This is a genomic window from Cribrihabitans pelagius (assembly GCF_048820915.1).
In the GTDB taxonomy this organism is placed as follows: Bacteria; Pseudomonadota; Alphaproteobacteria; order Rhodobacterales; family Rhodobacteraceae; genus Cribrihabitans_A; species Cribrihabitans_A pelagius.
In genome coordinates this window covers 56,014-113,684 of record NZ_JBMERR010000010.1, presented here as the reverse complement: position 1 = coordinate 113,684, position 57,671 = coordinate 56,014, and the positions used below count along the sequence as shown (strand labels likewise).

Sequence of the window (57,671 nt, the reverse complement as noted above, 5' to 3'; positions counted from 1 at the left end):
GCATGATCTCGTCGCGCACCATCGCCGCAACGCGGTCCAAAAGGGCGCGGGTCTCCTCCCGCATGCCGAAGTTCATGTCCATGTCCGCTGCCTCCCCAACCGCTTTGCGCTTTGGCTGAAAGCATGGCTTAGTCGCAGCGCGGCTGTCCAGCCGGGTGACGGAACGTAACCGGCGGCGGCCAAGGGACAGAACAAGGGAGGGAGGCGGCAATGGCGCTCTTGATCAGTATCGGGCACGCGGGCTGGTACAGCGAGGAGGAACTGGCAGCCGAGCTCCGCAAGCTGGCGCCGGGGGCGGATATCCGGCCTGCCTCCGCGCCCGGCAACCTGGAAGAGATCACCATGCTTGCGGTCTCCTCGCTCAAGGACGACCTGCCCGCGCGGTTGCCCGGCCTCAAGCTGGTGCAGAAACTGGGCGCCGGGGTGGAGACCATCGTGGCGCATCCGGACCTGCCCGCGCATGTGCGCGTCGCCCGGCTGAAGCCCGAGGAGCCGGCGCGGGAGATTGCGGAGTATTGCCTCGCCTACATCCTGCGGGCGCAGCGCAACATGGCCCGTCATGAGGCGGCGCAGGCGCGCACCGAATGGGACCCGGTGGCGCCGAAGCGGGCGGCAGAAACCTCGGTGGGGGTGCTGGGATTGGGCCATATCGGCGGCCTGTGCGCGCGGCTGATGCGCGGCATGGGGTTCCGGGTCGAGGGCTGGAGCCGCTCGCCCAAGGAGATCGAAGGCGTGACCTGCCACCACGGGGCCAGGGCGCTGCCGGAGATGCTGGGACGCTGCGATTATGTCTGCGCGATCCTGCCCTCAACGGCTGAAACGCGGGGGATGTTCGGCGCGGAACTGCTGGCGGCGATGAAGCCGGGTGCGACGCTGATCAACGCGGGGCGCGGCGATTTGATGGACGAGGCGGCATTGCTGCGCGCGCTTGACGCGGGCCGCCCCGGCGCGGCAGTGCTGGACGTGCTGAGCCGGGAGCCGCTGCCCGCGGACGACCCGCTCTGGGCGCATCCGGCGGTGACCATCACGCCGCATGTCTCCGGCTGGCACCTGGGCGATGCGCTGGGGGATGTAGTGGAGAACCTGCGCCGCCTGCAATCGGGCGAAGCGCTGCTGCACGAGGTCGACCGCGCGCGCGGCTATTGAGCCGACCCTCGCTTCTTCTGGCCAAAATATCCCCGCCGGAGGCACCGCGAAGCGGTTTACAACGCCTGCGGCCGGGCGGTGAGCCGCGCATCGGCGGTGCGTGCGGAGGCGAGCCGAACGGAAGTGACTGGCAGTTTATCCCTGCCAAGTCCGCACGTCCTCTCCAGGACACGTCCAGCCTCAGCCAGATCGCCGCCGCGTGGGGGCGCGCCGGCGATCCGCGGCGGCCTTCGGCCTTGTCCCGCGCGGTGCGGCACAGGACCGGCTCAGGCGCGGTAATCCGGGTTTTCGTAGTCGAAGCGGCAGCCTGCCTTCCAGGCGGTACGGTCGTTGCCCTCCTTCGGGTAGCCGCCCGCATCGCGCAGCATCGCCGCGAGGTGCAGGAGGTTCCAGGTCATGATCGTGGTGTTGCGCTGAGTGAACTCGTTCTCGAAACCCGCGGGCTTGCCGTCCACCTCGTCGCCATAGGAGGGCCCCGGCCCGGCCTCGCCGATCCAGCCGCAATCGGCCTGCGGTGGAATGGTGTAACCCAGGTGTCCGAGCGCGTAGCAGATCGTCATCGCGGTGTGCTTGATGCCGTCCTCGTTGCCGGTGATCACGCAGCCGCCAACCCTGCCGTAGTAGACCGACTGCCCCTTATCGTTCAGTTCGCCGCTCATGCCATACAGCCGCTCAATCAGCACCCGGCAGACCGAGCTTTCCTCGCCCAGCCAAAGCGGCGTGCCGATCACCAGGATCTGCGCCGCCTTCACCTTGTCCCAGATCGCGGGCCAGTCGTCGCGCTCCCAGCCTTGTTCGGTCATGTCCGGGTAGACACCGGGCGGCACCTGGTGGTCGAGCATGTGCAGATGCTCCACCGCGGCGCCGTTCTTCTCCATGATTTTGGCGGAGGCATTCATCAGGAGCCGGGTGTGGCTCTGGCTGCCGTCCTTTTTCAGAGATGTGTTGATGAACAGGGCCTTGAGCCCGCTGAAATCCGCCATGATCCGCCTCCTGTTGGGCGCGGGATGCTCCGCGCCGCCTGCAAGCTAGCGCGGCGGCGGCGGGAAACAGGGCGGATGGCGGTTTTGTGATCGCGCCCGCGCGCCGCGGGGCTGCGGCGCGCGGGCGCCGGTCTTCAGCTGATCCGGGCTTCAGCTGATGAAGTCCTTGTAGCCCGCCTCATCCATGTAATCGTCCATCGGCGACAGGTCGGAGGGTTTGATCTTGAAGAACCAGGCCGCGCCTTCGGGGTCTTCGTTCACTTTTCCGGGATCATCGGCCAGCGCCTCGTTCACCTCGACGATCTCGCCATCGAGCGGGGCCAGGATGTCGGAGGCCGCCTTCACCGATTCGATCACCACGATCTCGTCGTCCTTGGAGACCTCGGTGCCCGCCTCGGGCAGCTCGATGAAGACCACATCGCCCAGCTGCTCGGCCGCATGGGCAGTGATGCCGACGGTGATGAGGTCGCCCTCGGGCTGGAGCCACTCGTGTTCCTCGGTGTATTTCATGGTGATCTTCCCTTTTGCAGATGTGGCGGGATGCGCTGGTGTTCCGGAGATCAGGCTACCTACGCACCGCGCTGGCCGCAAGCGGGCGGGCGCGTCAGAACAGGCTGGCGTATTCCGCCTGCTCCCAGGCGCTGACATGATCGAGGTAGCGGTCCCATTCGGCGCGTTTCAGTGGCAGCAGGTAATCCGCCACCTCCGCCCCCAGCGCGGCGCGGCAGAAGTCCGAGGCTGCGAAGGCATCAAGCGCCTGGCCCATCGAACGCGGCAGCAGCGCGGCCCCGCTGCCAAGCGGCGCCGCGGCCGGCGGCGGCGGGGTGAGGCCTGTCTCCAGTCCCGCGAGCCCTGCGTGGATCTGCGCCGCCAGCGCGTAATAGGGGTTGGCGGAGACATCCGGCGCGCGGTTCTCGATCCGGCTGGCGGCATCGCCGGGGGTCAGCAGCGCGCGCAGCATCACCCCGCGGCCGCCTTCGCCCCAGGCGATCCGGCAGGGTGCGAGCCGGCCGGGGCGGTAGCGTTTGTAGCTGTTGACAGTGGGCGCGCTGAGCACGGAGATCTCGGCCGCATGAGTGAGCAGCCCGGCGATCCAGCCCGCGGCCTCCGGGGTCAGCCGGCCCGGGACCTCCGGCGTGAACAGGTTGCGGCCGGTGTCGCGCGCGATCAGCGACTGGTGCAGGTGCCAGCCCGAGCCCATGTCCTGCGTTCGGGCTGGCGTCTGGGTTTGGGAACCGGCCCGCCCCGGGCGCGGCATGAAGCAGGCATCAAAACCCTCGCGGGCACAGACCTCCCGCGCCAAAGTCCGGAACATCACAAGGGCATCGGCCTGTTGCCGCGCCGGGCCCGGGGCAAAGGTGAACTCCACCTGGCCCGCGCCCGCCTCGATCTCGACCGAGCGCACCGGGAGACCCAGCGCCTGCGCATCCCGGCGCAGCGTGTCGAGCAGCGGCTCCATCGCGCCGTAGCGGCTTTCGCTCATGTAGGCGCCTACCCCTGCAGTCTGCCCATTCCCTTCGAATATGTGGAACTCCACCTCCTGCCCGAAGCGCGCCTCCAGCCCCTGTGCGGCCAGCCGTTCCTCGGCGCGTTCAAGCACCGTGTCCGGTGCAAAGGTCAGCGGGCGGCCATCCGGGTGCACCGGCGTGCACAGCATCCAGGCCGAGCGCGGAGCCCACGGCAGCACGCGGAATGTCCCGGGCCGCGGCACCAGCAGCACGTCGCCCGCCCCGCGCACCGGCGCATAGCCCCCTGCCTCCCAGACCGCAAAGGCCGTGCGGTGCGCTGTGTCCTTCAGCAGCAGCGTCGAGGGCACGGTGAGCCCGTCGCGCAGCACGCTCTCCACCGCCTCTGCCGTCACCGCCTTGCCGCGCAGCACGCCGTGCTGGTCGGCAAAGAGCACCCGCAGCGTTTCGATGCCATCAGCCCGGACCTGCGCCGCGACCTCGCGCGCCCGGCCCGCCGCCTCCGCTGCCTGCACGCCAAGCCGGGCCAGCCTGCCGGATGTGATGTCATGCGCCATAACCGCCCCTTCCAAGTGCTCGGTCTTGCACACTGGAACTGACCCTGAAATGCAGCCGGGGTCCAGAGTGCGGAGGCGCAGAAAGACGCGGCGTCTGCCTGTTCCCGCCTCTCTGCGGCTTGACAGTGTGAGGCATACGCACACAAAAGGAAGTATCCGAACAATTCCGCCCCCGTTGCCGTGCTGAGGCGGCCGAGGCAGCAGCAGCAAGACAGAAATACGGCCCTCCATGACTCCCTCCCTCACAAAGACGCAATCTGCCGGCGAGCAGGACAGGAACATCTCCTCGAGCTTTGCCAAGGGGCTGGAAGTGCTCGCGGTCTTTGACGCCGCCACCCCCAGCATGACCCTGGCCGAGATCGCCCGGCGCACCGGCCAGGACCGCGCCACCGCGCGCCGTGGCGCACTGACGCTGGTGCAGGCGGGTTACCTGCGCCAGGACGGCCGCATGCTGTCGCTGACGCCGCGGGTGCTGGCCCTGGCGGGGGGCTTCCTGCAGGCGAACCAGTTCGGCCAGCGGGTGCAGCCCGCGCTGAACCGGCACGCGGGCAAGATGCGGGCCGAGGTGACGCTGGCGACACTGGACCAGGGCCGGGTTCTGGTGCTCGCGCAATCCACCGTCGCGGGCGGGCCGGTCACCTATGGTTTCACCGCCGGGGCGCATATCCCGCTGGCCCATACCAGCCTCGGACGGATGCTGCTGGCCTGCCTGCCGCAGGATGAGGCCGCCGGCGTGCTGGCCGGCGCTGCGCTGCCGCGCCACACCGAGCAGTCGCTGACCAGCCCCGCAGCGATCCTGGAACGCATCGAGGCGGCGCGTGCCCAAGGCTACTGCGTGACCCGCAGCGAGTTCGAGGCGGGCATCTCGGGCTATGCGGTACCGCTGTCACGCCCCGGGCAGCGGCCGATCGTGCTGGGCAGCTCGGCGCCCGGCGGGTATGAGCAGGGCGGAACACTCCCTTGCGCCGCCGAGGAACAGCTGCTGCGCGGCCTGCAGCTCTGCGCCGCCGAACTGCGCCAGGCGCAGGCGGCGGTCCACCTGTAAGCGACCCCGCCTGCCCGCGCCGGGCGCCACGGGCAGCGGCGAATTTCTTTTGTTCTCTGAAACATCATCTTGGCAAATGTGATCAATCCGCAGGCGAGGCGGATTGAGCGGTGGTTGATCGCCTGTCATAGATTGGCCATGAAACTTGCGATCAACGGATTCGGCCGTATCGGCCGCGCCATCCTGCGCCAGCTGCTGACGACGCCGCGCGGCGATGGTATCGAGGTGGTGCGGATCAACGATATCGCGCCGTTGGAGATGTGCGCTTACCTGTTCCAGTACGACAGCACCTTCGGCCCCTTCCCGCATCCAGTCGCAGGCGAAGGCGCGGCGCTGCAGGTGATGGGGCGCAGCATTCCGCTGAGCCACGAGGAAAATCTGACCCGGGTGGACCTCTCCGGCGTGGACGTGGTCCTAGAATGCACCGGTATCGCCCGCACCTCCGACGTGGCGGGCCGCGGGCTGGCGGCGGGTGCCCGGAAAGTGCTGATCTCCGGCCCCTCCCCCGCGGCGGAGCGGACCCTGGTGCTCGGCGCCAACGAGGAGACGCTGGGCGATGCCCGCATCGTCTCCAACGCCAGCTGCACCACCAATGCGGTGACGCCGCTGGTCAAGCTCCTGGACGAGGTCGCGGGGATCGGGACCGCGCATATGACCACCATCCACTGCTACACCAACTCACAACCGATGGTGGACGCGCCGCGCGGCGATTTCGCGCGCTCGCGCGGCGGCGCGCAGTCGATGGTGCCGACCACCACGTCGGCCACCCAGCTGACCACCGAGGTGCTGCCGCATCTGAGAGGCCGCATCAGCGGCGCCGCGGTGCGGGTGCCCACGGCCAGCGTCTCGGCGGTGGACCTGGTGGCGCAGCTCAAGACGCCGATGCCGGAAGCCGGGCTCACTGCCTCCTTGCGCGCAGGCGTGGAGGCTTCCGCCGTGCTGGGCTGGACCGATTTGCCGCTGGTCTCCTCCGACCTGCGGGCGCGGCCGGAATCGCTGGTGCTCGCAGGCCCTGAGACCCGCATGAGCGGCGACCGGCAGATACGCCTGTTCGGCTGGTATGACAACGAATGGGGTTTCTCCGCCCGGATGCTGGACGTGGCCCGCCTGATGGCGGGCTGAGCCCGCCCGCGGCCACTTTCTGACCGGAAATACCCCGGGGAGGCGGGCCCGCAGGCCCGCCGGGGCAGCGCCCCGCGCCCGCAGGGCGCCAAAATCGCACGAACCCTGAAACGCCGCTTTCCGCCCCTCCTCCAACGCCCCCTGCTTTCCTGGTTTCCCCCGGCAAATCCCCCTGTTACGCTGCGTCTGATTTCAGCCCGCCTCCGGGAGTGACCATGTTGTTTTCCTTCCGCCCGCGCCCTCTGGCGCGCGCTGTTTTTCTGGCCGCATTGGGCTTCTTGCCTGCCGGTGCGCTGCCCGCCGCCGAAGCCTTCCTGACCGCCCCCGGCGCGCCCGAGCTGCTGGAGGACCGGCTGCGCGGCGCCTCCGCCAGCCTGGCCCTGGGCAATGAGACCGACGTGCAGGACCTGCTGGCAGCGGCGCTGTCGGACTACCGCACACTGGTGCAAGTGGCTTATGATGCCGGATATTTCTCGCCCGTGGTCAACATCCGCCTGGACGGGCGGGAGGCGGCGGCGATCGACCCGCTCTCGCCGCCGGCAAAAGTGGACCGCATAGCCATCACGGTGAAACCCGGGCCGCAGTTCCGCTTTGGCCGCGCCGAGGTGGCGCCCCTGACCCCCGCCAGCGACACACCGCTGCCGGAAGAGTTCGCGCCGGGACGCATCGCCACCACCGGGCTGATCCGCGATGCCGCGGCGGCCGGGGTGAAGGGATGGCGGCGGCGGGGCCACGCCAAGGCGGAAGTCGCCGCGCAGGCAATCACCGCCCGTCACCGCGACGCCCGGCTCGATGCAGCGCTGCAGCTGGCCCCCGGCCCGAGGCTGCGCTTCGGGCGGATGCAGGTGAACGGCAACAACCGCCTGCGCGAGGAAGCCCTGCGCCGCATCGCGGGCTTCCCGGCAGGGGAGGTTTTCCACCCGGAGCTGGCTTCGAAAACCGCAACCCGCCTGCGCCGCACCGGGGTCTTTGCCTCGGTCGTGCTGCGCGAGGCCGAGACGCCCAACCCCGACGGCACGCTTGATTTCATCGCCGAGGTGGAGGAGCTGCCGCCGCGCCGGCTGACCTTCGGCGCCGAGCTGAGCAGCACCGACGGGCTGGAGGTTTCGGGCAGCTGGATGCACCGCAACCTCTTTGGCGCGGCGGAGAAGCTGCGGCTGGAGGTCTTGGTAAGCGGCATCGGAAGCAGCAATGACATCGACGGCCGCGTCGCCGTCCGGCTGGACCGGCCCGCGGCGCTGGGGCCGGACGACAGCCTGTTCTACCTGGCCGAGGCCGAGCAGCTGGACGAAGAACACTTCAGTGCCACCCGCATGCATGGCGCGATCGGCGCTCGGCGCACCTTTTCGGACGATTTCTTTGCCGAAGCCGCATTGGGGGCCACCTCGATTCTGGCCGAAGACGTCTTTGGCAAGCGCCGCTTCAAGTACATCGGACTGAACCTGCGCGCCGAATACGATGCCCGCGACAACCGGGTGGACCCCACCGAAGGCTATTACCTGCAGGCCGGGGTGCGGCCGTTCCTCGGCATTGACGGCACCGCCTCGGGGCTGCAGATGAAGCTCGACGGGCGCAGCTACCTGGGGCTGGGCGCGGAGGACAGGATCGTGCTGGCCGGGCGCTTGCAGATGGGCTCGCTGGTGGGGCCGTCGCTCAACGAGGCCGCCCCGACCCTCCTGTTCTTCTCGGGCGGTGCGGGCTCGGTGCGGGGGCATGAGTTCCAGTCGCTTGGGGTTCCGGTCAGCGGCGGCACCGCGGGCGGGCGCGGCTATATCGCGCTGTCGGGGGAGGTCCGCGGCCGGGTCACCGAGAAGATCTCGCTGGTGGGCTTTTATGACGCCGGGTTTGTCGATGCCGACAGTTTCGTCTCCGGCACCTCGGAAAGCCATGCGGGCGCGGGTCTGGGCCTGCGCTATGACGTGGCCGGCATCGGCCCGATCCGGCTTGACCTTGCCTACCCGGTGCAGGGCGGCAACGAGGACGGGCTGCAATTTTACATCGGGATAGGACAGGCGTTTTGAGACAGTTCCTTGCCTTCACCCTGGCCGCCGGGCTGACCCTGGCGCCGGCCGCAGCGCAGGACAGCAGCGGCGAGGACGCCGGGGGGCTTCTGGTGGGCCTCCTGGAAAGCACGCTGTCCGGCGAAAGCCGCTATATCGACGTCACCGGGCTGGAGGGCGCGCTGTCCTCGCGCGCGACGGTGGAGCGCATCACCGTGTCCGACGAGGAGGGCGTCTGGCTCACCATCGAGGACGCCGAGCTGGACTGGAACCGGCTGGCGCTGCTGCGCGGGCGCTTTTCCGTCAACACGCTGAGCGCGGGCCGGATCACCGTGGCGCGCGCGCCCAAACCGCTGCCCGAGGACCCGGAGCTGCCCGCGCCCGAAGCCGAGCCCTTTGCCCTGCCCGAGCTGCCGGTGTCGATCGAGCTGGGCGAGATCAAGGCCGAACGGGTCGATCTGGGCGAGCCGTTGTTCGGCACCGCCGCCAGCCTCAGCGCCGAAGGCTCGCTCTCGCTCGCCGATGGCGCACTCGATACCCAGCTGGAGGTGGTGCGGCTGGACCGGCCCGGCGACCACCTGCGGCTGGACGCGGGCTATGCCAACGAGACCGGCGTGATCGACCTTGACCTGTCGCTGCAGGAAGACGACGGCGGGCTGTTGTCGCAGATGCTGAACCTGCCGGGCGGGCCGGACCTGCAACTGGCTGCCAAGGGCAGCGGGCCGGTCACCGATTTCACGGCCAACATCGATTTCAAGACCGATGGCGAGACCCGGCTGGAAGGCAAGGTGGTGCTGGCCGCCGAAGACCTGCCGCAGGACACCGCGCCTGGCCAGCAGGACGCGCCGGACAGCGATGCGCCGCCGCGCGCCATCGCTTTCAGCGCCGATTTGGGCGGCAATATCGACGTTCTGCTGGCGCCCGCCAGCCGCCCCTTCTTCGGCCCCGGGCTGCGGCTCAGCGTCAAGGGGCGGCGCGCCGGCAGCGGCGCAGTGGCGCTGGACACGCTGATGCTGCGCACCCAGGCGCTGCGGGTGGCGGGCACCGCTGCGCTGGATGCGGCGGGCGCGCTGGAGACCGCGAGCCTTTCAACGCAGATCACCCCGCCCGAGGGCGCGGACAAGGTTGCCCTGCCCGCGGGCGGCGGGGAGACCACCATCACCGGTGCCGACCTGAAGCTGGAGAAGAGCGCCGAGGGCAACTGGCGTCTCGACGGCCTGCTGAGCGGTTTGAGCCACCCGGAGGCACAGGTGGCGGAGGCAGAAATCACCGGCCGCGGCACCCTGGACCAAAGCACAGGGCTGGCGCTGGAAGGCCGCCTGACGGCGGCCCTCACCGGGTTCGAGCCGCGCGATCCGGCGCTGGCCGCGGCCACCGGCAACCAGATCCGCTTTGACGGGCTGATCTCCACCACCGGCGCCGAGGCGGTGCGGATCAGCGGCATGGAACTCAGCGGCACGGGTTACCGGGCCGGCGGCGACCTGGCCATCGAGGGGCTGGAGGAAGGGCTGCGCCTCAGCGGCGCGCTGACCGCCAGCCTCAGCGATCTGGCGCGCTTCTCGCAGCTGGCCGGGCGGCCCCTGGGCGGCACCGCAGAGGCCGAGGTGAAGGGCTTCTTCACGCCGCTCTCGGGTGCGTTTGATGCGGAGCTGGCGATGCAGGCGCAGGATCTCTCGGCCGGGATCGCGCAGGCGGACGAGCTGCTTCAGGGCACCACCACGCTTGCATTGAGTGCCGCGCGCGGTGAAACCGGCCTCCTCATCCGCCGTTTCCAGCTGGACGGCGAGGCGCTGGAGGCCGCGGCCACCGGCACGCTCAGCAGCGAAACGGGCGATATCACCGCCAGCGCCGCCCTGAAGCGGCTGGAGGTGTTTCTGCCGCAGGCGCCGGGACGGCTGGCGCTGGAGACCACGCTGACCCGCACGGGCGATCAGTTCAGCGGCGTCGCCACACTAACCGGGCCGCACAGCTCGCGCGCCGAGCTGGACGGGATGGTGACACTGGCCGGAGACGCGGATTTCACTTTCGACGCGGCGTTCGAGGAGCTGGAGCGCTTCGTGCCACAGCTCGCGGGCCAGCTTGCCGCCGAAGGCCGCGCTGCGCGCCGGGCGGGCGAATGGCAGTTCACCGCCGCCGCCAAGGGTCCGGCGGGATTCGATGGCGAAGCCGAGGGCCGTTTTGCCGAGGCCGACGGCAGCGCCGAGCTGAGTTTTGATGCGGAGATCGCCCGGCTGCAGCAGCTGATGCCGGATCTGCCCGGCCGGCTGAGTGCCAAGGGCACCGCAAGCCGCGACGCCGGAATCTGGCGCTTCGATGCCGATGCCGCGGGCCCGGCCGGGATCGATGCCCGGCTTGCGGGCTCCTGGAACGAGGCCGAGGCCGTCGCCGATGCCACTGCCCGCGGCCGGCTGCGGCTGGAAGGGCTCAATCCGTTCATCTCCCCTAACCTGCTGGCCGGGCCTGCGAATTTCGACCTCGCTCTGAAAGGCCCGCCCGCGCTCGGGTCACTCAGCGGTGCCCTTTCGACCGAGAACGCCAGCCTCGCCATTCCGGCGGCAGCGCAGCGGCTGGAGGATATCGACGCCACGGTGACCCTGGGCAGCAGCACCGCGCGGGTGCAGCTTGCGGCGCGGCCGCGGGCGGGCGGCGCCTTGCGGATCAGCGGCCCGGTTGCCTTGCAGCCGCCGTTTGACGGCAATCTGGAAATTGCGATCGACGATGTGGTGCTGACCGACAATCTTTCCTACGAGTCGCTTCTGAACGGGCGGCTCACGCTCTCGGGCGCGCTGGCGAGCAACCGCAGCCTGTCGGGGCGGATCGATGTCGGGGAGACCAATATCAATCTCAACACCGCGGGCGGCACTGTCTCGGCGGCGCCGATCCCGCCGATCCGCCATGTGGGCGCGCCTGCCGATGTGCGCCGGACCCTGGCCCGCGCAGGGCTCACCGGCAATGGCGACGGGACGGGCGGCACCTCGCGCACTGCTTTGGACGTGACGATCAGCGCTCCGCGCCGGATTTTTGCCCGCGGCCGGGGCTTGCGCGCCGAACTGGGCGGGGAGATCCGCCTGCGCGGCACTGCGGCACAGCCCGCACCAGCAGGCCAGATCGAGCTGATCCGCGGCACCTTCGACATCCTCGGCAAGCGGCTGGAGCTGGACGAGGGGCGGCTGACGCTCTTGGGCGACCTGAAGCCCTACATCGCCTTCCGCTCCACCGCCGCCACCGAGGAGGGCACCGCGACGCTGGAAATCTCCGGCCGCATCGACTCGCCCGAGATCAAGGTGACGTCCGAGCCGCCGCGGCCCAGCGAGGAGGCGCTGGCGCTGCTGCTGTTCGGCGGCAACCTCGAAGAAATCTCGCCCCTCGCCCTGGCCCGGATCGCCGGCACCGCCTATACGCTGAGCGGCCGCGGCGGCGGCACCCGGGCGCAGGTGCGCGATGCCACCGGTGCCGATACTGTGGACATCGGGGTGGACAACCTCGGCTCCGGGCAGCTCGGGCTGGGCGGTTACGTGGCGGAGAACGCCTATACCGACTTCAACGTCAATACCCGCGGCGACAGCGAGCTGAGCATCAACCTTGACGTCACGGGCAGCGTGACGGTGAAGGGCACGGTCGACAGCGAAGGCGAAACCGGCATCGGGCTGTTCTTCAAGCGCGACTACTGAGCCTGGCGCCAGGGCGGTGCGGAACGGTCCCGCCCTGGCCGGTCAGACCACCGGCCGGCCGGTCAGACTGCCTGCCGCGCTTCTGCCGCCGCCAGCGCCACCCTGGCTGCACCGCTCACGCCCGCGGCGTCGTCGGTGATGAGCCACAGGGGGATCTCGGCGCAGAGGGACGCGAGCGGCTCGCCCGGCGCGGCGTAGCCTTCCAGGAACGCCTCCCGCGCGGGCGTGTTCAGCACCCCGCGCGCCACGCTGCCCGCAAAGAACAGCCCCTGCCCCGGCATGTATGCGGCGGTGAGCTCGCGCGCGAGCAGGCCGAACATATGCGCCCATTCGGTCATGGTGCGGGCGGCCGGCGCGTTCGGGTCGGCGAGGTACTCCGCGCTGATGCCTGCCGCGCTGCTGGCGGCGGCGCCGGTCAGCGCCTGGTGGAAGCGCACCAGCCCGCGCCCCGAAAACAGCGTCTCGATACTCTGGAATTCGTCCGGCGCGCGCTCCAGAAGCGCGGCCAGCCGGTCGCGCACCGCTGAGGGCAGGCTGGCGTGGCCCATCTCCGCCGCCGCGGTGGTGCCTGCAAGCGAAAGCGCGGCGTTGAAGCCGGTGCCGGCCCCCGCCACCAGTGCCTGGCCGCCGCTCTCGCGCCCCGGGCGCAGGCACGACAGCTGCCCGGGCATCAGCACCGGCACCGCATGGCCGAGAGCTGCGAGGTCGTTGATGATCCGGGCGCGGCCCGCGTCCGGCAGCCCCAGCGCCGCCGCGATGCTGTCGCAGCTGCCCTGCCAGTTGCGGTTGGTGAGCCGGAAGGCACCGTCCTGCACCGGCCCCGCCACCGCGAGGCAAACGCCCTCCAGAGGCGGCAGCCCGGGCTGGGCGCAATAGGCCTGCAGCACGTCCTCCAGGCTGTTGAAACTGTCGTTTGCAAAGCTTTGCAGCGCGGTCACGCCGATGCCGGGCGCGGCCAGCGCCAGCCGGGTGCGGCTGCCGCCCACGTCTCCGGCCAGAACGGTCAGCTCAGCCGTCATCCGCCGCGGTCCTTTCCGAAATCCGATCTTGCGCAGAAGAGTGCAGCATACGCGCCGCAATTGCAATTGAGCCGGCGCGCGCCCGCTTGCGGCAGTGCTTGGCAGGCGGCACTGTGGGCGGCAGGACACAGAGGCAAGACCGGGGCGGAGAGATTGGCGCAGAGAGCACTCGGGCGGCGGCTGGCAGCCGGAATCACACGCAGGGCGCGCAAGGCCGCGCGGCGCGTCCGCTTGCGGGCGGCGCTGCGGCATGTGCACGGCCCGTCCCGCCGCTTTACCGCTCCGGACGGCGTGGTGCTGATCGCGCTGGTGCGGGACGGGGCCTATTACCTCGACGTGTTCCTGGAGCATTACCGGCGGCTGGGAGTTTCGGGCTTTGTCTTTGTCGACAATGGCTCCCGCGATGGGACGCTTGCGCGTTTGCGGCGGGAAGCGGATGTTGCGGTCTGGCAGGCGAAGCTGCCCTGGCTGGCCTATGAGAACGATCTGCGCGCCGCTGCCGCCAACCGCTACGGGGCGGCGCGCTGGTGCCTGTTTGCCGATATGGACGAGCTGTTCGAGTTTGACGGCGCCGAAGACCTCCCTGCCCTCACCCGGCAGCTGGAGGCGGGCGGCCATACCGCGATGCTGGCGCAGATGCTGGAGATGTTTCCGCGCGGGCCGCTCGCAGCGGCCCAGGGGCTGAGCTACCGCGAGGCCATTGCCGCCTGCCGCTACGCGGACATCAGCGCGGTCCGGCGGCTGCCATATATGTCCGAGGCCAGCGGTTTTGCCTATTTCCTGCGCCAGAACCAGCTGCCTCCGCACGCCCCGGATCTGCTGTTTGGCGGCGTGCGCGGCAAGGTCTTTGGCGAAAACTGCTGCCTCAGCAAGCACCCCCTGGTGTTCAACGGCGCAGGCGTGCAGGCGGCGGTGCATCCGCATGCCTCGGCCCGGGTGCGGGTCTCGGACCAGGTGGCGCTGATCCGGCACTACAAGTTTGCGGGCGGAAGCCTCGCGCGGGATCTGCGGACCCGGATGGAGGCGGTCTCGGAGCATGGCGAGGACCGGCTGCGGGCAGCAACTTTGCAGGCGCGGCCGGAGTTGAGCCTGTGGTCGGAGACGGCGCTGGAGGATGCGGATATCGCGGAGTTGCGGAGGCGCGGCTTTCTGGAAGGCCCGGGCGCGGCCTCGGCGGCATCCCTTGGCGCCGGGGCACGGGTTTGAAGGGTCCTGGATTGAGCGGCAAGGGTCTGAACGGTACCGGGCTGAACGGCGCGGCCCTGCCAGCGGCCTCCCGCCCGGCCAGGGGCGCGGCTCCCGCGGGGCTCGGCGCGGTGGTGATCGGCCGTAACGAGGGCAGCCGGCTCAAGCGATCTCTGGCCTCGCTGCAGGGACAGGTGGCGCAGCTCATCTACGTGGACAGCGGCTCCACCGATGGCTCGGCGGAGGTGGCACGGCAGATGGGGGCCGACGTGGTGGAGCTGGACATGGCCCGCCCCTTCACCGCCGCCCGCGCCCGCAACGCGGGGCTGGCGGTGCTGCGGAAAGACTTGGAGCTGGTGCAGTTCGCCGACGGGGACTGTGAGGTGGATCCCGGCTGGCTGCCCGCCGCCACCCGGTTTCTCGCAGCGCACCCCGGGGTTGCCGCGGTCTGCGGGCGGCGGCGTGAGCGCTTTCCCGAAGCCTCGGTCTACAACCGCCTGTGCGACGCCGAATGGGACACGCCCGTGGGCGAGGCCACGGCCTGCGGCGGCGATGTGCTGATGCGGGTTAAGGCGGTGCGGGGGGCGGGCGGCTACCGCGATAGCCTGATCGCGGGCGAGGAGCCGGAACTGTGCCTGCGCCTGCGCCGGGCGGGCTGGCGGATCTGGCGGCTGGAGGCGGAGATGACGCTTCATGACGCGGCGATGCGGCGCTTTGGCCAGTGGTGGCGGCGCAGCCGCCGCGCGGGCCACGCCTTTGCCGAGGGCGCGGCGCTGCATAGCAAAGCCTCCGAGCGCCATTGGGCCGCCGAGACCCGCCGCGCGCTGCTCTGGGGGGCGGTGCTGCCCGGCGCGGTGCTGCTGGCGGCGCTGGCCGTCGGGCCTTGGGCGCTGGCGGGGCTGCTGATCTACCCGGCGCAGGTGCTGCGGCTGCACCGGCGCGTGGGGGCGGAGCGCGCGCTGTTTCTGGTGCTCGGCAAATTCGCCGAAGCCGTTGGGGTGGCGGAATATCACTGGAACCGCCTCCGCGGCGCCACCCGCGGGCTGCTGGAGTACAAGTAGCTTTGACCTGCAGCGCAGCAGGCGGTGCGCTCCCGCCCGGCGGCGGCGCCCCTGCGGGCCGCCCCCGCCCGTTGGGCCGGGCGCCGCGCTGACGCGCGGCGCGGACGCTCTGTCTGGCTGCCCGTCTGCCTGTGTCCCAGGTATCCCTGCAGTCTTGCCGCAGCAGGGCGCGGCGCGCTCTATTCCGCCCTCACGGCTTGCCCGGGTTTTCCCTGACAGCCCCGGCCAGCGCCCGCCAATCCAGGCAGCTTCCAGGCGGTCCGTTCATGCGGCCGCACATCCGCTTGGCGCAGAGAATTGAGAACGCCGCCAGGAGCCCGTCCGGGGCGCAATAGGGACATTTCCGGGGGCCGGTATCGCCACGTGTGCTTGCTGAGAGACCCGGCCGAGCTCTCTCACCAGAGAGCTCCCCGGTGCTGCCGCCCCCCCGCCCCCGCTGCGCGGGCGCGGGAGGGATCGCCTGTCTGCTTGCCGGGTGGTCCGCGGAAAAACCGCCGGCCAGACCGGTTCAGCGGCTGCGCAGCTGCCAAGCGCGGCGGATCTGGGCGGGCAGGATTGCCAGGCACTTGCCATAGCGCGGCAGCAGCCGGGCCGGGCTGGAGAGCGCCCGCCACAGCCATTCCATCGCCACCGCGCGCACCCAGGCGGGCGCGCGGCGCTGGTGTCCGCCCAGAAAGTCGAGCCCCGCCCCAACCGAGGCAAAGCCCGTCTGCGGCGCCGGCTTGCGGCCGCGCTGCGCCAGCATTTCCTGCTTCGGGGCGCCGAGCGCCAGGAAGCAGAGCCCGATGCCGCCCGCGCCGAGCTGCCGCAGGATGGTCTCCGCCTCGGCACCTTCGGGATCGAAGCGGCCCGAAGGCGCGTGGCACCAGGCCACGTCCAGCCCCGGCACCGCGGCGCAAAGCGCGCCCCGGGCGTCTTCCAGCGCCGCCTCCGTGCTGCCTACCAGCGCCACCGGCACCCCGGCTTCGGCTGCCAGGCGGCAGAGCGGCAGCACCAGGTCCGAGCCCGGCATCAGCTCCACCGGAAGGCGGGCCAGGCGCGAGAGCCAGACAATGGGGCGGCCGTCCGCCACCACCAGGTCCTGCGCCTGATAGGCCGCGAGAAACTCTTCCGACTGGCCGAGTTTCACCAGGTGGTCGAGGTTGAGCGTCGCCAGGGTAAAACCGCGCCGGGCGGCAAAGCGGGCTTTGATCTCCGCCGCCAGCGCCTCCCGGGTGGCGATATTCACGCCGACCCGGCGGCCGCCGAATTCGAAGTGCATCTGTCCCGCCTCCCCTGCCCTGCTGTCCTTCCCATAGCGCTGCCACGCCGCGGCGGCCAGCCGCGCAGGCGCCCTTCCCCGCCCGCGGCTGGCCTGCGTGGCAAACTTGCCAGCCGTTTACCGGCTTGTGCAATTGCGCGCGACAGTGCCGCCTGCAAAAGGTAAACTTTGCCTTAAAACCGCAAACGGAAGGGGACAGACGGGTTTGCCCAACGCCTTGGCGTATCTGATGCTGCTGGCCTGGCCGCTGGTGAGCCTGGTGCTGTTCCGGCGCCTGGCCCTGGAGCGTGCGCTTTTGTGGACGATCATCGCGGGCTACCTGCTGCTGCCGCCGCTGGCCGAGTTCGACCTGCCGCTGGTGCCTGACATGGACAAGTTTGCCATCCCCTCGGTGATGGCCTTCCTTCTCTGCGTCTTTGTGCTGAGGAAACCGGTGCCGCTTTGGCCGCGCCATCCGGCGGCGCGGGTGCTGATGCTGCTTTTTGTCTTTGGCGTTGTGCCCACGGTGCTCAGCAACGGCGAGCCGCTCCTGTTCCGGGTGATCGCCAATTCCGATCCGATTCTGTTTCTCACGGACCAGCTGCCAGGGCTGAGGTGGCGCGACCTTGGCTCGGTAGTGATCAATCAGGTGATCGTGCTGGTGCCCTTCCTGCTGGCGCGGCGCTATCTCTCCACCCCCGAAGCCCAGCGCGAGCTGCTCCTGGCGCTGATGATCGCCGGGCTCGCCTATACGCTGCCCTCGCTGGTGGAAATCCGGCTCAGCCCGCAGATCAACATCTGGGTCTACGGCTTCTTCCAGCATGACTTCGGCCAGATGATGCGCCAGGGCGGGTTCCGGCCCATCGTGTTCCTGCCGCATGCGCTGTGGCTGGCATTCTTCCTTCTGTCTTCGCTGCTTGCGGCCACGGCGCTGGCGCGGGCGGCGGCAGGGGGCGCGCGGCTGCGGCTGGGGCTGGCGGCGCTGTACCTCTTTGCCGTTCTGGTGCTGTGCAAGAGCCTTGCGTCGCTCGCCTATGCGCTGGCCTTCACACCGGTGGTGGCGCTGGCGCCGCTCAAATGGCAGCTGCGCGCGGCGCTGCTCCTGGCGCTGATCGCAGTGGTATACCCGATGCTGCGCAACGCCGGCCTGGTGCCGACCGAGGCGCTGGTCGCGCAGGCGCAGGCAATCAGCGCCGAGCGCGCGCAGTCGCTGAACTACCGGTTCGAGAACGAGGCGCAGCTCTTGGCGCGCGCGGCGGAGAAGCCCTGGTTCGGCTGGGGCGGCTGGGGCCGCAACCTGGTGCGCCATGTCGAGACCGGGCAGATTCTGTCGATCCCGGACGGGCGCTGGATCATTGTCTTCGGCACCTTCGGCTGGCTGGGCTACATCGCCGAGATGGGGCTGCTGGCGGCGCCCTTGGTGCTGCTGGCACGGGCAGCGAGAAGGGTGCCGCGGGCGGAGTTTTCGCCCTATGCAGCACCTATTGCGCTGATCCTGGCGGCGACGCTGGTCGACATGCTGCTGAATGCGACGCTGATCCCGATAACCTGGTTGTGCGCCGGGTCGGCTCTGGGCTATGCGGAGCGGCTGCTTTATCCCGGCCTGTTCCAGCCCCGGCCCGCGCTCTTCAGCGGCAAGCAGGCGCTGGCACCGGCAACACCGCAACAAGCGGCAAGGAGCCTGATGTGACATGCCGTATTGTTACCGCCTTTGCGGCCGGATTCGGCACATTGCGTCCACAGGACGGCCGCAAATCCTGCGGAAAGTGCCACCGGGACGCACGGGGCGTGCATGGTGACAGGCCGCGGGGGATGTGATGAGCGAACAGACTGATATTCCGGCCGGCCGGGGCCGCGGCGGAGCCGGTGCAGGCCCAGGCGGGAATTCAGGCGGGGACATCGCCATTGTCGGCATTGCCGCCGATGTGCCGGGCGCAAGCTCGGCCGGGGTCTTCTGGCGCAACCTGCGGGAGGGCATCGAGTCGATAGAGCATCTGGACCGCGACGCACTGCTGGCCGCCGGCGAACGGCCAGATCTCCTGAGCGATCCGAACTACGTGCCCGCCACCGCGCGGATGCAGGGGTTCGACGAATTCGACGCCGAGTTCTTTGGCTTCAGCCCCAAGGAAGCCGCCATCCTCGACCCACAGCACCGCAAGTTCCTGGAGGCCGCCTGGGGCGCGATGGAGAACGCGGGCCACCCGCCGGAAAACATCAAGGGACCGATCGGCGTCTACGCGGGCTGCGGCATGGGCAGCTATTTCTACTTCAACCTCTGCTCCAACCCCGCGCTGGTGGAGGACGTGGGCATGTTCCTGCTGCGCCATACCGGCAACGACAAGGATTTCCTGTCGACCCGGGTGAGCCATGTCTTCGGCCTCACCGGGCCGTCGGTGAATATCCAGACCGCCTGCTCGACCTCGCTGGTGGCGGTGCATTATGCCTGCAAGGCCCTGCGCGAAGGCGAATGCGATATGGCGCTGGCGGGCGGTGTCACCATCGAGCTGCCGCAGGGACGCGGCTATGTCTACAAGGAAAACGAGATCCTGTCGCCGGACGGCCATTGCCACGCTTTCGACCACCGGGCGCAAGGCACCGTCTTCGGCTCCGGCGCAGGCGCAGTGGCGCTTCGGCGGCTGGAGGATGCCGTTGCCGATGGCGACCATATCTGGGCGGTCATCAAGGGCTCGGCGGTGAACAACGACGGCTCGGACAAGGCAGGCTACCTCGCGCCCTCGGTCAGCGGCCAAGCGAAGGCGGTGCGGCAGGCGCTGGAAGCCGCGGGCACCCCGGCGGAGAGCATCGGGTATGTCGAATGCCATGGCACCGGCACCTACCTGGGCGACCCGATCGAGATGGCCGCCCTCACCGAAGCCTACCGTGCCACGACGACAGGCACCGGCTTCTGCCGCATCGGCTCGGTCAAGACCAACATCGGCCATCTCGACACCGCCGCCGGGGTGGCAGGGCTGGCGAAGACCGCGCTGGCGCTGCACCACAAGGAAATCCCGCCTTCCCTTGGCTTTGAGGCGCCCAATCCGGCGATTGATTTCGACAGCTCCCCGTTTCGGGTAAACGCCTCGCTCACGCCGTGGCAGACAGGTGACTCCCCGCGCCGCGCCGGCGTCAACGCGCTGGGTGTCGGCGGCACCAATGCGCATGTGATCCTTGAAGAGGCGCCCGCCCGCTTGCCCTCGCAGGAAAGCGACTTCCCGTTCCAGATCCTGTGTCTCTCGGGTCACAGCAAGGCCGCGCTGGAGGATAACACCCAGGCGCTGGCGGCCTGGCTGCGCGCCAACCCCGAGGCCGATCTGGCCGATGTGGCCTTCACCCTGAAGGAAGGCCGCCGCGGCTTTGCCAAGCGCCGGGTGCTGGTGGCGGAAAGCGTGGAAGCGGCCGCCCGGATGCTGGAGGACAGCGATCCGCGGCAGGTCTTCAGCCATGAGGTGCTGGGCGGTGCGCCCGAGGTCGTCTTCATGTTCCCCGGCGGCGGCGCGCAATATGCGGGCATGGCGCGCGACCTTTACGAGACCGAGCCGGTCTTCGCCGAGTGGATGGACCGCGGGCTGGAGCATCTGCAGAAGAGCCTCGATTACGACATCCGGGCGGTCTGGCTGCCCGAGCCGGGGGAGGAAACGGCGGCGGAGGCGCGGCTCAAGCAGCCCTCGGTGCAATTGCCGCTGATCATGATCGCGGAGTTTGCGCTGGCGCAGCTGTGGATGAGCTGGGGCGTGAAGCCGGCCGCGCTGGTGGGCCATTCGATGGGCGAGAACACTGCCGCCTGCCTTGCGGGTGTGATGGCGTTCGAAGACTGCATCGACCTGGTTCTGTTGCGCGGGCGGCTGTTCGACAGCGTGCCCGCGGGCGGGATGCTGTCGGTGGCACTGCCGGTGGCGGAGGTTGAGGCGCTGTTGGGCGAAGATCTCGACATCGCCAGCGTCAACGCGCCGGAGCTGACCGCGGTGTCCGGCCCTGACGGCGCGCTGGAGCGGCTGGCGGCGGAGCTGACCGCGCGCGGCATCGAACACCAGCGTATCGCCATCGACATCGCCGCCCATTCGCACATGCTGGACGGAATCCTTGACGACTACCGCGCCTTCCTCGCCGGGCTTGACCTGCACGCGCCGGGGCTGCCGGTGATCTCCAACCGCTCCGGCGCGCCCTTGACGGCCGAGGAGGCCGTGAGCCCCGACTACTGGACCGCCCAGCTGCGCCACCGGGTGCTGTTCGGCGCCTGTATTGGAACGCTCTCGCAAGCGCCCGGACGGGTGTTCCTGGAGGTGGGCCCCGGCAACGCGCTGAGCGCGCTGGCGCGGATGGCGCCCGCGGTGCAGCCCGGCCAAGTGCTGAGCTCGCTGCGCCATCCGGACCATCGGGTTATGGATGATGTGCATTTCTTCGGCGTGATCGGGCGGCTCTGGGCTTGCGGGGTCACAGCCGATTGGGACCAGATCTGGGGCGGCGCGCGGCGGCACCGGCTGCCGCTGCCGGGCTATGCCTTCCAGCGCAGCCGCTATTTTATCGAGCCGGGGAAACCGGCAGCGGAGGCCCCCTCTGCCCCCGCACGGCTCGAGCGGCTGGACGATTGGGGCTACCGCCCGGTCTGGCGGCCGCGGCTGGCCGATTGCCCGCTGGACGTTGCGGAGGAGCTGGGTGAGGCGCCGCTCACCTGGCTGATCTTCAAGGATGACGCAGGCCATGCCGCCCGCGCCGCGGGCCACCTGGAGGCGGCGGGGCACCGGGTGGCGCGGGTGCACGCGGGCGACACCTACGCGAGGCTCGCCCCGGGCTCTTACGTGCTGCCGCCGGAACAGGGACGGCCGGCCTATGCGGCACTGCTGAACGATCTGGCGGAGGACGGGCTGCTTCCGGACCGGATCGGGCATTTCTGGCTGGTGACGGAGGGCGAGCACTTCCGCCCGGGCAGCTCCTTCTTCGACCGCAACCTGGAAATGGGCTATCACGCGCTTCTGGCGCTGGCGCAGGAGCTGGGCAGCATCGAGCTGCCCGGGCCCGTCCATATCTCGCTTTTCACCACCGGCGCGGTCCAAGTCCGGGAGGAGCCGCTGCCCTCTCCGGAGAAGGCGATGGCCGCGGCGCTGGCGCGGGTGATTCCCCGAGAGCTGCCGAATGTGACCTGCGCCGCTGTGGATATCGAGCTGCCGCATCCGGAGGCGGGGCTATTACCCTTTTTAAGAAAATCGCAACCAGAAGATATCACCCCCCGGCTGCTGGAAGAGCTGCTGGCCGAGCCCGCCTGCAGCAGTGCCGCCTGGCGCGGCGGCAAGCGGTTCGAGCTGGACTGGCGCAAACTGGAATTGCCCGAACCCCAGGCGGATGCGCAGCCCTTCCGCGAGGGCGGGCATTACCTGATCACCGGCGGCTATGGCGGAATTGGGCTGACCATTGCGGAGCACCTTATGCGCGCGCATGGCGCGAAGGTCACGCTGCTTGCGCGCGAGGGGCTGCCGCCGCGGGAAAGCTGGGACCGCATCCTGCAGAACCACGGTCCCGGCAGCCGCCAGGCACGGCGCATCGGGGCGGTAAAAGCGCTCGAAGGCTTGGGGCGCGGCGCGGTGATGCCGCTGGCGGCGGATGTCTGCAACAGTGGCGGTCTGGCCGCCGCAAAGCAGGCGGCGGAGGCGGAATTCGGGCCGGTCACCGGCGTGATCCACGCCGCAGGGGTCATTGCCGACGGGCCGCTGCTGGCCAAGACCGAAGCCGAGGTTGAGCAGGTTTTTGCCCCGAAGATCAGCGGCTTGCGCGCGCTGGAGGAGGTCTTCCCGGACGGCCGGCTGGAAGTCATGGTGCTGTTCTCCTCGACCTCCGCGGTGACCTGTCCTGCGGGCCAGGCGGACTATGCCGCCGCCAATGAATACCTCAACGCCTATGCCAGACACCGGGCCGGAGGCCGCACTAAGGTGGTGGCCGTGGACTGGGGCGTCTGGGCCGATACCGGCATGGCGGCGGAGGCCTTGGAGGGCCGCGCTGGCGCCGCATCCCTGCCCGCGCCGGAACCTTGCGCGCAGCCGCTTCTGCGCCAGCGCGGCTTTGATCTGGCGGGCAACCGGCTCTATACGCCGCGCTTTGACGCGGGCACCGACTGGCTGCTGGACGAGCACCGCACACGCCAAGGCACCGCGGTGATGCCGGGCACCGGATACATCGAGCTTGCGGCCGAGGCGCTGTCCGATCTGGGGGGGACGGCACCGTTTGAGATACGCGATCTCTATTTCCTGAAACCTATGGTTGCGCCGGGTGACGCGGCGCTGGAGGCGGTGCTGCGGCTGGAAGCTGTCGAAAATGGTTATGAACTTTCCGTTTACAGCAAATTACCGGATGGTTACGCTTACAACTGTCAGGCTATGCTGGCCATCGCGGCGGTGGCAGAACGCCCCGCTGCACTCAACCTGAACGAGATAGCCGCCCGCTGTCCGCAGGTGTCAAGACCAGAGGCCGGCCGCCTGCGCTCCCCGCAAGAAGATCACCTGAACTTCGGCCCGCGCTGGCATGTGCTGGAGCGTTGCGCGCTGGGAGATGGCGAAGGCCTGGCGGCGCTCTCTCTGCCTGCCGCCGCCGCCGGGGACGGCGCGGTTCTGCATCCGGGACTGATGGATCTCGCCACCGGCTGGGCTATGGAGCTGATCCCGGGCTATGACCGCAGCGCGTTGTGGGTGCCAGTCTCATACGATTGCATCCGCGTCTTTGCGCCGCTGGGGGACGAGATCCGCAGCCACGTCCGGCTGATGGAGGCCGAGAGCGGCGCGGCGCGGTTCGATGTGACTCTCACGGCACCTGACGGCGCGGTTCTGGTGGAGATCACCGGCTTTGCAATGCAGCGGCTGGCGGGCGGAATTGAGGCTGGCCGGAGCGCAGTTGCAGCCGACGCCAGCGCCGCCGGTCTGGGGCTGGAGCCGGGCGCGCGGAGCAAACCGCTCTCGCCCGGGGAGCGGCGCTTGCAGGCCAATATCGCAAACGGCATCCGCGCGGCGGAGGGCGGCCCGGCCCTGGAGCGCGCGCTGGCGGCGGGATTGCCGCAGGTGGTGGTCTCCTCGCTGGACCTGCCCGCGCTGATCGAGCAGGCCGCCACTGGCACGCCCGCGCAGGACGACAGCGCGCAGAGTTTCGAGCGCCCGCAGCTCGACACCGGCTACGTGGCGCCGCGCAACCCGGTCGAGGAAGAGCTGGCGGCGCTGTTTGCCTCCTTGCTGGGGGTGAGCCAGGCGGGGGTGGAGGACAGTTTCTTCGACCTCGGCGGCCACTCGCTGATCGCGGTGCGGCTGTTTGCCCAGATCAACCGCAGCTTCGGCGTGGATTTCCCGCTGTCGCTGCTGTTCGAGGCGCCCAGCGTCGCCGCCCTGGCTGAGCGCATCATCGCGCGCACCGGCGGCAGGGTCACGGCCAGCACGGACCCGGCAGGCACAGACCCGGCAGGCACAGACCCGGCCGGCACTGCGGCGCAGGACAGGGGCGGCGCGCGCCCGGATCATACCCATCTCGTGCAGCTGCACGCGGGCGACGGCACCGGGCGGCGGCCCTTCTTCCTGGTGGCGGGCATGTTCGGGAATGTGCTGAACCTGCGCCATCTTGCGCTGCTCGTGGGCAGGGACCGACCGGTCTACGGCCTGCAGGCCAAGGGGCTGACCGGAGGCGAGACCCCGCACGACCGCATCGAGGATGCCGCCGCCAGCTGCCTGGAGGAGATCCGCGGGATCCAGCCCGAAGGCCCCTACCTGCTGGGCGGGTTCTCGGGCGGCGGCATCACCGCCTATGAGATGGCGCAGCAGCTTAAGGCCGCGGGACAGGAAACCGCTGCGCTGATCCTGCTGGACACGCCGCTGCCCCGGCGCCCCGGCCTCAGCCGCCGCGACAAGGCGCTGATCAAGCTGGCAGAGCTGCGCCGCAAGGGGGCGGGGTATTTCGGTGAATGGGCGCAAAGCCGCCTCGCCTGGGAGATCGCCAAGCGCCGGGCGGAACCGGCGGAAGGCGGCGCGCCTGCGAGCTTCAACAACCGCGGCGTGGAGCTCGCTTTCCGGGCGGCAGTGGCAGCCTATGACCTCAAACCCTGGGAGGGTCCGATGACCCTGTTCCGCCCAGCCCTGGACCGGCACTGGCAGGTTTCGGACGGGCAATGGGTCAGCCGGGCGCGGGAGTATGTCTTTGACGACAACGGCTGGCGCCGCTGGGCCCCTGCGGTGGAGGTGGCCGAGGTGCCGGGCGATCACGACAGCATGGTGCTGGTGCCGAACGTCAGCGTGCTGGCGGCGGGTGTGAAGGCGCGGCTGGATGCGGCGGATGCGGAGCATCGGGCGGCGAAGCGGTCTGGCATGGTGCGGGCAGCGGAGTGAGCAGCATGGCAAACCAGCGGATCCTCACCATCATCCTCAACTTCCGCACGCCGGAGATGACTCTGCAGGCGGCAGAGGCCGCGCTGCGGGAGATGGCGGAGCTGCCGGGCGAGGTCCTGGTGATCGACAACGGCTCGGGCGGCAGCTCGATGGAAGACCTGCACGCCGGGGCCATGGCCCGCGGCTGGCTCGGCACCGGCCGGTTCCGGCTCATGCAGTCGGCTCGGAACGGCGGCTTTGGTGCGGGCATGAACCTCGGGATGCGGGCGGGGCTCGCGGATGGCACGCAGCCGGATTTCTACTACTTGCTGAACTCCGACGCCTTCGTGCAGCCGGGGGCGATCCGGACCTTGCGGGACTTCCTGCGCGACCGCCCCGGTGCCGGGCTTGCGGGGTCCTACGTGCGCGGCACCGATGGCGCGCCGCACCGCACCGCCTTCCGCTTCCCCTCCATCGCGGGGGAGTTCGAGGCCAGCGCCCGCACCGGCCTCTTCACGCGCCTGTTGCGCCACAAGGTGGTGGCGATGGAGATGCCGCAGGCGGAGGTGCAAGTAGACTGGACCGCGGGCGCCAGCCTGATGATCCGCCGCGAGGTGATCGAGGCAGCGGGCGGCTTTGACGAGGCGTTTTTCCTCTATTTCGAGGAAACCGACCTTTGCCGCCGCGCCGCCCGCGCGGGCTGGCGCACCCATTATGTGCCCGCAAGCGAGGTGGCGCATGTGGGCTCGGCCTCCACAGGCATGAAGGGCTGGCAGCGCACGCCGCGCTACTGGTTCGACTCGCGGCTGCATTATTACGTGAAGAACCACGGCCGCGCCTATGCAGCGGCGGCAACGCTGGCGCAAATTGCGGGCGGGCTGATTTACCGGCTGCGGCGGCTGGTGCAGCGCAAGCCGCAGGCCGATCCGCCGCATTTCCTGCGCGACCTCTGGCTGCACAGCTTGCGGGCTGCGTTTGGCCCCCGCCAGCGCGCAACTCGCACCGTACTTCCGCGAGCAAAGGAGCAGAAATGACCCGGTTTTCCTCTGTCCTCATCGGCAATGAATCCCTGTTGATTGCTTCCGCCGAGGCGCTGCTGGCGCGCGGACATGACATCCGGGCGGTGGTCTCGCAGGATGCGGCGATCCGGGACTGGGCGGCGGGCAAGGATCTGGCAGTTCTGGCGCGGGCGGCGGAAATCCCTCAGGGCTTTGACTGGCTGCTCTCGATCGCCAACCTTGCGGTGCTGCCGGAGGAGGTTCTGGCGCGCGCAGGCAAGGGCGCGGTCAACTTTCACGACGGGCCGCTGCCGCGCTACAGCGGGCTCAACACGCCGAACTGGGCGCTGATCGAGGGCGCGCGGGAGTATGGCATCGCCTGGCACCTGATCGGAGGCGGGGTGGATGAGGGCGATATCCTGGCCAGCCGCCGCTTTGACGTGGCGGAGGAAGAGACGGCCCTCAGCCTCAACTCCAAATGCTACGCGGCGGCAATGGACAGTTTCGGCGAAGTGCTGGACCAGCTGGAGAGCGATAGCCTGCGGCGGCGGCCTCAGGACCTGAGCGCGCGGCGCTATTACGGCAAGGCGCTGCGGCCTGCCGCCGGGGGGATGCTGGATTTCAACCGCCCCGCCGCGGAGCTCGCCCGGCTGGTGCGAGCCTTGGACTTCGGCACCTACTGGAACCCGCTCTGCGCCGCCAAGCTGCGTATCGGCGGCACTGTGGTGCTGGCGGGCGCGGCGCGTGTGGCGGCGGGTCACGGCGCGCCGGGCAAGGTGCTGGCAGCTGACCGGGACAGTCTGACTGTCGCCGCCGGGCACGGCGCGCTGACTGTCTCGCGGCTCTCTACGCCCGCAGGCGCGCCATTGGCCGCTGACCAGATCAGCCAGCCTGGCGATATGCTGCCTTTGCTTGAGCCCGCCGAGGCAGGGGAGATCGCCTCCCGGCTCGCCGCCGCCCAGCGCGGCGAAGGCTATTGGCGGAAGGCTCTGGCGGCGATGCAGCCCGCTGCAGTCCCGCTGACGGCAGAGACCGGAGAGACCGGCATGGCCCGCCGCCCCATTGCCCGCCCCCCCGGTCTGGACGACGCGCAGACAGTGGCTGCTGTGCTGGCCTGGGCGTTGCTTGGCAGCGGGGCCGAGGCGGCGGATGTGGCGCTGGCGGCGGAGGGAATGGCGGCGCTGCCGGGCCTGGTCTCGGGCTGGGTGCCTGTGCAGGCAAGGCGCGGGGACAGCGTGGCCGGGCTTATTGCACGCGCGGCCGAAGGGCTGGAAAAGGCCCGCGCCTACGGCGGCTTTGCCGAGGATCTTGTGGCCCGCGCGCCGGAGATCGCGGCGCAAAAGATGCCGGAAATCGGCTTGCGGCTAGGCCCGGAGGCGCCGCTTGCAGGCTGCGTGGCGACACTGTGCCTTGCCGGCGGCGCGCTGACGCTGGCCGCGGACAAGTCCCGGCTGAGCGGCATCGCCGTGGACTTGCTCGCGGACCGGCTGGAACTCCTGCTCGCCGCCCTCGCGAACTGTCCGGACCAGCCGGTGACCGCTCTGCCCCTTCTGCCGGAAGCCGAACGCCACCTGCTGCTGAAGGCTTGGAACGACACCGCCGCAGACTACCCCGATGACCTCACCATCCACGCCGCATTCGCGGCGCGCGCGCAGGAGACGCCGGATGCGGTGGCGCTGGTGTTCGAGGACCAAAGCTTCTCTTACGCCGACGTCAACGCCCGCGCCAATGCGGTGGCGCATAAGCTGCGCGGGATGGGCGTGACACTCGGCACCCGCGTGGGCCTCTGCCTGCGGCGGTCGCCCGACATGGTCTTTGCCACGCTTGGCATCCTCATGGCAGGCGGCGCCTATGTGCCGATGGACCCGGCCTACCCGGCGCGGCGGCTGGCGCATTTCCTGCAGGACAGCGGCGCGGAGGTGGTCGTCACCAGTGCGGCGCTCGCTGCCAGCCTGCCGCTCTCGGGCGCGGCGGTGCTGGAGGTTGAGTGCATCGCCTTTGATTCGCAAGCTCCGCAGGCAGGTAGCGGTGCGAGCGGGCAGGATCTGGCCTACGTGATCTACACCTCGGGCTCCACCGGCCTGCCCAAGGGCGTGATGGTGCGCCATGCCAATGTGGCGAACTTCTTTGCCGGCATGGACGCGCGCATCCCCCATAACGAGGGCGATGCCTGGCTTGCGGTCACCAGCCTGTCCTTCGATATCTCGGTTCTGGAGTTGTTCTGGACCCTGACCCGCGGCATCAAGCTGGTGCTGTCGAGCGACGAGAGCCGCCTGGAGCTGTCCAACGGGCCAGTCGCTCTGAGCGGCCGGGGGATGGACTTCAACCTGTTCTACTGGGGCAATGACGACGGGCCGGGGCCGCAGAAATACCGCCTGCTGCTGGAAGGCGCGAAGTTTGCCGACGCGCATGGCTTCAACGCGGTCTGGACGCCCGAGCGGCATTTCCACGCCTTTGGCGGCCCCTACCCCAACCCTTCTGTCACCGGCGCCGCCGTGGCGGCGGTGACGCAGAACATCGGCGTGCGCGCAGGCTCCTGCGTGGCGCCCTTGCACCATCCGGCCCGCATCGCCGAGGAATGGGCGGTGATCGACAACCTCACCGCTGGGCGGGCGGGCATCGGTTTTGCTTCGGGCTGGCAGCCGGACGATTTCATCCTGCGGCCGGAAAACACGCCCCCCGCCAGCAAGCCCGCGCTGTTCGAGGCGATAGACACCGTGCGCAAGCTGTGGCGCGGCGAGGAGGCCGCGTTCCCGCGGCAGGACGGCAGCGAACATGCCGTCATCACCCAGCCGCGGCCGGTGTCGAGGGAGCTGCCGGTCTGGGTCACCACCGCGGGCAACCCGGAAACCTGGCGGGAGGCCGGGGCGATCGGGGCCAATGTGCTGACGCATCTCTTGGGCCAGAGCGTCGGGGAAGTCGCGGGCAAGATCGGGATCTATCACGACGCCCTGCGCAAGGCGGGCCATGATCCGGCGGACTTCAAGGTCACCCTGATGCTGCACAGCTTCCTGGCGGAGACCCGCGAGGAGGCCCGCCGCATCGCGCGCGAGCCGATGAAGGATTACCTGCGGGCCGCTGCCGGGCTGATCAAGCAATACGCCTGGGCGTTTCCGGCCTTCAAGAAGCCTGAAGGGGTGAAAAACCCGTTCGAGATGGACCTCGGCATGCTGTCGGAGGCGGAGCTGGAAGCGATCCTGGATTTTGCCTTCGAGCGCTACTTCGAGGACTCGGGGCTTTTCGGCACCGTAGAAGACGCGTTGCTGCGGGTGGAGGAGCTGAAGCGCATCGGCGTGGATGAGGTCGCCTGCCTGATCGACTACGGCATTGCGCCCGATATGGTGCTGGAGGGGCTGAAGCCGCTCGCCGAGGTGGTGCGCCGGGCCAATGCGCCGCAAACCTTGGAGGCGGGGGATTTCTCGCTTGCGGCGCAGATCGTGCGGCACGGGGTAACACATCTGCAATGCACGCCCTCGATGGCGCGGATGGTCGCGGCGGACCGCGATGCGGCTGCCAGCCTTGGGCGGCTCTCGCACCTGCTTCTGGGCGGGGAGGCGCTGCCCGGCGATCTGGTCGAGGCGCTGCGCGACTCCGCCGGGGCGGCGGTCCTCAACATGTACGGGCCGACGGAGACCACAATCTGGTCCACGGTGGAGACGCTGGAAGCCACCCCAGCAGGCACCGCCCCCATCGGCCGGCCGGTTACAAATACCTTTGCCTATGTACTGGACGAGGCCGGCAACCTGATGCCCGCAGGCGCGGCCGGGGAGCTCTGCATCGGCGGCGCCGGGGTCACCGCAGGTTATTGGCAGCGCGAAGAACTGACGGCGGAGCGTTTCCCCGAAGACCCCTTCCACGGCGGGCGGATGTACCGCACCGGCGACCTCGCGCGCTGGGACGCATCGGGGCGGCTGCACTATCTGGGCCGCAGCGATCATCAGGTGAAGATCCGCGGCCAGCGCATCGAGCTCGGTGAGATCGAGGCGGCGCTCGCTGCCTGCCCCGGTATCACCGGCGCCGTCGTGGTTCCGGGCGGGGCGGACGGCGATCAGCGGCTGGCCGCTTATGTCACCGCAGAGTCACCGGTAAGCCAAGCGGCGCTGAAGCGGGCGCTGGCGGCGCAGCTTTCGGAGGCGATGGTGCCCGCGCATATTGTGATCCTGGAGAGCTTCCCGCTGACCCCGAACAAGAAGATCGACCGTAAAGCCCTGCCCGATCCTCAGCCCGCCCGCGCCGCCGCGCCCGCCGAGCGTCCCGCGGGCGGCGCGCAGGCGCGGATTGCCACGGTCTGGAGCCGTATCCTCGGCGTCAGCGGCATCGGCGCCCAGGACAACTTCTTTGCCCTTGGCGGCCATTCGCTGCTGGCGGTGCAGGCGCACCGGGAGTTGCGGGCGGAACTGGATGCGGCGCAGCTGTCGATCACCGACATCTTCCGCTTCCCGACGCTGGCGGGGCTGGCGGCGCATATCGAAGGGCTTGCAGGCGCCCCGGCAAATGCGGAACAACAGCCCAAGGCGGCGGCAGCAGAAGCTGCTTCTGAACCCGACCGCGCCGGGGTAATGGCGAAGCGGCGGGCAATGCGGGCGAGCCGCAGGACGCGGACCGGGTGACAGGGCGGGAGGACGGGAACGGCATGACGGGCAGCGATCTTCTGAACCGGCGGCTGGATCTGGTGCGGCCGCTCCTCGGCGCCGGTGTAGCGCTGGCCGGCGCCGACCCGCTGGCCGCGCCGCCTGCACCCTTTGCCGAGGAAGCCGCGGGCCTTTCCCCCCGGTCGGTGGACAAGCGGCGCAAAGAGTTTGCCGCGGGCCGCGCCGCCGCGCATCATGCGATGCGCGCGCTTGGCCGCGATCCTGCGCCGGTGGCGGTGGGCGGGGACCGCGCCCCCATCTGGCCCGCGGGGCTCGTGGGCTCGATCACCCACACCCGGAGCTGCGCGATGGCAGTGCTGGCGGAGGCAGGCGAAGTGCTGGGTCTTGGCATCGACATCGAAGAGGATCTGCCCCTGAAGGATGATCTCTTGCCCGCGATCTGCTCTGCCCGCGAACAGGCCTGGCTGCGGCGGCAGACGGACCCGGGGCGCATGGCCAAGGTGATCTTCTCGGCCAAGGAAGCGGCCTACAAATGCCAATACACGCTGAGCCGCGCCTATTACGGCTTTGACGGGATGGAATTGGAGTTCGACCTTGCCGCAAACGCCTACCGGGCGATCTTCACCGCCCCGCGCCCGCCTTTCGAGCAGGGTGAGGCGATCGCCGGGCGCTTTGTCCTCGGCGAGGGGCTGATCGTCACCACGGCAGACCTCAGGGGGCGGCGATGATGGGGCGGCGCAGCTTTCTGGCGCTGGCCGCGTTGTTGCCTTTGGCGGCGCGGGCGGCGGATGTGCCGGTGCCTCCGCTCTCCCCACCGGACCGGCCGCTCACAGTCTTCCACCTCGGCCACTCCCTGGTGGGGCCGGACATGCCGCATATGCTGGCGCAACTGGCCCCCGAGGGGCACAGCTACAATAGCCAGCTGGGCTCGGGCACGACGCTCCGGGCGCATTGGGAGCCGGAGGAGGAGATCCTTGATTTCGAGACCGCCAACCGCCCGCCTGCCTACCGCGGCGGGCGCGAGGCGGTGGGTTCGGGCGACTATGACGCCTTGGTGCTGACCGAGATGGTCGAGCTGCGGGATGCGCTCCGCTACTTTGGTGGCGCGAAGTACTTCCGCAAATGGGCCGCGCTTGCGCGGCAGGCCTCGCCGCGGACGCGCATCTTCCTCTACGAGACCTGGCACCACCTGGATGATCCGGCGGGCTGGGAGGCGCGCATCGCGGAGGATTTGGAGCGCCTGTGGCTGGGCCGCCTCGCAGGCTCCGACAGCCGCCGTAACCCGCGCCGCCCGGCCTATCTGATCCCCGGCGGGCAGGTGCTGGCGGCGGTGACCCGCGCCGCCGGGACGGGCCGGATAGACGGGCTGGCCAGCCGCGAGGACCTGTTTGCCCGCACGCCCGCAGGAGAGCTCGACACCATCCACATCAACGATCTTGGCGCATATGTGGTGGCGCTGACGCATTACGCGGTGCTCTACCAGCGCGCGCCGCTTGGGCTGCCGCACCGGCTGAGCCGCGCGGACGGCAGCCCGGCGGCGGCCTTCTCCGCCCCTGCGGCGGCAGCGGTGCAGCGCATCGTTTGGGACACCGTGCGCGCCCTGCCCCGTACCGGCCTCGCCAGCCCGGAGGGTGCGGGATGAGCCTCGGCGCGCTGCTCACCTCGGTGGTGATGATCGGCCATTCGCTGATCGGGCCGGATAACCCGCAGATGCTGGAGCAGCTGCTGGACAGCCGCGGGGAGGCCTCGGTGGAGGCGCAGATCATCAACGGCGCGCCGCTCGGCTACAACTGGCAGCACGCGGGCCGGGCCGAGGGCATAAATGCCCGCGAACGCCTTACCCGTCCGGCCGATGCGGTAATCCTGACCGAGGCGGTGCCGCTTGCCAGCCACCTGCAGTGGAGCGACACCGAAGGCGCGCTGACCCGGTTCTACAAGCTGGCCCGCAGCGCCAGCCCGGAGGTGCAGGTCTACTTCCAGGAGACCTGGCACAGCCTCGACAGCGGCACCGGGGCGGAGGTGCCATACGACGAGGGCGCAGGCACCCCCTGGCGGCAGCGGCTGTTGGAGGATCACGGCCGCTGGCAAGGGGTGGTGGACAGCGTCAACGCCAAAACCGGCGGCGATATCCGCCTGCTGCCCGCGGGCCAGGCCATGGCGCGGCTGGATGATGCCATTCAGGCTGGCACGGTGCCGGGGCTCGGCAGCATCCGCGATGTCTTTGCCGATGACATCCACCCCAATGCGCTTGGCTACTACTTCCTGTCGCTGATGCAATTTGCGGTGCTGACCGGCGAGGACCCGGCCGGGCTGCCGCATCGCTTGAGCAACCGCTGGGGCAAACGCTACCCGGCGCCCTCGCCCGCCCTGGCCGCGCGGCTGCAGGAGATTGCGGGCGCTTCCGCCGCTTCGAGTGACTCTGCCATGGCAAAACCGCGCTTGGTCCAGGCCAAGGCCCAGGGCATCGCGCAGGCGCGCGCCCTGCCGCCCGACCCGCCGCCCCTGCCGCGGGATCCGGGGCTTGCTCCGCTCAACGCCGACCTCTTGCCCGAGCCCGCCCCGGTCCCGGACACCCCGCCGCGCCAGGCGGTGGCGATCAACCTCGCGGCCATCGCGGATTGGAGCACCCAGGCGCCTTTTCTTGACCATTTCAAAACCGCGCGGCCCTGGATCGGCCACCTGCCCCGGCGCTGGGGCGGCACTGGCCACGGCGAGCTGGCCGCGGCCGGCTATCTCGATGCCGATGGCTGGCCCACCGCGATTCCGCCGGAGCTGGGCTCGATCGGCACGGTGATCCTGACCGACCTGCCGGAGGAGGCGGTTTCGCTTGCGGGGCGCTACGTGCTGCGGTTCGAGGGCAGCGGCATCGTCGAGGTCTCGGGCCGTGCCCGCAACATCCGGTATGGCAAGCATGAGGTGCGGTTTGACTTCACCCCCGGCCCCGGCCCGGTGGAGATCCGCATCCAGCGCACAGGCAGCGGGGGCGCGGGCAGCGCCGGTCACATCCGCAACATCACCGTGGTGAAGGAGGAGCATCTGGCCGCTTATCAGAGCGGCGCGCGGTTCAATCCGCTCTGGCTCAAGCGGCTTGAGGGCTTCGCGGCGCTGCGCTTTATGGACTGGATGGCCACCAACGACTCGGATCAGACCGGCTGGGAGGACCGGCCGCGGGTCTCCGACTACACCTGGGCGCGCAGCGGCGTGCCGGCCGAGGTCATGGTCGCGCTGGCTAACCGGCTGAAAGCGGACGCCTGGTTCAACATGCCCCATATGGCGGATGACACCTACGTGCGCAAATTCGCGGAGCTGGCGGCCGGGAGGCTCGATGCCGGGCGGCGCGCCTATGTGGAATATTCCAACGAGGTCTGGAACTGGCAGTTCCAGCAAGCCGCCTGGGCCGACGCGCAGGCCCGCGCCCGCTGGGGCGGCGGCGACGGACTGTGGATGCAGTTCTACGGCGGCCGCGCGGCCGAGGTGGCGCAGATCTGGGCCCGTGTGTTCGGGAAGGACAGCGGGCGGCTGGTGCGGGTGATCTCCTCGCAGACCGGCTGGCTGGGACTGGAGGACCAGGTGTTGAAGGCGCCGCTCTGGGTTGCGGAAGAACCCGGGCGGCAGCCGCCTGCGGCCTCCTTCGATGCCTATGCGGTGACCGGCTATTTCGGCGGCATCCTGGGCACGGAGGAGAACGCGCCCCTGACCCGGTCCTGGATCGCGGAGAGCCGGGCGCAGGCGGAAGCGGTCGCGGCTGAGAAGGGCCTGCGCGGCGCGGCGGCGGAGGCATTCGCGGCAGCGCATCAATACGATGCCGCCGTGGCGCTGGCGGCAAGCGAGCTGCGCGACGGGCTGGCCACCGGCGCCGGGGGCGGCACCTTGCAGGACCTGTTGGGCCGGCTGCTGCCCTACCACGCGGAAGTGGCGCAGCGGCATGGGCTCGACCTCATCATATATGAGGGCGGCAGCCACGTGGTGGGCATCGGCCCGATAGTGGAGGATGCGGCGCTCACCGGTTTTTTCAGCCATCTCAACTACTCGCGCGAGATGGGCACGCTCTACCGGGCGCTGCTGGCGGGCTGGGCGGAGCTGGGCGGGCAGCTCTTCACTGCCTATGCCGATGTGGGCGTGCCCGGCAAATGGGGCAGCTGGGGCAGCCTCCGGACGCTCAGCGACGACAACCCGCGCTGGGATGCGCTGGAGGCGGTGAAGTGAGCCCGGCCACCGCGGCGGGGGAGGACGCCCCCGCGGTCACGGTGCTGATCCCCGCCTGCAACGAGGAAGCCTGCATCGGGACTTGCCTTGCGGCGCTGTTTGCATCCGATCCGCTGCCCGGGGGCGCGGCTGCGGAAGCGCTGGTGCTGGCCAATGGCTGCACGGACGCGACCGCTGCCGTGGCCCGCAGCGCGGTGCAGCCTGCAGGCTGGCAGCTGCGGGTGCTGGAGCAGGCAGAAGGCGGCAAGCTCAAGGCGCTGAATGCGGGCGACCGGGTGGCGCGCGGCAAGGTGCTCATCTATCTGGATGCGGATGTGCAGGTGGAGCCGGCGCTCATTGCCCAGATTGCCGCTGCGCTGGCGGATGGCACGCCGCGCTATGCCAGCGGCCGCCCCGTGGTGGCGCCGGCGCGCAGCGCGGTGACCCGGGCCTACGCCCGGGCCTGGAGCCGCCTGCCCTTCTTTGCCCAGCCGGCACCCGGCTTTGGCCTGTTTGCAATGACCCGCAGCGGCCGCGCGCGCTGGGGGGACTGGCCGGAGATCATCTCGGATGACACCTTTGCGCGGCTGCACTTCCGCGCGCACGAGCGGCTGGAGGTTCCCGCCCGCTACAGCTGGCCGCTGGTGGAGGGGATGCGCAACCTGGTGCGGGTGCGGCGGCGGCAGGACAGGGGCGTGGCGGAGATCGCAGCGCGCTTCCCGGGCCTTCTTGCCAACGACAGCAAAGCGCGCGCCCGGCCCGCGGCGCTGGCGAGGCGGCTGGCGGCGGATCCGGCGGCTAGCCTGGTCTACATACTGGTGGCGCTGGCTGTGAAATCGTCGCTCTTTGCCTCAAGCGAACCCTGGACCCGCGGCCGCTGACAGGCGCACCCGGATATCGTCGAATAACGCTGCGCCAGGCCAGCGGCGCGCTCCCGCGCCCGCGGGCTCCCCCGGCTCCGCCGGCCCATCCCTGGCGGCCTTGGGCCTGGCCCGGCGCCCAGCGCCGGGCCAGGCCCAACGGGAGCGGCGCATCCCTTGGGATGCGGCAGCGACGGGCGGGAGGGCGCCGGTTTTCCCGGTGGAACGGGCGCGGCCAGGGGCGCCTTGCAACGGTTCAGCCGGCGCGGGCGCGGAACAGGGCGGCGAGTTTTGCGGCTTCAGAGGTGATGCTGTGGCGCTCAATCACCCGGGCACGGCCTCTGCGGGCCATGTCCTCCAGTGCCGCGGCGGGCGTCTGGGACAGCTCCAGCATGGCCGCCGCCAGCGCCTCCGCATCGCCCGCGGCCACCAGCCAGCCGGTCTTGCCCGGCTGCACCAGCTCTGGCGTGCCTGCAACAAAAGTCGCGATCACCGGGCGCGCGGCGGCCATCGCCTCCATCACCGCAACCGGCAGGCCTTCGGCAAAGGAGGGCATCACCAGCGCATGGGCGCGGGCGAGTTCGGCCCGCACCTGTGCCTCCGGCAGCCAGCCGGTGAGGGTGACATGCGCCTGCAGCCCCGCCTCGGCAATGGCCGCCTCCAGATCGCCGCGCATTGGCCCGTCTCCGATCAGCGCCAGATGCGCCTGCGGAACGGATCGCACCAGCTTTGCCATCGCGCGGATCAGCACCATCTGTCCCTTCTGCTCCACGAAGCGGCCAATCGAGGCGAGCCGCAACGCCCCCCCGGGCAGCGGCTCGGGCGTGGCAAAGCGCGAAGGCTCGATGCCGCAATGAACGATCTTGAGCCGGTCCCAATCGGCAAACGCCGCCCAGCGGCTGAGCTGGCTGCGGCCGAAGCTGCTGACCGCGACAGTGAAGGCGGCGCGGCGGATCTTCTCGCCGAGCGACAGCGCGCGGGGGGCGTCGAATTCCTCCGGCCCGTGCACGGTGAAACTGTAGGAAGGCCCGCCCAGCGCCGCGGCCAGCATCGCCACCGCGGCCGCGTTGGTGCCGAAATGGGCGTGCATGTGCTGCACGCCTTCGCGGGCGCAGCGCTGCTGCACATGGGCGGCTTCACCGAGGTAGACGAGATGACGCATGAGGCCGCGCTCAGAGGTGCGCGCGAGGCGCACGGTCAGCCGCAGGGCACTCACAAAGCGGCGGGGCGAGGCCAGCGCAGCACAGGCAAGAGCGGCGAACAGCCGCCAGGGGCCGGCTGCAAGCACGTATTCGGTGCGCGCGGCTTCTGCGCGGTCGCCGGGATCGGCCAGCGGCTCCTCCGCGGGACGCATCGCAAGGCGCAGGATCGCCAGACCTTCCGCCTCCAGCGCCAGCAGCTCGCGGCGGATGAAGCTATGCGAGGGCTGCGGGTAAGTGTTGAGGACATAGGCAATTTTCAAGGCACGGTGATCCATCGGGAAAGCAGCAATGGCGGCAGGTTAGCGTGCGCCGGGGCGCTTGCCCAGCCGCGCGAAGGCAGCGCCGCCCCACTGCGGACAATGCCGCCTCAGGAGCGGCATTGTTGCGCCAGTGTATCCACCGCAGGCCGCACCAGCCGCCACTCCCCGGGGCTTGATTGACGGCCCTGCCCCGTCACCCTAGCCTCGCGCCAAGCAACGGGCAGAGGCAGGGCCATGCAGCGGGCAGCGAGGCTATTTTTGGACGGCGAGGGGCTGATGGCGCGGGTGCTGCGCTCGGCCTCCTGGCTGGTGATCGGATATGGCGGCAGCCAGGCGCTGCGGCTGGCCTCCAACCTGATCCTGACGCGCATCCTGTTCCCCGAGGCCTTTGGCCTGATGGCGCTGGTCACGGTGGTGACGGTGGGGCTGTCGCTGTTCTCGGACGTGGGGATCGGGCCGTCGATTGCCCAGAACAGGCGTGGCGACGATCCGGACTTTCTGAACACCGCCTGGACCTTGCAGGTGATCCGCGGCTTTGGTCTCTGGGCGCTGACGGTGCTGCTGGCCTGGCCTGCCGCGCAGTTCTATGGCGCGCCGGATCTGATGGTCTACCTGCCGGTTGCCGGCGCCGGGCTGGCAATCGCGGGGTTCAACCCAACCCGGATCGAAACCGCACACCGGCATCTGCTGGCGGGGCGCGTCACCGTGCTGGAACTGGCCGCGCAGGCCATCGGGCTGGCAGCGATGGTGGCCGTGGCACTGGCAACCCGCTCGGTCATGGCGCTGGTGCTGGGCGGGGTGATCCAGGCGGCGGCGAAGCTTGCGCTCTGCCACTACGGGCTGCCCGGGATACGCAACCGCCTGCGCTGGGAAAACGCGGCGGCGCGGGAGCTGGTGCATTTCGGCAAGTGGATCTTCCTCTCGACCGCCTTCTGGTTCCTGACCTCACAGGGGGACCGGGCGATCCTGGGCAAATTCGTCGCCCTCGAGGTGCTGGGGATCTACAACATCGGCTATTTCCTGGCGAGCTTTCCGATGCTGCTGGGCCATGCGGTGAACCAGCGGCTGATGATCCCGGTCTACCGCGACCGGCCCGCACGGGCGGCGCCCGGCAACCTGCGCCGCCAAAGGCAGCTGCGGGCGGGACTGACGGGCGGCATTCTGGCGTTGCTGCTGGCGATGGCCTGGGGCGGGCCGTGGCTGGTGGAGCTGCTCTACGATGACCGCTACCGGCAGGCCGGGCCGGTGATCGTGCTGATCGCGCTGGCGCTGGCGCCGGCGGTGATCACCATGACCTATGACCAGGCGGCGCTGGCGGCGGGCGACAGCCGGGGGTTCTTTGTCTTCTCCGCCGCGCGGGCCGTGTTGCAGACGGGGCTGTTTCTGACAGGGGTTGCGCTGTTCGGGCTGGCGGGCGGGATCGTGGCATTGGGGCTGGCGATGCTGGTGGCCTATCCTGTGCTGGTGCACCTTGCGCGGCGGCATCACGTCTGGGACCCGCTGCATGATGCGGGCTATGCGGTGGTCACGCTGCTTGCGGGAGGCTCCGCGCTGGGGTGGCACTGGACAGAGGTTGCCCGGATGGCGGCGGCGCTGAGCGCGCCTTGAGGGGGCCCTGAGACCAAATCGGACCGGCCTTGTTCAACCCGGCGCAAGGTGGTCCGGCCTGCCAGCCGGGCACTGCCGCCCGCGATGGAAGTTCAAGTTCTAGGCGCGGCGCCGGAACAGCCCCCGGCGCGGCGGGCTGGTGTCCATCACCGGGATCGAAACAACCGGCGCCAGGCCCGTCTCGCGCTCCATCTGCGCCGCCGTGCGCAGCACCGGCCGGCGGAGATCCAGGAGAAACGCCGCCAGCAGCGCCAGCAGCAGGCTCGCCGCCGCCCCCATCAGCGCTTTCTTCTTGCGGGCGGTGGTCACCGGGTAGTCGGGCAGCGGCGCCGGTTCGATCACGGTGAGCCGCTCGGACTGGCGCGCGCTCTCCAGCCTGAAGCCGACCTCTGCCTCGTTGCGGCGCGCGGTCATCTGGCCGAGCTCGTTCTGCAATTGCATCAGCCGCCGGTCATAGGCGCCCAGCTGGCGCTCCACCTCGGGAGTGGTCTCCAGCGAGGCTTCGAGCCCGGACTTGCGCCCGGTCAGCAGCGCCTCCTGCGCCGCCAGCGTCTCCAGCTGCTGAGCGTACTCGGCCTGCATCCGCCGCGCGGTGGCGGGGCGCTCCTTTGTCTGGGCCTGATCTGCGGCGCGCTGGATCTCGATACGCTCGCGGGCGATCTCCATCAGGCCTTCGTTCATCGCGGCGATCTCGGCGCGGCGGAATTCGATGGTGCCGGGCAGGGTCACGTCGTTCTGGTTGCGGTAGGCGGCGATCTCATCCTCGAGCGCGGCGATTTCCTGGGCGAGCGCGGCTTCTTTTTCGGTGAAGAAGCTCAGCGTTTCGCGGGCCTGGCTGATCCGCGACTGCACGCTAAGCTCAATCGTGCGGCGGCCGAATTCGCTGGCAACCTGCTGCGCGGCCAGTGCCGACGGCTGGCGGGCGGTGATGGTCAGTACCGAGATGGTGCCGTCATCGGCAAAGCCCTCGCGCGCGGCGGCAAGCCCGGTGATGGTGACGGAGTCGCGCAGGCGGGCCACCTTCTGCGATGGCGTAAGAGCTTCCTGATCCGCGTAAAGGCCGAATTTCCCGATGATTTCCAGCACCGTGCCACGCGCCATCAAGCGCTGCTCGATCAGTTGCATGCGCCGGGCCGAGGAGCCTTCGACGGTGGATTTCGCCAGCCCGTCGGCAATCTGCGGCTGGGTGATTTGAAGCACCTCGGACGTCTCATAGGAGTGCGGCTGGCGCGCCGCGGCCCAGAGCGAGAACAGGCAGCCGGCAAAAAACACCGCAAAGACGGTGAAGGCGCGGCGGCGCAGCATGTCCAGAAAATCGCCCAGTGAGTATATCGGCCCCATCGTATCGGTCTCTGTTCCGCTGTGTTGCCGTCCCTGCCCCAACGTCCGGCACTGGCACGGCTGTCCCGTTCAGCCATTCCATATCATGCGGGCAAAACTATGACAGCGGCACGGCGGCGGCTGTCAGCCCATCGGCCCCGCGGCCCGGCGGGCCCGGTTCAGGGCCACACCCAGCAGCTGGGTGTGGCCAGCCAGCATCTTCTCGCAGGCCGCCAGCTCGGCCGCGGTGGTGCTGGTGCCGTCCGAGATCAGCAGCACCGCGTCGACCTGCGGCAGGAAGGCCGCGACATCGTCATGCTCCAGCACCGGCGGCAGGTCGAACAGCGCCACATCGGCGCGGCTGCGCTCGATCAGCCTGTCAAGGGTGGCGGCGCAGGCGCTGTCGTGCAGAATTTCGGCCGCGTCCAGCCCGGGGTGGCTGTTGAGCCCGGCGGCGAGCCCCGGCAGCGGGCGGCGCAAATGGGCCTCGGCAGCGGTGCGGCCGGCCAGAAAGGCAGCCTGGTCCCAGCCTTGGGCCTCCCGCCCCTCCGGTGCGATGCCCAGCGCCGCGGCCAGGCCGGGGCGGCGGAAGTTCATGTCCATCAGCAGGGTGCGGCTGCCCGGCACCCGTGCGAGGCTGAGCGCGAGGTTCACGGCCGAAAAGGTGGTGCCGCAGCCCGCCTTGGGGGCGGTGACCGCCACCCGCTGCCAGCCGCGCGCCTTCAGCGTGTGCAAGAGCCGGGTGCGCAGAAGGTCAAAGGCCTTGGCGGCGGGGTCCTGGCGGAACCGGCTGACCAGCGGCAGGCGCGGGCCGCCCTGTGAACCGCCGCCGGGCGCCACGGCCGATGCGGCATGGGGAATCCGCTCCCAGAGTTCGGGCAGGGGCGCGGGCAGCTTCGGCTCCGCCGCCGATGCAGCGGCGGCAGGATGTGCGGAAGGGGCAGGCCCGGACCGGGCGGCCGGGAGAGCGGCAGCTGCGGATTCGCCGCGAGGCCTTTCGGCCGGCGCGGGCCGGCCGCGGCGGCGGAAGGCTTTGAAGCCATGGTCTGTCATGCTCCCTCCTTCCCCCGTCCGCAGGCGCTGTGCTGCTGGCGCGGCAGGTGCCGGTCTCTGCATCATGAACACTCTCCCTCTCCTACCACAGTGGGCTGCCGCCCTCCAGCAGCCGCAGCCGGGCACGCCTTGAGCGGTTAATATCCCGTGCCCTTCAGCACGACGCCGAAGGTGCGCCCGATCAGCGCCAGATCACCGCCAAGCGACAGCCCGCGGCGGTATTCCGCATCGGCCCAGGCGCGGCTGGCAAAGCTGCTTTCGTTGCGGGCCGAGACCTGCCACAGGCCGGTGATCCCCGGCTGCAGCGCAAGGTAGGCGCGCGCGTCGCCATAAAGCGGCAGCTGGCAGGGCATCATCGGGCGCGGCCCGACCAGGCTCATCTCGCCGGTGACGACGTTCCACAGCTGCGGCAGCTCGTCCAGCGAGGTCACCCGCAACAGCCGGCCGACCGGGGTGATGCGGGGATCGTTCTTCAGTTTTTGGGTGCTGTCCCATTCCGCCCTGAGCGCCGGGTCGCGGTCGAGCCAGGCCTGCAGCTGCGTATCGGCGTCGCGCACCATCGTGCGCAGCTTCAGGATTCGGAAGACGCGGCCGCCGCGGCCCAGACGCTGCTGCGTATAGAAGGGTCTCCCGCCCTCCAGCCAGAGCGCCGCGGCGCAAACCAGGATCAGCGGCAGCGCCAGCGGCAGGCTGAGCAGCACCAGCAAAAGGTCGAACATCCGCTTGCCGCCCGCGCAATAGCCGCCCGCGGAAGGCGCAAGGCTCTCCCCGGCACCGGGTGGCAGCGCAAGAGCGGCCCGGACATCCGGTGCCGCCACCGGCCGCAGCGGGACCTGCCTGCCAGGCTGCGCCGCACTGCCGGACCACTCCAGCCGCGCCGCTGCGCGCGCCATCGCCAGCCCCGGCTCACCGGGAACCATCTGTGTCATTTCACTACCCCCGATCCCAGCCACAACACGGCTGGATATCCGCCCCCCCGGGCGGATGCCTCAATTTCACATCACTGGTCCCGGGCCAGCAGAGTCCGGGTCAGTCCAATCAGGTTGTCAGGCTCAAGACCGGCCGCACCCCAATGCGGACCGCCTGCGTCTTCACCGGGCTGCGGCACAATGCCCGCAGCCGCACCTCGCGGCGCTTCGCTCAATTTAGGACAAATTTAGGAAAAATGGTGTAAAAACCTGAATGCTGGCTGAAAAAACGCATGATCCCGATACTTCGCGCCGATTCCCGGAAACACTGCCGCGGTGCGGCTGCATATTGTTTCCGCCCGGCGCGCGCAATGGCCAAAGAATCAGGCAGGTGCCGCGGCGCCGGCCGCTCTGCCGCTGCCGGTGCCGCCTCCGGAAGCGGTGCCCGAACCGCTCCCTGAGCCGTTTGCTGAACCGCTCCCTGAACTGCCGGCCTCGTCCGCATCTTCGCCTGAGTGCAGCGCCGCACGGTACTGGCCCGGGCTGCGGCCGGTCCAGCGCTTGAAGGCATCGTTGAAACTGCCCAGTCCGGCATAGCCGAGCAGAAAGGCAATCCCCGCCAGCCCCAGGCTGCTGTCGCGCAGATACCGCAAGGCGAGCGATTTGCGCAACTCCTCGACGATGGTGAAATAGCTGGTGCCCAAGAGCGCCAGCTTGCGGGAGAGGCTGCGCGGGCTCATCCCCAGATCGGCGGCCACCGCGGCCAGCGTGACCGGCCCGTCGGAGAGCCGCGCCGCCACTGCCCGCTCCACCTGGCTGCGCAGCCCTGCGGCGGGCGGCAGGCGGCTGGCCAGGATCTGGTCGCCATAGGTGCACAGCACCTGCTCCAGCATGGCATCCGCGGTCGCCAGCGGCCGGGCCAGGTCGGCGAGGCTGAAAACCATGCGGCTGGAGCTGGCGCCAAAGCGCACCGGGGCGCCGAACCAGGCGGAAATTTCGCTGGCGCCGCGGACTCTTGGGTGGGCAAACTGCGCCGCGCGCGGGGCAATCTGCGCCTGCGCCGCGCTGCGCAGCCCGGCGAGCAGTGCGGCGGCCAGGCACTCGGCATAGTGCCGCCCGGCGGCACCGGAGGCGGCGGTGCAGCGCCAGGCAAAGATGCCGTCCTGCCACAGTTGCGCCGTGTCGGGCTCCAGTGCGTCGCTCAGCACGCCTGCGTAGCGGCCGATGGCCTCCAGGAAGGCGCCGGCGGTGGGGGCGCTGCGCGCGATGTAACCCAGAAGCCCGGCGCTGCGCAGGTCTGTCCCGCAGCCGAGGCGGAAGCCGAACAACCGGTCGCCGCTCAACTCTGCCGCGTGCTCGAAGAAGGCCGCGATGGTGGCAAAATCGGCAGCGGGCGCTTCCTGCCCGGCAAGCGCGGGACCGAAGCCGGTGCCTTCGAAGACCGCGGCGGGCGCATGGCCCTCTGCCAGCAGCCTGCGGGCGGCCTGCTGGGCAAAGACTGCGTTGCTGGGTGCCGGAATGCCGTGCATCTCATCGGATCCTTCTGCCGCCGTTTGGAGCGGGCCTGGCCGGGGACCGGCCGCGGGCTTTGGGGCGCGGCGGGCGAACGTCCGGGCAGCCGGGGCCGCCGGCGTATCCAGTTTGGCGGTGTTTCCGCGCCCGGCCGCCGCCCTGCCTGCTCCGCAGGTTGCAACCGGAGGGGAGCGCCGTCCTTAATACTATGGAATGATACTGCGGAATGCGCCGGGATGCAGTCAGCCGCTTTTCAATTCCAGACATATTTACGGCATCTGCACGCCGTCCGCGCCCGGTTTCCGCCGAACATCTGTTCTTTTTCGCATCCCTGCGCGTGCCTCCAGCTCCGCCCCGGCGCGCCGCTTGCCGGCGGCGGCATTCGCCGCCATAACCGGCGCAGCATGCGAAACAGGCCCGGCCTTGCCGCCAAAGGAGGAGACATGCCCGCAGACAGCCCCCGCCCCGAGTGGATCGCCGCCAGCCTCGACGGCCAGGCACTCACCCTGTGGCCGATGCAGGGCAGCCGCGCCGGTGCGCCGATGCAGCGCCGGCTGGCAGATCCCGGCCCCGCGGCCCTTGCGGCCGAAGTGCAGGCAGCGCTGGCAGATCTGCCCGGCGGCCGCACCGCGCCGCTCCTCCTCAGCGGCGGCGGGCTGGTGCCGCCGCGCGCCGTGCCCGCCGCGCCCGGAGACCTGGAACCCGTGGCCTGTGAGCTGGAGGGGATACGGCTGCATGCGCTCCCCGGTCTCAGCCAGAGCACGCCGGGCGGGCTGATGCAGGGTGCGGAAACCCGGCTGGCCGGTTTCTTTGCCCTGAACCCGGAGTGGGATGGCGCCGTCTGCCTGCCCGGGGCGGTGAGTCACTGGGTGCAGGCGAGCGCGCGTGAGGCGGTGAGCTTCCAGAGCGCCCTGACCGCGGCGCTGGCGCAGGCGGCGCTGATGCAAGCCGGGCTGCCGGAGGATGCCGCCTGGGACCGTGCGGCACTGCAGGAAGCGGCGGCCGACGGGATCGCCAAACCCGAGATGCTGGCTGCCCGGCTGGCGGCAGCGCAGGCGGATCTGGCGCTGGGGCGGCTGCCGGCCGCGAATGCGGCGGGGCGGATCTGGGGTCTGCTGCTGGGTGCCGAGCTGGCGGCGGCGAAGCCCTATTGGCTGGGCCAGAACGCGGCGCTGATCGCGGCGGGGCCGCTGCAGCCGCTTTATGCCACAGCGCTTGAGGCGCAGGGGCTGCCCTTCACCGTGGCGGAGCCTGAACCCCTGGCGCTGGAAGGGCTGATACGCGCTTGGGCACGGCTTCAGGACAAGAACGGAGCGGAGGCGCCCGCTGCGGGTCGGCTGCACTGAGGATTGCGTGCGCGGTATCCGGCTCAGAGCCGCTCGGGGCAGGTGCGCCCTTCGACGGAATGGCTCCCGTCCGTTGCGGCGGTATCGAAGATACCTTGCGCTCGTCGGGCCGGGCGCCGCGCTGACGCGCGGCGGGGCATCCCGTCTGCCGCAGCGGCCGCGGATGGGGCCGAAAGGGATCGAACGGCCCGGAGTGACAGGCAGGAGCAAAGAAAGGAAGACCGGCTGGCTGCGCCAAGACATTCTTCTGCGAATGGCCCGCTGAGGCTTGACCGCTGGAGGTACCCGGCCCGGGCCGGGTACCTCCCCGGGCTGACCGGCGGGTACCTCCGTTCCGGATTGTCCGGAAATCGCGCGCGTTGGCGCGCAGGCTCCCGCCCGCAGCGGCGGTATCAAAGACACCCCGCACCCGCCGGACCGGGCGCCGCGCTGCCGCGCGGCGGGACCCATCGCCTGCGGCAGCGGTCTCGGGCTGGACAGAGGGACGGCAAAAAGGCCCGCTAGCCGGCGTTCTTCCATGTATCGACCGGTGAAGGGGCGGAGCCGCGGAGCAATGCGGCTTCCGGACGTGCTGCCGGGCCTCAGCCGTCCGGGCACGTCTGGCGGGCGCTTGCCTCCCGGTTCAGACCCAAGCTGGGCGTTCCGCGGTATTGGCAATGATGGGATGTCCCGGCGCTCAAACCAAATCGTCTTTGAGGGTCGGGCCTGGGCCAAACCCGGGCCAGCAAAGGGGCAGCTGCTCCATAGCGGCAGCGAACCTGCCAGCCTGCGGCGGAGCCGGCACACGCCGGTTGCAATTACGCCCGCGCCGCGCGTCAGCGCGGCGCCCGGCCCAACGGGCACAGGTCTCTTGTCAAAGAGGCCGAAGCCGGGCGGGAGCCTGCCGCCCAGTATTCTGCCCATTTCCCAGCATCGTGGCGGCAGCTGCTGGCAAGCCTTGGACATGCGGGCGCACAGCTTCCGCCTTTTCTCAGGACCGGCCGGCCCTGTGGCGCTGGCCCTGGGCGGGCGGGGTTTCGGGCGGGCCCGCGAAACATTGGGCGATCTGCATCCAGGCCGCCGCATTAGCGCCGCGCACTTCCAGCCCGGTGTCGGCCAGGCTGCGCACTTGGGTCACCACCTGGGCAAATTCCACCGCCGGCCCCCGCACGCAGTTGCCGGGCTGCGGCGCATTCCACTGCCAGACTTCACCGCCAGGGCCGGTGAGCTCCACGAAAGGCGCAGGCTCCGGCACGGCCCGGCCGCGGTTTCTAAAGCTCCAGCCGTAAGTCGACACGCCCAGGTGCGCGATGTTGCGGATGCGCCGATGCGCCGCCCGCTCCAGCCCGAGCAGGTCGAAGACCTCCTGCCCGTGCGCCCAGGTCTCCATCTGCCGGGCGGTGATCGAGCTGAGCGCACTCATCTCAGGGCCAACCCACTTCACCCGCGTCTTGGGATCGGCACCGGCATAGGCGTCGGCGCAGCGCTCGGCGCCCCTTGCCCAGGCGTCATACAGAGCCCGGCCGCTCAGCCCGTCGAGCCAGGGGAACTGGCACGCGAGGATGGATTTGCCCGCCCGCATGTCCCTCAGCACGGGCGCAATGAAGGCATCGAAGGTTTGAGGTCCTGCCAGCGCAGCCTCGGCGGCGGCGTTGAACAGGTGCAGGTGGCCCAGCACGTGGTCGATGGTCCAGCCCTTGAACAAAGTCTCGCGGTGGAACGCCTCCTCCGGCAGGTCCGCCAGAACGGCGGCGAGAGCGCGGCTTTCGGCGCGGAAATCTTCGGCTTGCAACATGGCGCGTCTCCTCCTGCCCCGGATGTTTGCCGGCACGATAGGCCGCCCTCGCCCGCGGCAAAAGCCGGACGGGGCGTCACGGCGCGAACCCGGGCGGTCAGCCCTCGGCGATGGCCTGGAAGGCGCGGCCCGCTGCCTCGAAATTGCGCCTGAGCGGCGCGGTGAGGCGGGACTGGTCGGCGTAGTAGGCCCCCACCTTGCAAAGCTGCACGGCAAATTCCGGATGCACCCCGGCATCATCCAGCCGCCGCACCCGCTCCTTGCTGAGCCAGCCGCGGCTTTTCACCTCCTTCTGGATCAGCTTCAGCCGCTGCACGCAATGCAGCGCGGTATAGACCGAGAGGTACTCCAGATAAGCGCCGATGTCATGGCCGCAGCCGGAATCGAATTCCGAGATCATCACATCGGCCATCTTGTCAGGGGCGATGGGCCAGGTCTCGTCCCCGATCAGCCAGGCAAAATCCTCGGCGCCGTGGCGCAGGCCCGCATACTCGAAATCGAACCAGCGCAGGTAGCCGTCATCGCCGATCGCCGCATTGCCCGCGCGGCAGTCCCATTTGAGGAACTGCACGCCGGGGTATTCCATGCGTTCGGCCACCGCAGGGAAGTCGAAGCTGTCGGGGATGCCCATGGAATAGGGCTGCAAGGCATCGACGGAGCCGACGAAGTTGCGGACCCAGCCCCGGTTGGCGCCCAGATGCGGCAGTATGGCGGCAAGCCCGGTCTGCCGCGCCGCCGCCTGGATGCGGAAGATCGCAGCCACCGACTCGGCTGCAAGTTCGAGCTGGTCCGATTCCGGGTGGGCGATGATCTCGCTGCTGAGGCGGGTTGCGCCGGTGTCGGACTGGAACAGCACGTCGTCCTGCACGCCCAGCACCTGGGGGATGTCGTCGCAATGGGGGGCGAGCTGCTCCAGCACGTAGGCTTCCAGATGGGTGCGGCGGAAGTTGCGGCGCAGCGTGGCGATTACCGTGCGGTCCGCGAAATGCAGCCGCAGCGAGGAGCGCGCGGTGCCGCCGGGGGCGCTGATCTCCAGCGGCTCCTCGCCCAGCACCGCTTGGGCGGCGGCGGCGATGTAGCTGCTGCGTTTCGCAAAATTTCCGTCGGCCATGCGCTGTCCCCCTAGCCATGTAGCGCCGCCGCCCCCGCGGCGGAAGCGGCGCACCCCGGTCAGGCGATAGCGCCGAATCCGGGCGGATTTCGGGACAAATTGAGGCAGGCCGGGCGACTCGCGCGCCCGATTCGCCCCGCAGGAGCGGCCACCGCCCGCCGCGCCTGCGCGATCGGGCGACAATCCCGGCGCGGCGCGCGGCTTTGTTTCCTCCGCCCAGGGGATATCGGAAAAATGCGGTTAAAATGCGGTTAAAAATCGGCCTGCAATTCCCTCCCGCTTACACTCGTCAAACGGTGCCGTGCGGGCCTTGGCTCTCGCGGCGCATTTTATTGGCGAATGTGATTTCGGGGGGCAGGCTATGGGCCGGGGACATTATTCAACCGCAAACTGGGGGCGCGCGCAGTGGGGCGGCCGTGACGCCTGCGGCGGCAAGAGCTACCACGACGGCGGTGTCGGCGGCGGCGGGTTCGGGCGCTGGTACGACAGCCATTTGTCCGGCCGCTATGGATGGCAGGCCAAGGGCCGCAAGCATTGGCAGGAAGAGGACGGTCAGGACGGGGAAGATGGCTCCGGCGGCACCAAGGGGACCGGGGGCAGTAGAGGCTCCGGCGGCACCAAGGGTTCTGGCGGGACCGGGGGCTCGGGAGGCTCCGGCGGGACCAAAGGATCTGGCGGGACCAAGGGGTCCGGCGGCACCAAGGGCGGCTGCGGCGGCAAGGGCGATGGCGGCAAGGTCCACTGGTGGCACCGCGAGGAAGACGACTGGCGCGGCACTGGCGGCTCCGGCACCGGAGGATCCGGGACGGGCGGTTCGGGTACGGGCGGTTCAGGGACGGGCGGCTGCGGCGGTTCGGGCGGCACCAGAGGGTCCGGCACCGGCGGGTCCGGCACCGGCGGGTCGGGCGCCGGCGGCGGCACCACCGGCGGCGATGGCGGCGGAGACGGCGGCAGCGACGGCAAGACCTCGGTCACCTTCGAGATCGGCGGCGGCACGGAACCTTCTGTCACCATGGAGGTGCTGCAAACCCCGCAAGGGCAGCTGTTCATCAAAATGGAGCCCACCTCCTGGGAAGGCGAGGTCGCGGATATCGACGGGCTGTTCTTCAACATGACCGATGATGCCAGCATCGAGGGTCTGAACTTCTTTCCCGATGAAAACGCCCTGCCCGTCACCGGCCATGCGGCACACGCCAATGCGGTCAATGCGCTGGATACCGGCACCACCGTGCCCGGCGCCTTTGACGGCATGGTGCAGTTCGGCCAGGTGCCGGACAGCACCGATGGCACCGTGACCAATGCCAATTTCACCCTGTGGTCTGACAACGGGCCGCTGACGCTCGACGATATCGACCTCAACAGCATGTCGCTGGTTGTCAGCAACGCGGACGGCTCGCAGCAGGTGCTGGAAGGCGGCTACGATCCCAATGTGGCGGCCAGCGGCCTGGCGAGCTATGCCAATGGCGGGGTCGGCGGCGAGGGGCTGGAGGGCTGGTATGACAACACCCTGGCCGGCCACTTTCCCGGCGGCGGCAGCGAGGCGGAGCCGGAGACCGGCGACATCCTCGCCCTGATGACCCAGCCGGTGGGCGGCACCGGACCGTGCAGCGCCGGGTCGGAGGGGATGGAAGAGGCTTATGAGATGGCCTGACGCCGGAGCATTTGGACAGGCAGGGTGCGAGGTATTTCCCGAGCCCCGTGCCGGTGCGCGCCGCTGAAAAAGCGAACGTTCCGGCGGCAAAGCAAAGCCGCGCGCCGACGGCGCGCGGGGGCGATCCAACGGCTATGACTGGCACTTCATCCCCGCCAAGTCCGTATGCCCTGACGAAGGACTGCCAAGCCGCACCCAATTTGCCGCCGCGTAGTGGCGCGCCGGCGATGCGCGGCGGCCGGGCGGTCTTGTTCCGCGCGGGAAAAAGTCAGAACCGAGCACCGGGCCGTGCAGGTCGGCCTGCGCCGCCTCAACCCTCGCTGTAGATCACCACGGTTTCGGGGCGCACGCCGTCGTGTTTCATCGCCTCGGCGCCCGCCTCGCTCTGCAGCACCTTCTCGAAAGCGGCCATGTCGTCCACCTGCATCGACACCGCGACGCGGTGCGGGTCGTCCGGGTGCACGAAGGTCTGGATGTCGCGGGCGATACCTGCAAAGACCTCCGCGCGTTTTGGCGAGGCGAGCCAGTGGGCCTGGTCCTCGACCTCATGGGTTGCAATGAGTTTGGGCATGCCGTGTCCTCCTCTGGCAGGGCAGACAGAGGGCGATGTAGCGCCGCCGCAGGAGACAGCAATAGCCGCTCAGATGACGGCGCCGCGCCGCTCGAAGCTCAGGGCAGCGGGCCGGTCTTGAACAGGCGGATCTTCAAGCCGCCATGAGCCACCGGCGCACCAAGCGGCAGGAACGGCAGGCCGGTGGCCCGCGCCAGGCCGGTGTCGGAGGTCACAATGCCGACGCGCCAGCCGGAGAAGCGCTCCTTCAGCACCGCGCCAAGGCTGCCGTAGAGCGCAAACAGCAGCTTCTTGTTGCCAATCCGCGCGCCATAGGGCGGGTTCACGATCACCAGGCCGGGCGGGCCGGCGGGCGGGGTCAGATCGCTGACCGCGCGCTGCAGGAAGCGGGTCTGTTCCGCAACGCCTGCGCGCTCGGCATTGGCCGCGGCCATCTCCACCGCGCCCGCGTTGCGGTCGGAGCCGTGAAACAGCAGGTCCGTTTCCCGCGCGCTGTTCCCGCTGCGCAACTGCTGCCAGGCATCGGCATCGAAGGTCGCGAGCTGCTCGAAGGCAAAGGCGCGGCTGCGGCCGGGGAGAAGGCCGCGGGCGATCTCTGCCGCCTCGATCACGAAGGTACCGGAGCCGCACATCGGGTCCACCACCGGTTCGTGGCCGGCATAGCCGCAGTCGCGCAGGAACATCGCCGCAAGGGTTTCGCGCATCGGGGCCTTGCCGACGGCGGACTTGTGGCCGCGCTTGTGCAGCCCCTCGCCCGAGGTATCGGCGCTGAACACGCACAAGTTGTCCTCGATGCGCAGCTTTACGGTGAGTTCGGCGTCCTTCGAAATGGGCGCGCCGAGGCTCTCGGCAATTGCCGTCTCCACCCGCTGCTGGGCGGCGCCGGCGTGGTAGATCTTGGACTTCTTGTTGGTGCTGACCTCGACCTTCAGCGGCACATCGGCGCGCAGCACGTCGCCCCATGGGAACTTGCGCGCCCGCTTGTCGAGCTGGGCCAGGTGGAAGGCGCGGAATTCACCGATCCGCGCCAGCACCCGGGCCGCGCCGCGCAAGGTGAGGTTGGCGCGCCAGACCTCGCTCCAGCCGCCCTGCACCACCACGCCGCCGGGCACCGCGCGGGCACCGGCAAACCCCTGCTCCTGTGCCTCCGTCAGAAGGGCCTGCTCCAGCCCCGGCGCCACGGTCAGGAAAATCTCGAAATCATTCTGGTCATTCATGCCGCTCCCCATAGCGGCAAAGCCCGCCCCCGGCGACCGTTTTCTGCGGCAGCACACCGCAGGAGACCGGCGGAAAGCTGCCGCAGGGTCACCCGGAAATGCTGCGCTGCGGCGTCAGATTGCGCCTTCGGCTGACGCGACGGAACGAAAATTTAACCATTAAAAACAGCATATTGGAATATACTAAAAAATTAGTTTGACAACATAAACGGCAATATGGAACCTCTATAACCGTCAGATGCACAAACTGCGCTTCTGGCTTTACAGACTTTTAGGGAGGAAAAGATGCGTAAGTATCTTTTGTCCGCAGCCGCCGTTTGCGCCGTGGTTGCGGGTTCTATGGCTTATGCCGATGAAACGGCGGCCAAGAAGTGGATTGATAACGAATTCCAGCCATCCGCGCTGAACAAGGACGAACAGCTGTCCGAGATGCAGTGGTTCATCAAGGCGGCGGAACCTTTCAACGGCATGGAGATCAACGTGCTGTCCGAGGGCATTCCCACGCACAGCTATGAATCCGAAGTGCTGACCAAGGCATTTGAGGAAATCACCGGCATTAAGGTGAACCACCAGATCCTGGGCGAGGGCGAGGTCGTTCAGGCCGTGCAGACCCAGATGCAGACCAAGCGGAATCTCTATGACGCCTATGTCAACGATTCCGACCTGATCGGCACCCACTCGCGCCTGCAGCTCGCCTACAACCTGAGCGACATGATGGACGGCGACTTCAAGGACGTGACCAACCCCGGTCTCGACCTCGACGACTTCATGGGCACCCAGTTCACCACCGGCCCGGATGGCGACCTGTACCAGCTGCCCGACCAGCAGTTCGCGAACCTCTACTGGTTCCGCAAGGACTGGTTCGACCGCGAAGACCTGCAGGCCGCCTTCAAGGAGAAGTACGGCTACGACCTGGGCGTTCCGGTCAACTGGTCGGCCTATGAGGACATCGCCGAGTTCTTCTCGAAAGACGTGAAGGAAATCGACGGCACCGCGATCTACGGCCACATGGATTACGGCAAGCGCGCGCCGGACCTCGGCTGGCGCATGACCGACGCCTGGCTGTCGATGGCCGGTGCCGGCTCCAAAGGCGAGCCAAACGGCGTGCCGATCGACGAATGGGGCATCCGGATGGAGGAAGGCTCCTGCAACCCGGCGGGCGCCAGCGTCACCCGCGGCGGTGCCGCCAACGGCCCGGCAGCGGTCTATGCGATCCGCAAGTGGGACGAATGGCTGCGCAAATACGCGCCTCCGGGTGCTGCGTCTTATGACTTTTACCAGTCGCTGCCCGCCCTGGCGCAGGGCAACGTGGCGCAGCAGATCTTCTGGTACACCGCCTTCACCGCCGACATGGTGAAACCGCAGTCCGAAGGCAACAACACCGTCGACGCAGAGGGCAACCCGCTGTGGCGGATGGCGCCCAGCCCGCATGGCCCCTACTGGGAAGAAGGCCAGAAGGTTGGCTATCAGGACGTGGGCTCCTGGACTTTCCTCAAGTCCACCCCGCTGGACCGTGCACAGGCAGCCTGGCTCTATGCCCAGTTCGTGGTGTCCAAGACCGTGGACGTGAAGAAATCGCATGTCGGCCTGACCTTCATCCGCGACTCTTCGGTCAACCACGAAAGCTTCACCGAGCGCGCGCCCAAACTGGGCGGCCTGGTCGAGTTCTACCGCTCGCCCGACCGTGTGGCATGGTCGCCGACCGGCGTGAACGTGCCTGACTATCCGAAACTGGCCCAGATCTGGTGGCAGCAGATCGGTGACGTCAACTCCGGCGCCTTCACCCCGCAGGAAGCGATGGACCGTCTGGCCGAGGAAATGGACATCACCATGGCCCGTATGCAGCGCGCAGACGAGCAGGCGAATGTCTATGGCGGCTGCGGCCCGCGCCTGAACGAAGAGAAGGACGCGGACTGGTGGTTCGCCAACGGCGGCGCCAAGCCGAAGCTGGAGAACGAGAAGCCGGAAGGCCAGACCGTCAACTATGACGAGCTGGTTGCCCGCTGGGCCACCAACTAAGCCCCTCCTCCCGGTCCGGCCGCCCAGGCTGACTGCGCGGCCCGGCCTCTTTCAGGCCCCGGAGACCCCTCATGATCTCCGGGGCCTTTTTCCACCCAAGCCAGTGTGCCCGCGGCCCGGGCGCAAAACAGGCCTCCTGCCAGAAAGTCAAAGCAAGATGGCACTCGAACTCAAGGGTGTGACCAAGCGCGTCGGCGCCATTCAGCACATCAAGGAAACCTCCCTGCTGCTGGAACCCGGTCACTTCAACGTTCTCCTCGGCGCCACCGGCTCCGGTAAAACCTCCCTCATCAAGCTGATGGCCGGGCTCGACCCGATGGCCAGCGGCCAGGTGATCCTGGACGGCCAGGACGTCAGCCGCCTCAGCACCCAGAAGCGCAAGATCAGCCTGGTGCATCAGTTCTTCATCAACTACCCGCACATGACGGTCTACGACAACATCGCCTCGCCGCTGAAGGTGGCGGGCATGGCCAAATCCGAGATCGAAGGCCGGGTCGAGGAAGCGGCCGCGATCCTGCAGCTGAAGCCGATGCTGCACCGCCGCCCGCATGAGCTTTCGGGCGGCCAGCAGCAGCGCTGCGCGCTGGCCCGCGCGATTGCCAAGGAAAGCCGCGCGGTGTTCCTGGACGAACCGCTCGCCAACCTCGACTACAAGCTGCGCGAGGAGCTGCGCGACCAGCTGCCCGGGCTGTTTGCAGGCCGCGGCGCCGTGGTGGTCTATGCGACCTCGGAACCGGAAGAGGCGCTGCTCCTGGGCGGCAAGACCGCGCTGATGGCCGATGGCCGCGTCACCCAGTTCGGCACCACCGCCGAGATCTACCGCAACCCCGGCAATGTCGATGCGGCGCGGGTGTTCTCCGATCCGCCGATCAATACCGCCGAGATCACCAAGCAGGGCAGCACAGCCCGCATGTCCGCAGGCGTCAGCTTCGAACTGCCCGCCGCCGCCGCAGGCCTGGCCGACGGCAGCTACACCATCGCGATCCGGCCGCATCACGTGGTGCCGGTGGCCCGCAACGGCGCCCAGGTGCAGCTGTCGGGCCAGGTGCAGGTGACGGAGCTTTCCGGCTCCGAAAGCTCGGCCCATTTCGAGATGGGCACCGGCAGCTGGGTATCGCTCGCCCCCGGCGTGCACCCCTACCGTGTCGGCGAGCTGCACGATTTCTACATGGACCCCGCGCAGGCATATTTCTTTGCCCCTGACGGCAGCCGCGCGGCGTGAGGAAATAATGGCTAAAATCACACTCTCCAAGCTGCGTCACAGCTATCTTTCCACCCCGAAATCGCCCTCGGACTATGCGCTGAAGGAAATAGATCTCGACTGGAACGATGGCGGCGCCTATGCGCTGCTCGGCCCCTCGGGCTGCGGCAAATCCACCCTTCTGAACATTATCTCGGGGCTGCTGGTCCCTTCCGAGGGCCAGATTCTGTTCGACGGCAAGGACGTCACCGCCCTGCCACCGGACCAGCGCAACATTGCCCAGGTGTTCCAGTTCCCGGTGATCTACGACACGATGACCGTATACGACAATCTCGCCTTCCCGCTGAGGAACCGCGGACGCGACGAGGCGACCGTGCACCAGCGGGTGACCGCGATTGCCGAGATGCTGGAACTCGAAGACCTGCTCGACACCCGCGCGGCAGGCCTCAGCCCCGACAACAAGCAGAAGATCTCCATGGGCCGCGGCCTCGTGCGCGAGGACGTGAACGTGGTGATGTTCGACGAACCGCTCACCGTCATCGACCCGCATCTGAAGTGGAAGCTGCGGAGCAAGCTGAAGGAACTGCACCAGCGGGTGAAGGCGACGATGATCTACGTCACCCACGACCAGACCGAAGCGCTGACCTTCGCCGACCAGGTGGTGGTGATGCAGCTGGGTGAAGTGGTGCAAATCGGCACCCCGGTTGAGCTGTTCGAACGCCCCGCGCATACCTTTGTGGGACATTTCATCGGCTCGCCCGGCATGAACATCCTGCCCTGCGAGCTGCAAGGCGGCGCTGCCTATTTCGGCGGCCAGCCGGTAGCGCTGGAAGGCCCGGTGCAAGGCGCGGCCAACGGCACCACCGAAATCGGCATCCGCCCGGAGTTCGTCACGCTGGCGGACAGCGGCCTGCCCGCCGTGGTCACCAAGGTCTCCGACATCGGCCGCCACACGGTGGTGGAATGCGAAGCCGCAGGCCAGCGCATCAACGCCGTGACCGAAGGCAACGCCCCGGCAAAGGGCAGCGCCGTGCATCTTGGCTTCCGCCAGGACATGACCCGGCTTTACGTGGACGGCTGGCTTGCCACCGTGCCCGCAGGCACCCCCGCCGCAGTCGAAGGAGTGGCATGATGAAAACCGAAAACCAGAAAGCCTGGCTTTTTGTCCTGCCGGTGCTGGCGCTGGTCGCCTTCAACGCGCTCATTCCGATGATGACGGTGGTCAACTACTCGGTGCAGGAGACCTTTGGCGACAATGTGTTCTTCTGGCAAGGATTGGACTGGTTCCAGCAGATCCTGCGCTCCGACCGCTTCCACGCCGCGCTTGGCCGCCAGTTCATGTTCACCTTCCTGATCCTGATCATCGAGGTGCCGCTGGGCATCGCGATTGCGCTGTCGATGCCGCGCAGCGGCTTCTGGGTGCCGGTGTGCCTGGTGCTGATGGCGCTGCCGATGCTGATCCCGTGGAACGTGGTGGGTGCGATGTGGAACATCTTCACCCTGCCCGACATCGGCCTGCTGGGCTATTTCCTGAACCACACGCTCGGCATCAACTATGACATGACGCAGGATCCGGTCGCGGCCTGGGTGACCATTGTCACCATGGACGTCTGGCACTGGACCTCGCTGGTGGTGCTTCTGGCCTATGCCGGCCTCGTGTCGATCCCCGACGCCTATTACCAGGCGGCCAAGATCGACGGCGCCACCAACTGGGCGGTGTTCCGCTTCATCCAGCTGCCGAAGATGAAGACGGTCCTGACCATCGCCATCCTTCTGCGCTTCATGGACAGTTTCAACATCTACACCGAGCCTTTCGTGCTGACCGGCGGCGGCCCCGGCAACTCCACCACGCTGCTGTCGATCGACCTGGTGAAGATCGCGCTCGGCCAGTTCGACCTCGGCCCCGCTGCCGCCATGTCGCTCATCTATTTCGCAATCACTCTGTTGGTCAGCTGGCTGTTCTACACGCTGATGACCAAAGACGACCTGAACTAAGGGAGGGAGACCGATGCAAAAACGCACCATCGTCCCCATCGTCTACATCCTGTTTCTCATGCTGCCGATCTACTGGCTGGTGGCGATGAGCTTCAAGACCACCAACGAAATCCTGTCGGGCTTCTCGCTGTTCCCGCAGACCTTCACGCTAGAGAATTACGCAACCATCTTCACCGATCCCACTTGGTACTGGGGCTATATCAACTCGATCGCCTACGTGACGATCAACACGGTGATCTCGGTCGCGGTGGCGCTGCCCGCGGCCTACGCCTTCAGCCGCTACCGGTTCCTCGGCGACAAGCAGTTGTTCTTCTGGCTGCTGACCAACCGGATGGCGCCCGCCGCGGTCTTTGCGCTGCCGTTCTTCCAGCTTTACTCCGCGGTGGAGCTGTTCGACACCCATCTGGCGGTCGCACTGGCGCATTGCCTGTTCAACATCCCGCTGGCGGTCTGGATCCTCGAAGGCTTCATGGGCGGCGTGCCCAAGGAGCTGGACGAGACCGCCTTTGTCGACGGCTACTCCTTCCCGCGCTTCTTTGCCACGATCTTCATTCCGTCGATCAAGGCAGGCGTGGGTGTCGCGGCGTTCTTCTGCTTCATGTTCTCCTGGGTGGAGCTTTTGCTCGCCAAGACGCTGACCGCCGTTGCGGCCAAGCCGATCGCCGCCACCATGACCAAGACCGCGTCTTCCGCGGGCTACGAACTGGGCCTGCTGGCAGCAGCGGGCACGTTGACAATCATTCCGGGCGCCATCGTGATCTGGTTTGTCCGCAACTACATCGCGAAGGGTTTCGCGATGGGGAGGGTGTGATGTTTCAATGGATGGCCTGGACCTGGCCCACTGCTCTGCTGTTCATCGGCATCTTCACCGCCATCGGCGTGCTGATCGTGGCGGAGATCCGCTACCCCGGCGGCGCGGCGCGCAAAGGCGTGCTCGGCCTCACCACCACCCGCGGCGACCGGCTGTTCATCAGCCTGCTCGGAACTTCCTACATCTTCCTGGCCTGGCTTGGCCTGGTGGGGATGCCGCTGTGGTGGCCCTTGGGCCTCGCGATCGCCTGGGGCATCTTCTGCTTCTGGAAGGTCTGACCCTGGCGCCGCGGGTCAAGGAGGCCGCAGGCCCCGCGCAGCGGCTTGTCCTTGACGCGCAATACTGAACAAAATCGGAAAAGGTCCTGAGGGCAAATCTGCCCCTCAGGGCCTTCTCAGCAAAAAGCCCCTCCGCCGGCCCGCGCCGCAGCCCAAACCCCGGGGCCGGCATGCCGCCTCTCCCCCTGCTGCAAAAAAGCGCGCGGAAGCGCACAATTTGGCAGCGTCGCCCGGGCTGTGCCGCATCTTCTAAAAAAATAGTTCCCATACCGCCATCGCTCCCCTAGCATGGCTGGAACACCAACGGACCGGACCGCCGCCGCAATGCGCAAAAAACAGGACAATTCCCTTCTGACCGAGGTCGAACTGGAGTTCAT

The 57,671-nt window shown here is 69.0% G+C and carries 40 protein-coding genes (2 of these 40 only partly in view); 25 read left to right on the top strand and 15 right to left on the bottom strand.

All coding sequences use genetic code 11. The annotated features are described in order from the left end of the window. Positions 1-82, bottom strand: the 5' portion of a protein-coding gene (locus tag ACOHX0_RS10920; RefSeq protein ID WP_420676714.1) for an acyl-CoA dehydrogenase family protein. It extends 1,154 nt beyond the left edge of the window; only the first 82 of its 1,236 coding nucleotides appear in the window; the start codon lies at positions 80-82; the stop codon falls past the left edge of the window. 128 nt (positions 83-210) lie between these two features. On the opposite strand from ACOHX0_RS10920, the gene ACOHX0_RS10915 reads away from it, so the two are divergent. Then, positions 211-1,146 carry a 2-hydroxyacid dehydrogenase gene (locus ACOHX0_RS10915; RefSeq protein ID WP_420676713.1) on the top strand — a complete coding sequence of 312 codons (936 nt, stop codon included), beginning with the start codon at positions 211-213 and terminating at the stop codon, positions 1,144-1,146. A gap of 266 nt (positions 1,147-1,412) precedes the next feature. Here ACOHX0_RS10915 and ACOHX0_RS10910 read toward each other — a convergent pair whose 3' ends face one another. The 3 genes from ACOHX0_RS10910 to ACOHX0_RS10900 all read right to left on the bottom strand — a co-directional run bounded on the left by ACOHX0_RS10910 (position 1,413) and on the right by ACOHX0_RS10900 (position 4,152). Beyond that, entirely contained in the window at positions 1,413-2,129 is a 717-nt protein-coding gene (locus ACOHX0_RS10910) for a flavodoxin family protein (protein WP_420676712.1), read from the bottom strand. 150 nt (positions 2,130-2,279) lie between these two features. Further along, on the bottom strand, positions 2,280-2,639 hold the full coding sequence (gcvH, locus tag ACOHX0_RS10905; protein ID WP_420676711.1) for a glycine cleavage system protein GcvH: 360 nt from the start codon (positions 2,637-2,639) through the stop codon (positions 2,280-2,282). A 94-nt stretch (positions 2,640-2,733) separates the two neighbouring features. Beyond that, a complete protein-coding gene (locus tag ACOHX0_RS10900; protein ID WP_420676710.1) occupies positions 2,734-4,152 on the bottom strand; it encodes a glutamine synthetase family protein in 1,419 nt (472 codons plus the stop codon). Positions 4,153-4,381: 229 nt separating this feature from the next. Between ACOHX0_RS10900 and ACOHX0_RS10895 the strand changes: the two genes are divergently transcribed. The 4 genes from ACOHX0_RS10895 (at position 4,382) to ACOHX0_RS10880 (ending at position 11,990) form a co-directional block, all read left to right on the top strand. Continuing rightward, positions 4,382-5,197, top strand: a complete 816-nt coding sequence (locus ACOHX0_RS10895; RefSeq protein ID WP_420676709.1) for an IclR family transcriptional regulator — start codon at positions 4,382-4,384, stop codon at positions 5,195-5,197. A gap of 138 nt (positions 5,198-5,335) precedes the next feature. Further along, positions 5,336-6,319, top strand: coding sequence for a type I glyceraldehyde-3-phosphate dehydrogenase (locus ACOHX0_RS10890; protein ID WP_420676708.1), 984 nt, complete (start codon positions 5,336-5,338; stop codon positions 6,317-6,319). A 215-nt stretch (positions 6,320-6,534) separates the two neighbouring features. Next, positions 6,535-8,340 (top strand): autotransporter assembly complex protein TamA, encoded by a 1,806-nt coding sequence (locus ACOHX0_RS10885; RefSeq protein WP_420676707.1) that lies wholly within the window; start codon positions 6,535-6,537, stop codon positions 8,338-8,340. Beyond that, on the top strand, positions 8,337-11,990 hold the full coding sequence (locus tag ACOHX0_RS10880) for a translocation/assembly module TamB domain-containing protein (protein WP_420676706.1): 3,654 nt from the start codon (positions 8,337-8,339) through the stop codon (positions 11,988-11,990). The genes ACOHX0_RS10885 and ACOHX0_RS10880 overlap by 4 nt, the downstream gene beginning before the upstream one ends. Positions 11,991-12,052: 62 nt before the next feature. On the opposite strand, the gene ACOHX0_RS10875 is transcribed toward ACOHX0_RS10880, so the two are convergent. Beyond that, complete coding sequence (locus ACOHX0_RS10875; protein WP_420676705.1) at positions 12,053-13,009, bottom strand: glucokinase; 957 nt, start codon at positions 13,007-13,009, stop codon at positions 12,053-12,055. Between the two features lie 153 nt (positions 13,010-13,162). On the opposite strand from ACOHX0_RS10875, the gene ACOHX0_RS10870 reads away from it, so the two are divergent. Beyond that, entirely contained in the window at positions 13,163-14,215 is a 1,053-nt protein-coding gene (locus ACOHX0_RS10870) for a glycosyltransferase family 2 protein (RefSeq protein ID WP_420676704.1), read from the top strand. Between the two features lie 56 nt (positions 14,216-14,271). Beyond that, complete coding sequence (locus tag ACOHX0_RS10865) at positions 14,272-15,255, top strand: glycosyltransferase family 2 protein (protein WP_420676755.1); 984 nt, start codon at positions 14,272-14,274, stop codon at positions 15,253-15,255. Between the two features lie 508 nt (positions 15,256-15,763). Here ACOHX0_RS10865 and ACOHX0_RS10860 read toward each other — a convergent pair. Further along, positions 15,764-16,516, bottom strand: a complete 753-nt coding sequence (locus ACOHX0_RS10860) for a WecB/TagA/CpsF family glycosyltransferase (protein WP_420676703.1) — start codon at positions 16,514-16,516, stop codon at positions 15,764-15,766. Between the two features lie 205 nt (positions 16,517-16,721). On the opposite strand from ACOHX0_RS10860, the gene ACOHX0_RS10855 reads away from it, so the two are divergent. The 8 genes from ACOHX0_RS10855 (at position 16,722) to ACOHX0_RS10820 (ending at position 35,478) form a co-directional block, all read left to right on the top strand. Further along, positions 16,722-18,185: a hypothetical protein gene (locus tag ACOHX0_RS10855; RefSeq protein WP_420676702.1), complete on the top strand. Its 1,464-nt coding sequence runs from the start codon at positions 16,722-16,724 to the stop codon at positions 18,183-18,185. Positions 18,186-18,312: 127 nt separating this feature from the next. Then, positions 18,313-24,843: a type I polyketide synthase gene (locus ACOHX0_RS10850; protein ID WP_420676701.1), complete on the top strand. Its 6,531-nt coding sequence runs from the start codon at positions 18,313-18,315 to the stop codon at positions 24,841-24,843. A 5-nt stretch (positions 24,844-24,848) separates the two neighbouring features. Beyond that, positions 24,849-25,856: a glycosyltransferase family 2 protein gene (locus ACOHX0_RS10845; RefSeq protein WP_420676700.1), complete on the top strand. Its 1,008-nt coding sequence runs from the start codon at positions 24,849-24,851 to the stop codon at positions 25,854-25,856. After that, positions 25,853-30,430 (top strand): MupA/Atu3671 family FMN-dependent luciferase-like monooxygenase, encoded by a 4,578-nt coding sequence (locus tag ACOHX0_RS10840; RefSeq protein WP_420676699.1) that lies wholly within the window; start codon positions 25,853-25,855, stop codon positions 30,428-30,430. The genes ACOHX0_RS10845 and ACOHX0_RS10840 overlap by 4 nt, the downstream gene beginning before the upstream one ends. A gap of 23 nt (positions 30,431-30,453) precedes the next feature. After that, the gene (locus tag ACOHX0_RS10835) at positions 30,454-31,140 is read left to right on the top strand and encodes a 4'-phosphopantetheinyl transferase family protein (protein WP_420676698.1); all 687 of its coding nucleotides are present in this window, start codon (positions 30,454-30,456) and stop codon (positions 31,138-31,140) included. After that, complete coding sequence (locus ACOHX0_RS10830; RefSeq protein ID WP_420676697.1) at positions 31,137-32,054, top strand: hypothetical protein; 918 nt, start codon at positions 31,137-31,139, stop codon at positions 32,052-32,054. The genes ACOHX0_RS10835 and ACOHX0_RS10830 overlap by 4 nt, the downstream gene beginning before the upstream one ends. Next, entirely contained in the window at positions 32,051-34,618 is a 2,568-nt protein-coding gene (locus tag ACOHX0_RS10825) for a hypothetical protein (RefSeq protein WP_420676696.1), read from the top strand. Before ACOHX0_RS10830 ends, ACOHX0_RS10825 begins: the two co-directional genes overlap by 4 nt. After that, on the top strand, positions 34,615-35,478 hold the full coding sequence (locus tag ACOHX0_RS10820; RefSeq protein WP_420676695.1) for a glycosyltransferase family 2 protein: 864 nt from the start codon (positions 34,615-34,617) through the stop codon (positions 35,476-35,478). The genes ACOHX0_RS10825 and ACOHX0_RS10820 overlap by 4 nt, the downstream gene beginning before the upstream one ends. A gap of 235 nt (positions 35,479-35,713) precedes the next feature. On the opposite strand, the gene ACOHX0_RS10815 is transcribed toward ACOHX0_RS10820, so the two are convergent. Beyond that, entirely contained in the window at positions 35,714-36,919 is a 1,206-nt protein-coding gene (locus ACOHX0_RS10815) for a glycosyltransferase family 4 protein (RefSeq protein WP_420676694.1), read from the bottom strand. Positions 36,920-37,153: 234 nt separating this feature from the next. Between ACOHX0_RS10815 and ACOHX0_RS10810 the strand changes: the two genes are divergently transcribed. Then, positions 37,154-38,527, top strand: coding sequence for an oligosaccharide flippase family protein (locus ACOHX0_RS10810; protein WP_420676693.1), 1,374 nt, complete (start codon positions 37,154-37,156; stop codon positions 38,525-38,527). 99 nt (positions 38,528-38,626) lie between these two features. Here ACOHX0_RS10810 and ACOHX0_RS10805 read toward each other — a convergent pair whose 3' ends face one another. The 4 genes from ACOHX0_RS10805 to ACOHX0_RS10790 all read right to left on the bottom strand — a co-directional run bounded on the left by ACOHX0_RS10805 (position 38,627) and on the right by ACOHX0_RS10790 (position 43,337). Next, positions 38,627-39,868 (bottom strand): GumC domain-containing protein, encoded by a 1,242-nt coding sequence (locus tag ACOHX0_RS10805; protein WP_420676692.1) that lies wholly within the window; start codon positions 39,866-39,868, stop codon positions 38,627-38,629. A 123-nt stretch (positions 39,869-39,991) separates the two neighbouring features. Next, positions 39,992-40,900: a P-loop NTPase family protein gene (locus tag ACOHX0_RS10800; RefSeq protein WP_420676691.1), complete on the bottom strand. Its 909-nt coding sequence runs from the start codon at positions 40,898-40,900 to the stop codon at positions 39,992-39,994. Positions 40,901-41,037: 137 nt separating this feature from the next. Further along, positions 41,038-41,829: a sugar transferase gene (locus ACOHX0_RS10795; protein ID WP_420676690.1), complete on the bottom strand. Its 792-nt coding sequence runs from the start codon at positions 41,827-41,829 to the stop codon at positions 41,038-41,040. A gap of 362 nt (positions 41,830-42,191) precedes the next feature. Beyond that, positions 42,192-43,337 carry an AraC family transcriptional regulator gene (locus ACOHX0_RS10790; protein WP_420676689.1) on the bottom strand — a complete coding sequence of 382 codons (1,146 nt, stop codon included), beginning with the start codon at positions 43,335-43,337 and terminating at the stop codon, positions 42,192-42,194. A gap of 426 nt (positions 43,338-43,763) precedes the next feature. Here ACOHX0_RS10790 and ACOHX0_RS10785 point away from each other — a divergent pair, with 426 nt between their 5' ends. Continuing rightward, positions 43,764-44,666, top strand: a complete 903-nt coding sequence (locus ACOHX0_RS10785; RefSeq protein ID WP_420676688.1) for a 2-dehydro-3-deoxygalactonokinase — start codon at positions 43,764-43,766, stop codon at positions 44,664-44,666. Between the two features lie 970 nt (positions 44,667-45,636). Here ACOHX0_RS10785 and ACOHX0_RS10780 read toward each other — a convergent pair. After that, positions 45,637-46,440, bottom strand: coding sequence for a TIGR03084 family metal-binding protein (locus ACOHX0_RS10780; protein WP_420676687.1), 804 nt, complete (start codon positions 46,438-46,440; stop codon positions 45,637-45,639). A gap of 97 nt (positions 46,441-46,537) precedes the next feature. Next, positions 46,538-47,551 (bottom strand): hypothetical protein, encoded by a 1,014-nt coding sequence (locus tag ACOHX0_RS10775; RefSeq protein ID WP_420676686.1) that lies wholly within the window; start codon positions 47,549-47,551, stop codon positions 46,538-46,540. Between the two features lie 361 nt (positions 47,552-47,912). Here ACOHX0_RS10775 and ACOHX0_RS10770 point away from each other — a divergent pair, with 361 nt between their 5' ends. After that, positions 47,913-49,202, top strand: a complete 1,290-nt coding sequence (locus ACOHX0_RS10770; protein ID WP_420676685.1) for a hypothetical protein — start codon at positions 47,913-47,915, stop codon at positions 49,200-49,202. 310 nt (positions 49,203-49,512) lie between these two features. Here ACOHX0_RS10770 and ACOHX0_RS10765 read toward each other — a convergent pair whose 3' ends face one another. Continuing rightward, a complete protein-coding gene (locus ACOHX0_RS10765) occupies positions 49,513-49,773 on the bottom strand; it encodes a hypothetical protein (RefSeq protein ID WP_420676684.1) in 261 nt (86 codons plus the stop codon). A gap of 98 nt (positions 49,774-49,871) precedes the next feature. Next, positions 49,872-50,990, bottom strand: a complete 1,119-nt coding sequence (locus tag ACOHX0_RS10760; RefSeq protein WP_420676683.1) for a THUMP domain-containing class I SAM-dependent RNA methyltransferase — start codon at positions 50,988-50,990, stop codon at positions 49,872-49,874. 285 nt (positions 50,991-51,275) lie between these two features. Between ACOHX0_RS10760 and ACOHX0_RS10755 the strand changes: the two genes are divergently transcribed. From ACOHX0_RS10755 to ACOHX0_RS10725, 7 genes are all read left to right on the top strand, one after another. Beyond that, positions 51,276-53,009, top strand: a complete 1,734-nt coding sequence (locus tag ACOHX0_RS10755; RefSeq protein WP_420676682.1) for an ABC transporter substrate-binding protein — start codon at positions 51,276-51,278, stop codon at positions 53,007-53,009. 157 nt (positions 53,010-53,166) lie between these two features. Next, positions 53,167-54,231 carry an ABC transporter ATP-binding protein gene (locus ACOHX0_RS10750; RefSeq protein ID WP_420676681.1) on the top strand — a complete coding sequence of 355 codons (1,065 nt, stop codon included), beginning with the start codon at positions 53,167-53,169 and terminating at the stop codon, positions 54,229-54,231. Positions 54,232-54,238: 7 nt separating this feature from the next. Next, positions 54,239-55,342: an ABC transporter ATP-binding protein gene (locus ACOHX0_RS10745; protein ID WP_420676680.1), complete on the top strand. Its 1,104-nt coding sequence runs from the start codon at positions 54,239-54,241 to the stop codon at positions 55,340-55,342. Next, positions 55,342-56,205 carry a carbohydrate ABC transporter permease gene (locus ACOHX0_RS10740; RefSeq protein ID WP_420676679.1) on the top strand — a complete coding sequence of 288 codons (864 nt, stop codon included), beginning with the start codon at positions 55,342-55,344 and terminating at the stop codon, positions 56,203-56,205. The genes ACOHX0_RS10745 and ACOHX0_RS10740 overlap by 1 nt, the downstream gene beginning before the upstream one ends. 13 nt (positions 56,206-56,218) lie before the next feature. Further along, complete coding sequence (locus ACOHX0_RS10735; protein WP_420676678.1) at positions 56,219-57,016, top strand: carbohydrate ABC transporter permease; 798 nt, start codon at positions 56,219-56,221, stop codon at positions 57,014-57,016. Continuing rightward, a complete protein-coding gene (locus tag ACOHX0_RS10730; RefSeq protein WP_420676677.1) occupies positions 57,016-57,294 on the top strand; it encodes a DUF2160 domain-containing protein in 279 nt (92 codons plus the stop codon). Before ACOHX0_RS10735 ends, ACOHX0_RS10730 begins: the two co-directional genes overlap by 1 nt. Positions 57,295-57,618: 324 nt before the next feature. Then, positions 57,619-57,671, top strand: partial view of a BlaI/MecI/CopY family transcriptional regulator gene (locus tag ACOHX0_RS10725; RefSeq protein WP_420676676.1) — the 5' end (the start) only. It continues 343 nt past the right edge of the window; the window shows 53 of its 396 coding nt (coding positions 1-53); it begins with the start codon at positions 57,619-57,621; its stop codon lies off the right edge, out of view.

Coding starts and splice junctions, on each gene's coding strand:
- ACOHX0_RS10915 (WP_420676713.1), top strand. CDS start 211: ATGGCGCTCTTGATCAGTATCGGGCACGCGGGCTGGTACAGCGAGGAG.
- ACOHX0_RS10910 (WP_420676712.1), bottom strand. CDS start 2,129: ATGGCGGATTTCAGCGGGCTCAAGGCCCTGTTCATCAACACATCTCTG.
- gcvH (WP_420676711.1), bottom strand. CDS start 2,639: ATGAAATACACCGAGGAACACGAGTGGCTCCAGCCCGAGGGCGACCTC.
- ACOHX0_RS10900 (WP_420676710.1), bottom strand. CDS start 4,152: ATGGCGCATGACATCACATCCGGCAGGCTGGCCCGGCTTGGCGTGCAG.
- ACOHX0_RS10895 (WP_420676709.1), top strand. CDS start 4,382: ATGACTCCCTCCCTCACAAAGACGCAATCTGCCGGCGAGCAGGACAGG.
- ACOHX0_RS10890 (WP_420676708.1), top strand. CDS start 5,336: ATGAAACTTGCGATCAACGGATTCGGCCGTATCGGCCGCGCCATCCTG.
- ACOHX0_RS10885 (WP_420676707.1), top strand. CDS start 6,535: ATGTTGTTTTCCTTCCGCCCGCGCCCTCTGGCGCGCGCTGTTTTTCTG.
- ACOHX0_RS10875 (WP_420676705.1), bottom strand. CDS start 13,009: ATGACGGCTGAGCTGACCGTTCTGGCCGGAGACGTGGGCGGCAGCCGC.
- ACOHX0_RS10860 (WP_420676703.1), bottom strand. CDS start 16,516: ATGCACTTCGAATTCGGCGGCCGCCGGGTCGGCGTGAATATCGCCACC.
- ACOHX0_RS10850 (WP_420676701.1), top strand. CDS start 18,313: ATGAGCGAACAGACTGATATTCCGGCCGGCCGGGGCCGCGGCGGAGCC.
- ACOHX0_RS10845 (WP_420676700.1), top strand. CDS start 24,849: ATGGCAAACCAGCGGATCCTCACCATCATCCTCAACTTCCGCACGCCG.
- ACOHX0_RS10840 (WP_420676699.1), top strand. CDS start 25,853: ATGACCCGGTTTTCCTCTGTCCTCATCGGCAATGAATCCCTGTTGATT.
- ACOHX0_RS10835 (WP_420676698.1), top strand. CDS start 30,454: ATGACGGGCAGCGATCTTCTGAACCGGCGGCTGGATCTGGTGCGGCCG.
- ACOHX0_RS10830 (WP_420676697.1), top strand. CDS start 31,137: ATGATGGGGCGGCGCAGCTTTCTGGCGCTGGCCGCGTTGTTGCCTTTG.
- ACOHX0_RS10825 (WP_420676696.1), top strand. CDS start 32,051: ATGAGCCTCGGCGCGCTGCTCACCTCGGTGGTGATGATCGGCCATTCG.
- ACOHX0_RS10810 (WP_420676693.1), top strand. CDS start 37,154: ATGCAGCGGGCAGCGAGGCTATTTTTGGACGGCGAGGGGCTGATGGCG.
- ACOHX0_RS10805 (WP_420676692.1), bottom strand. CDS start 39,868: ATGGGGCCGATATACTCACTGGGCGATTTTCTGGACATGCTGCGCCGC.
- ACOHX0_RS10800 (WP_420676691.1), bottom strand. CDS start 40,900: ATGACAGACCATGGCTTCAAAGCCTTCCGCCGCCGCGGCCGGCCCGCG.
- ACOHX0_RS10795 (WP_420676690.1), bottom strand. CDS start 41,829: ATGACACAGATGGTTCCCGGTGAGCCGGGGCTGGCGATGGCGCGCGCA.
- ACOHX0_RS10790 (WP_420676689.1), bottom strand. CDS start 43,337: ATGCACGGCATTCCGGCACCCAGCAACGCAGTCTTTGCCCAGCAGGCC.
- ACOHX0_RS10785 (WP_420676688.1), top strand. CDS start 43,764: ATGCCCGCAGACAGCCCCCGCCCCGAGTGGATCGCCGCCAGCCTCGAC.
- ACOHX0_RS10780 (WP_420676687.1), bottom strand. CDS start 46,440: ATGTTGCAAGCCGAAGATTTCCGCGCCGAAAGCCGCGCTCTCGCCGCC.
- ACOHX0_RS10775 (WP_420676686.1), bottom strand. CDS start 47,551: ATGGCCGACGGAAATTTTGCGAAACGCAGCAGCTACATCGCCGCCGCC.
- ACOHX0_RS10770 (WP_420676685.1), top strand. CDS start 47,913: ATGGGCCGGGGACATTATTCAACCGCAAACTGGGGGCGCGCGCAGTGG.
- ACOHX0_RS10765 (WP_420676684.1), bottom strand. CDS start 49,773: ATGCCCAAACTCATTGCAACCCATGAGGTCGAGGACCAGGCCCACTGG.
- ACOHX0_RS10760 (WP_420676683.1), bottom strand. CDS start 50,990: ATGAATGACCAGAATGATTTCGAGATTTTCCTGACCGTGGCGCCGGGG.
- ACOHX0_RS10755 (WP_420676682.1), top strand. CDS start 51,276: ATGCGTAAGTATCTTTTGTCCGCAGCCGCCGTTTGCGCCGTGGTTGCG.
- ACOHX0_RS10750 (WP_420676681.1), top strand. CDS start 53,167: ATGGCACTCGAACTCAAGGGTGTGACCAAGCGCGTCGGCGCCATTCAG.
- ACOHX0_RS10745 (WP_420676680.1), top strand. CDS start 54,239: ATGGCTAAAATCACACTCTCCAAGCTGCGTCACAGCTATCTTTCCACC.
- ACOHX0_RS10740 (WP_420676679.1), top strand. CDS start 55,342: ATGAAAACCGAAAACCAGAAAGCCTGGCTTTTTGTCCTGCCGGTGCTG.
- ACOHX0_RS10735 (WP_420676678.1), top strand. CDS start 56,219: ATGCAAAAACGCACCATCGTCCCCATCGTCTACATCCTGTTTCTCATG.
- ACOHX0_RS10730 (WP_420676677.1), top strand. CDS start 57,016: ATGTTTCAATGGATGGCCTGGACCTGGCCCACTGCTCTGCTGTTCATC.